Source organism: Caballeronia sp. LZ019 (assembly GCF_031450825.1).
In the GTDB taxonomy this organism is placed as follows: domain Bacteria; phylum Pseudomonadota; class Gammaproteobacteria; order Burkholderiales; family Burkholderiaceae; genus Caballeronia.
The window spans coordinates 2,629,077-2,686,747 of record NZ_JARTVZ010000005.1 but is presented as its reverse complement, the minus strand read 5'-3'; the positions used below and the strand labels follow the sequence as shown (position 1 = coordinate 2,686,747).

Here is a 57,671-nt window from a genome sequence, read left to right as displayed (position 1 = left end):
CGCGTATCGCCGACGATGCGCTGCTGCCGTCGACGGGCGTATCGGTCGAGCGCGAGCGTGTGCTGTCGGCGGCGTTCATCGAGACGCCCGAATACGGCACGCGCAGCACGACGGCGCTGCGCGTCACGCCGACGGCGCGCGGGATGTCGATTCGGATCAAGGAACGCAGCGATGACGATGGCTCGCATCGCATCGTGCGGCCGGGCAGCTTCGAGCGGGCGTTCGAGTTCGATATCGATGCGTAGCTCGCGGCCGCGCTTATCGCTTGCGCTGGAGCGTCCGGAAGGCGAAGAACAGGAGCAACGCGGTGGGTAAATCGACGGTGGCGAGAAGCGGCATTGGATCGACCCATTTGTCCATGTTGGCGGTGCGCGAGTAGTACGGCGCGCCGCTGCCGTACGCTTCCAGAAGGTTGACCGCGTTGAAGACTGCGACGAATGCGAGAAGCAGAAGGGCAAATGCCCTGCGGTATTTGGTGTCCCGCGAGAAACCGCTTCCCGACCAGTGTTTGCGACGATTCACCCCAACGCCGCCCTCAACGCCGTCACCGCATCCGCGTGCGCCCGCGCCACTTCGGGCACGAATCCGCCCATCTTGAAGAACTCGTGGATCATGCCTTCATAACGCGCGAGCGTCACGCGCACGCCGGCCGCTTCGAGCTTCGCGGCATATGCGATGTCCTCGTCGTAGAGCGGATCGTGGTCGGCCGCCGCGATCCGAGCCGGCGCGACGCCCGCGAAATCCGGCTGGCCGCCCGCTGCATCGAGCGGTGCGAAACGCCAGTCGTCGCGGTCGCGCTCGTCGCGCAGATATTGCGCGAAGAACCATTGAATCGTTTCCCCCGACAGCAGATACCCTTCGGCCAGCCGCGCGTGTGACGCACTATCCTGCCGCGCGCTCGTGCCCGGATAGATCAGCAGTTGCAGCCGCAGCGGGATGCCGGCATCGCGGGCCAGCACCGCACAGACAGTCGCAAGCGTGCCGCCCGCACTGTCGCCGCCAATCGCGAGCCGCGCCGCATCGATGCCCAGAAGCGGCGCTTCGCGCGCGAGCCATTGAAGTGCGTCGAAGGCATCGTCAACGGCGACAGGAAAACGATGCTCGGGCGCGAGCCGGTAACCGACCGATACGACCGCGCAGCCCGCATCGCGCGCGAGCGTGCGGCAAAGGGCGTCGTGAGTCGCGATGCTGCCGACGGTAAAGCCGCCGCCATGCAGATACAGGAGCGCCGCCGCCGGCTCCGCCCAACTCGGGGCGACCGGATGATAGACGCGCACGCCGATTTCATTGCCGTCGCGCGTGGCGATCCGCAGGTCTTCGACGCTGTGCATCGGCAGCGGCGCGATGTCGAGAATCGGCGCGCTCATCGCATAGGCGGCGCGCGCTTCGGCCGGCGTCAGCGTGTGATACGGCGGACGGTTCGCGCGCGCGACCATTTCGAGGATCTGCGCGATCTTGGGATTGAGCGGCATCGGAGAAAGAAGCGTTCAAAGGGCACGATGATGCCACGACCGTCCTAGTCCGAGCGATTCGCTTCCCTTCTCAACGACATCGGATCGGTCGGGCTGCGCAACTGCGCGATGTCGTCGAGGCGCAGCCGGATCGACGACATGATGTTCGGATGCGTGATGACGTAAAAGCGCCCTTCCCGCACGGCGTCGAAAGTGAGCGCGGCAACGTCGCGCGACGATAGCCGCCCGCCTTCCACCGCCCGCGTCAGTTGCCGCGCCGCCATTTTCTGCGATGCCGTCGGCGGTGCATCGTTGGCGAGCGTCGCGGGGCGCGCGCGTTCGGCATCCGCGATGCCCGTCGGCACGAAGGCCGGGCACAGCAAGGACACGCCGACCGGCGCACGCGCGAGCCGCAGATCGTGATACAGCGTCTCCGTCAGCCCGACCACCGCATGCTTCGACGCGTTGTAGACGCCCATCGCGGGCGCGGCGAGCAAGCCCGCCACCGACGCCGTATTGACGATATGCGCGGGCTCGCCCTGCTCCAGCATGATCGGCGTGAAGGCGCGCAGGCCGTTCGCGACGCCCATCACATTCACGCCGAACACCCATTGCCAGTCTTTCGGGCTGTTCTCCCAGACGAAGCCGCCTGCGCCGACGCCCGCATTGTTGAAAAGCAGATGCACGCCGCCGTACGCATCGAGCGTGGCGCGGGCGAGCGCATCGACCTCGCTCGCATCGGATACGTCCGTGCGTACGCCCAGCGCCTGCCCGCCTTGCGCGCGCACGGCATCGACGGTGGCGGCGAGCGCGGCATCGTCGATATCGGCGAGTGCGAGCTTCATGCCGAGCGACGCACCCATGAGCGCGAATTCACGGCCGAAACCGCTGCCCGCGCCGGTGATGACGGCTACCTTGTTCTCGAAGCGATCCAAGCGTTCTCCAGGGTGTTGTCGCACAGACAGGACAAGCCGCGATCATCGCGGCTGACGGCGAAGCTCGTCCTCGCCGGCGACACGCACGCCGGCGATCCCGAGCGTTCGGGCATCACGCCTGTATGCCGATGGCCTCGCGCAGCAGTTCCGCGAGCTTCTCGTTTTCTTCGATGCGGATCTGCTCGATCGCGACATCGTCGGCGCTGCCGGCGTGTTCCGCCCAGCGCCGCCGTTCCTGCGCGAGGATGATGCGCTCGTGAACCGCGCGAATGGCGCTCCAGATGCCGTCCTCGGTGCGCTTCGCGTTGCCCTCCTCGAGCGACAGGCTCGTGAACGCGTGACCGGTATGGCAACGATAGCGAAGCGGCTGCTCGTCGCGCATGCGCCAGAGCGTGCCGGAACAGTTGGGGCACGTGAGCGCCGAACGCTCGCCGATCTGGTCCAGTTCCTCCGGCGGGACCACGCCCTTGTTGCCGATCTGTACTTCCCGGTCCAGGTCGGGTCGGGTACTCACTTGGACCTCCTCGCGCCCCCTGGCGCCTCTCACTGCAGCGTCAACCACGCCCGCGAGTTCGTCGATTTTCACCACCGCATCGGCGGACGTCGCCGCCAGCGCGCTGCGCGGCATCGATGGCGCCTCGCAATCGGCGGGGTCCTGCACGACGCAGTAACCGCCGCGCGCACGCACGGCGGCGAGTCCGGCGGCGCCATCGTCGAGATCGCCGCTCAGCACGACGCCCACGACGCGCGGACCGAATTCCATCGCGGCCGAGCGGAACAGCGGATCGGCTGCGGGCCGCGCGAAGTTCTCCGCGGCCGTGTCGAGCAGACGCACTTTGCCGCCCAGCAATATCATGTGCCGGTCCGGCGGCGCCACATAAATCTGCCGGCGTTCGAGCCGCTCACCTGACTTGGGATGCCGGGCTGGCAAAACGCCCCATTCAGTCAGCATCTCGGGAAACACGCTCTTGTGCCGGCCGATATGCAGCACGATGCACACGGCCGCAGGAAAATCAGCTGGAAACGCCGCGATCAGTTTTTTCAGGACTGGAATGGCGCCACGGGATGCCGCGATGACCACAATGTCTCGATGATCCATGGACCCTCCTTTGGGTCTTTGAAGCAATCCGTGCGCCGGTTATCTGCGCATTCCGGAACGAGTCCATGTCGCCTTTGGGGCTCGCGGTACGGGGAGCAGGTGAATCGGCATGGCGTCGCACGCATCGCCGATCGCGTCGGCAACGAGGCGGCCATGTGACTGGTCCAGCCTGGCCGACGCTCCCGATGACGACTGCGCGCGAGGCCGCTGCCGGGAGCAGCGGCGGCCTCGCTGTTCATGCTGCGCTGTCGCTTCGCGGACGGCTGCCGTCTCGCGCGACAACCGTGCATAGCGTTTCGAGCAATTGATTGAAGTCGAGCGGCTTCGCCAGATGCGCGTCGAATCCCGCGTTTTTCGCGGCCTGCACGTCTTCCTCGCGGCTGTGTCCTGTGAAGGCTATGGCGGAAACGCTCGCCCATCGGGGGTCCGCGCGCATGCGGCGCATGAGTTCATAGCCGTTCATGCCGGGCAACGAGATATCGGACAGCACCACGTCGATGGTTCGCTCCGCCTGCAGTTCCAGTGCTTCGGGCGCGCTCGTCACGCCCGTCACCGACGCGCCCTCCAGTTCCAGCAGCGTCGTCAGCGAAGCGACCGACTCGCGGTCATCGTCAACAAGCAAAATCTGCAAGCCCGCAATCGTCTCGCCGCCCTTGCCGCGACGCTCGAGATACGCGCTCTCGTCTTCCATTCTCGGAAGCCAGACGGTCATGGTCGCGCCGAGACCGGGCCCGTCCGAGCGCGCCTGCACGCGTCCGCCCTGCATTTCCGCCAGTTGCTTGACGAGCGCGAGGCCGATGCCCAGACCGCTTCGCGAGCGATCGCGCACGCCCTGGCGGAACATGTCGAAGATATAGGGCAACGTTTCCGGTTCGATGCCCTGACCGCTGTCCGACACGTCGATGCGATGCATGCGGCCGTCGCGGCTCAGGCGCAAGTCGATGCGTCCGCCGTGGTCGGTGAACTTGATCGCGTTCGATACGAGGTTCCAGATGATCTGCTCGCAACGGGTCGGGTCGGCCATCGTCGTGGCCGGGCGCGCGGGAATGCTCGTCGTCAGCGTGATGCCCCGCACGTGCGCGTCCTGTTCCACCGTATCCGCGACGTTCGCGAAGATCGCGGCCAGGTCAACGGTGCTGAAGTTCAGCGCCAGCTTGCCGGTCTGTATGCGCGACCAGTCGAGCAGGTCGTCGATGATCTGCGCCTGACTGCGCACCGCCTGGCGAATCCACCACGCGGCGTCGCGCACCGCTTCGATGTCGCGCGTCTGCGGCAGCCGGGGCAGGATTTCCGCCTTCACGCCGATCAGATTGAGCGGGTGCTTGAGCTCGTGCGACAGCACCGCGATGAATTCGTCCTTCATCTGGCTGGAAGTCAACGCCTGTTCCCGCGCCGCCTGTTCCTTGAGCAGCGCCTCACGGTTCGCGTCTTCGCGCAGCTTGCGCTCGGTCAGGTCGCGGACGATCTTCGCGAAGCCGGTGAACGAGGCGTCAACGATGGGCGTCACCACGCCGCTGCAAAAGATGCGGCGACCGTCCTTGGTCACATGCCACCGATCGTCGTCCGCGCGGCCGTCCCTCGCCGCGGACTCGCGCTCTCTTTCCGGCACCATCGCCTGACGGTCGTTCGCTTCGTAGATGAACGCGATGTCCTGTCCGGCCACCTCGCTCTCGGTATAGCCGAAGATGCGTTCGGCGCCGGCGTTCCAGCTTACGATCGCACCCTGGCTGTCCTGCACGATGATCGCGTAGTCCTTCGTCAACTGCGCGACGAGCCGCAGCCGCTGCTCGTTGGTGCGCGCGGCTTCTTCGGCCTGATGACGCGCCGTCACATCGATCAGCGTGATCACCGCGCCGTCGATGTGATCGTCCGCCGTGCGATACGGCAACAGGCGCATCAGATACCAGCGCCCCGTCTCGCTCTCGATCTCGCGCTCGGTCAGCTGCAGCGACTGGAACGACTGCCGGACATCGTCGGCGAGCGTCGGGTAGCGCAGCGAATGCGTGATGTCGAAAAGCGAGCGGCCGAGGTCGGAATCGATCAGCTTGAAGATGGCCGTCGCGCTGGGCGTGAAGCGCTTCACGCGGATTTCCTTGTCGACGAAGACCGTCGCGATCTCGCTCGACGCGATGATGTTATGCAGGTCGTCGTTCGCCTTGGCGGTGTCCTCCATGCGCGCCTGCATCTCGGCGTTCGCGGTCGTGAGCTCCTCGTTGACCGACTGCAGTTCTTCCTTGCTGCTTTCGAGTTCCTCCGAGGTCAACCGCAGTTCCTCGTTGATCGCCTGCAATTCCTCGTTCGACGCCTTCAGCTCCTCGACCGATGTTTCGTATTGCTCGATGACCGTCGCAAGCTGCTCGCGGCTGTGCTGCAACTCGTGTTCGAGCTGCAGCAGCACCGGGTCCTGGCCGCCTTCTGCCTGCTCGTCGTCCGTCATGTGGCCGGCGACTTCATCGAAGACGACGAGCAGGAATTCCGCGCCCGCGACCTGATCGAAGAACGGCCGCACCGTCATGCTCACCCACGACACACGCGAGTCATGATGCCATTTGACGCGGCGCGCCTCCACGCTCGTGCCCGTTTGTAGCGCGCGGAAAATCGCGGTGCGCAACTCGAGGCGCAAGTCCGGCAGCACCAGCGCGATGATGTTGCTCGTCAGCTCGCCGCCGGTATGGCGCAGGAACGTGCCCGCGTTATCGGAGAGATGAACGAGGTTCGAGTCGCGATCGATGACCACGCTCGGCGGCGCGTATTGCTCCAGCGCCCGCTGATGCAGTTCCGCATACGAGAAGCTGCGCTGCGCCGGGCTTGGCGGCGGCTGATGCATCGCCGACGCGCCGGCGCGCTCCTCCACCTTGGCCGCGCCCGTGTGAAGCGGCGGAAAGTTGACAGCCGGCTTCGCGCGATTGGCGACTGCCTTCGCCCGATAGATGCGGTTTTTCTTGTCGACGACGGCGAAGAGATCGTCGGCGGCGTCGGCCGATTCCGCCGTGCCGAGGAAAAGCACGCCGTTCGGCCGCAGTGCGAAATGGAACAATTCGAGAATCTGCCGCTGCACCGTGCGATCGAGATAGATCAGCACGTTGCGGCAGGAAATCACGTCGAGATGCGAGAACGGCGGATCGCGCATCAGACTGTGCGCGGCAAAGAGGATGCGCTCGCGCACCGCCTTGACGATCTGGTAGTGACCGCCCTCTTTCACGAAATACCGCTGCAGCAAGTCCGGCGGCACGTCGCTCGCGATCGACACGGGATACCTGCCGGTTCGCGCACGCACGATCGCAACTTCGTCGATGTCGGTGGCGAAGACCTGAATTGTCCGGGTCGACGACGCGGCATCGCGCGCGCGCGCCAGTTGCAGCGACAGCGAGTAGGCTTCCTCGCCCGTCGAGCAGCCCGCGACCCACACGCGGACCTGCGTTTCGTTCGCGCCGCCGGTGTGCTCGCTGAAAAGCCCGCCGATGACTTCGCGCTCGAGCGAATCGAACGCGTCGCGATCGCGGAAGAACTGGGTGACGCCGATGAGCATGTCGGCCAGCAAGGCGGTAGCTTCCTCGCCGTTGGCGCGCAGGAAGTCGCGATACGCGAGCAGATCGCGCTGACCGTTCACCTGCATGCGTCGCTCGATACGCCGCAACACGGTGGCGCGCTTATAGGGCCGGAAGTCGTGGCCCGTACGCACGCGCAGATGCATCAGGATATCGGCGAGCGCGCGCTCCGGGCCGTCGTTCGCTAAGCGGCGCGCGTCCGGCGGCGCGCTCAGCGCTTCGATCTGCTGCGCACGGATGAGCCGGGCGTCGTTCCACAGGTCGAGCAGGCGCTGCGGCAGCTCGGGTGCGGGCAGCGCGATATCGACGTGGTTCGTCGCGATCGCCTGCCGCGGCATCTCGGGATATTCGGCATCGTCCGGTGTCTGGGCGAGCGTGATGCCGCCCGCTTCCCTGATGCGGCTCAGGCCCGACGCACCATCCGCGCCGGACCCGGACAGCACGACGCCGATGGCGTGCGCGCCATGCGCATCGGCAAGCGTCCGGAAGAAATGATCGATGGTGAACAGCGCGGATTTCGAAGTATCGCGCCCGCTGACGCGAAGGCAGCCGTCGGACATCTCGAGCTGCTTGCCGGGCGCGATCACGTAGACGTGATTGCTTTCGATGGCGATTGCGGAGCTGACCTGATGCACCGGCATGCCGGTGGTGCGCTGCAGGATGTCGTGCAGGTGGCTGATCCTGTCCGACGCCAGATGCAGGATCACCACGAACGCCATGTTCATGGTCGTCGGCGCATGTTCGAAGAAGGTCTGCAAAGCCTCGACACCGCCGGCGGACGCCCCGATGCCGACTACCGGGAACGGCAGATCGCTCGTAACGACCGCGCGCTCCGGTTCTGCCTTGCGACCCGGCGGGTTCTGACGTGCCATACGTGCTTCTCCTCGTTCCTGTCCTTGCCGCGTGCTGTAATCGGCGAATCGCAGCGCGAGACGCATCTGCTCGCGCGCCCCTTGCGGTTTCCATGACCCGGCGCGATCTTACCTTTTCGAACGCCTGCCAGCGGCGCATCTTTCGTTATACGACTATCTTAGATGCGGTCGAAACGGGTTGTCATTCCTTTGCGCGCCGTCGTGCGTCGCCCGCCGGTTCGGAGGGCGAACGAGCGCGAAGCGAGCGCCGTGCGCGCAAGTGAGTGAATTGTAGTTAAGCGCGGCCGGAACAAAACGCTTATTGCATGAACGGGCGCCGGGCGTTCGCGTCAGGCGTCGCTCGGTCCGGGCGTGGCTTGGCGGTCGGAACGCAGCTTCTGCCTGACGACGTCACGCCCGACCGCGAGCCGCTTCATGTACTTGAAGGTCCCGAGCGCCTTTGCGACGAAGTGCCCTTCGCTGTCACGGATTTCGCCTTCGCAATAGGCCATCGTCGTGGAGCGGTGCAGCACGCGGCCGTAACCGCGCAACTCGCCGCGCCCCGGCTGCATGAAGTTCACTTTCATTTCGACGGTCACGACGCCGACGCCGTCGCCTGCCACGCTGCGCGCCGCGATGGCCAGCGCGGCGTCGAGCAGGGTCATGGTCACGCCGCCATGCGCGATGCCCCACGTGTTCAGATGCGCCTCGCCGAGCGGCAGGCGCACTTCGCCCTCGCCGTCGACGGCTTTGACCAGTTCCACGCCGAGCATGTCGATGAACGGGCTTTCGAGCGCCGGGCCGTGGCTTTTCCGGGTATGTCGAGTATCGGTCATCGCAGTCACACTTCGTAGTCGACGCACTGGCGCGCTTCGCGAATCGCCGCCACGAAGTCCTTCAAGGCCAGATGCCGGGGATGCTTCTGATAGGCGTCGAGCGAGGCTTTGTCGTCGAAATCGGAGACGAGCACGACGTCGTACGTGCAATCGAAACCCGGCTGCGCGGTGCCGACTTCGAAGTGCCCTTGCCCCTTCACGATGCTGCGGCAGGTCTCGAGCTTCGCTTTCAGCTTCTGCGCATTCTCAGCGCGGTCCGCGCCCTCTGCGAAGTCTTTCAGTTTCCACATGACGATGTGACGCAGCACGGCGGCTCCTGTTGTCTGGCGAAGCCAGAAGCGTAGCAAATCCTCGTTGCCGGCGGCGCTTCACGCCACGTTCACATGCGCCGACTGGATGCGTGCGACGCCCGCCGCCCGCATGTCGCTCCATGCCTTGTCGAGCGAGCCGTTCAGGTCGATGGCGCGGCACGCGTCGTCGATCACGCTGGCCTCGAAACCGGCGGCGCGCGCATCGAGCGCGGACCACGCGACGCAATAGTCGGTGGCGAGACCCGCGAGCCAGATGCGCTTCGCCCCGACATCGCGCAGATAACCGGCGAGACCCGTGGGCGTCGTGCGGTCCGCTTCGAGGAACGCCGAATAACTGTCCACGCTCTCGTGATGGCCCTTGCGAACGATCAGCCGTGCGTGCGGCACATCGAGATCGCGATGCAGCGCCGCGCCCGGCGATCCCTGCACGCAATGCGCCGGCCACAGCACCTGTTCGCCATAGGGCATCGGGATCGTCTCGAACGGCGCGCGGCCCGCGTGATTCGCCGCGAACGATACATGCGCCGCCGGATGCCAGTCCTGTGTCAACACAACGTGCGAGAACGCCCCCGCGAGCCGGTTGATGACCGGGACGATTTCGTCGCCACGCGCGACGGCGAGCGCGCCGCCGGGCATGAAGTCGTATTGCACGTCAACGACGAGAAGCACATCTTCCACAGGTTTCATATCAGTCGCATCAGGCGTTGAAGCGGCCGTTCGAGGCCGCGAGTCGGATGAGGAGCGCGGCTGGCTGCCACGCGTCGCCGTTGGGCTGTCCGGCGTACCGGCGGATCGCGCGCTCGACGTTCGACAGACCGATTGCGTCGGCGTGAAACATCGGGCCGCCGCGCCATAACGGGAAACCGTAGCCGGTCAAATAAACGATGTCGACGTCCGATGCCTTGCTCGCGACGCCTTCCTCCAGAATCTTCGCGCCTTCGTTGACGAGCGCATACACGAGCCGTTCGACGATCTCTTCATCGCCGATACTGCGCCGCTCGACGCCCTGCTCCTTCGAATACGCGACGATCATCTCGTCGATCATGGGCGATGGTCTTGCGTCTCGCGAGCCGTCCGCATAGTCGTACCAGCCCGCGCCGGTCTTCTGCCCGAAGCGCCCGGCCTCGCAAAGCCGGTCCGCGATCCCTGGATAACGCATCTGCGGCTGATCGCGATAGCGCCGCTTGCGAATGGCCCAGCCGATGTCGTTGCCTGCGAGATCGCTCATGCGAAACGGACCCATCGCGAAGCCGAACTGCTCGATGGCGCGATCGATCTGCGCGGGCAGCGCGCCTTCTTCGAGCATGAAAAGCGCCTGACGAACGTATTGCTCGATCATCCGGTTGCCGATGAAGCCGTCGCACACGCCCGAGACGACCGCCGTCTTCCGGATCTTCTTCGCGAGCTGCATCACGGTCGCGAGCACGTCTTTCTGCGTCTTCGCGCCGCGCACGACTTCGAGCAGCTTCATCACGTTCGCGGGGCTGAAGAAGTGCATGCCGACGACGTCGCCCGGGCGCTTCGTGAAGGCGGCGATCCGGTCGAGATCGAGCGTCAACGTGTTCGATGCGAGGATCGCGCCGGGTCTTGCGATGTCATCGAGCTGACGGAACACGCGCTCTTTCACGCCGATGTCTTCGAATACCGCTTCGACGATGAGATCGGCCTCTGCGAGATCGCCCCAGGCGAGCGTCGGCGTGATGAGCCGCATGCGGGCTTCGACCTGTTCGTGCGTGAGCCGGCCTTTCTTCGCTTGCGCTTCGAAGTTGCGGCGAATCGTGGCGACGCCGCGGTCGAGCGCGACGCGATCGGTGTCGAGCAGCACGACCGGCAAGCCCGCCTCCACGAAGTTCATCGCGATGCCGCCGCCCATCGTCCCCGCGCCGATGACACCGACGCGCTCAATCTTCCGCACCGGCGTGTTCGATGGCACGTCGTCGATCTTGCCCGCCGCACGCTCGGCGAAAAATGCGTGCCGCAAGGCCCGGCTTTCGGGCGTCTGCACGAGCGCGAGAAAGCATTCGCGCTCGAACGCGAGCCCGCGCTCGAAACCTTCTTTCACGCCGCGTTCGATGGCGTCGATGCACTTGTGCGGCGCCGGAAAATGCTTTGCGGTGAGCGCGATCTTTTCACGCGCAAGACGGATGACGCCGTCGGCGTTCGCGTGCCCGATAGCGCGGTCTCGCACCTTCGGATGCGGGCCGTCTTTTTCGGCTACGCGCGTGGCGAAGCGCACGGCGGCATCGAGCAGATCGCCTTCTGCCAGTTGGTCGAACAGCGCGGTTTGCGCGAGTTGTTCCGACCGGACCGGCGTGCCCGACACGATCATGTCGAGCGCGGTTTCGAGACCGACCGCACGCGGCAGACGTTGCGTGCCGCCCGCGCCGGGCAAGAGGCCGAGCTTGACTTCGGGCAGCGCGATCTGCGCACCGGGCGATGCGACGCGGTAATGCGCGCCGAGCGCGAGTTCGAGGCCGCCGCCCATCGCGATGGCGTGTATGGCGGCGATCACGGGTTTTTCGCTGTTCTCGACGGCCTTGATGACGGTGGCGAGCGTCGGTTCCTGCGTGGCTTTCGGCGTGTTGAATTCGGTGATGTCGGCGCCGCCCGAGAACGCCTTTCCCGCGCCGATGATGACGACGGCGGCCACGTTCGCATCGTCGCGCGCCCGCTCGACGCCTTCGACGATGCCAAGGCGCGTCGAATGCCCGAGCCCGTTGACGGGCGGGTTGTCGAGCGTGATGACGGCGACGTTGTCGCGGATGGTGTACTGCACGGGCATGTATCGCTCCTTGGGGTGACGCCGATGGCGCATTGTGGGCGGATGGGGGGAATAATCAAGGGGGGCGCAGCTTCATTCCTCCAGTGTGCGCGGTTCGGCTGTGGCCCTCATCAACTGTTTGAGCCCCGGCTGTCCGCGAGCCATCAGATTGAAAACCGCGACGCCCGGTCGCCGGGCGAATTCGTCGTCGAGCTTGAATTCGAACTGGTCCGCCAGTATCGGCATCGCGAGCTTCCCTGCGACAGCGGCCCGCTCCTTTCGGGTTCGACTTCGCGAACCGATAACATCTGTTCGTCTTCGAGACAGGTGAGACCACGGAATACGTCTGACGCATTCCCGTCAGACGCCTTGGCGCCTAAGAATCGTTTTCGACGTTGCCAGGAAGTCGGCATCGCCATGCTTGCACACGTGCATTCGGTCATACGGACAAGCGATGCTCAACGCGGTTCTCGGCCGTCTACAAAGTGATCGCATTACCTTTCCCATCAGTGATCTGCAGAAACTCTCGCAGCTCCGGATATTGCGTTGCAAACCAGAGCAATGCGCTCCCGCCGAACCGACGCGCGTATTCATCGTCGATTGGCTGCTGTGGTCCCACATCATGTTCCGCCATCAGATTCATCCTTACATCCTTCAGCAATCGGGAATCGACGAATCCGGTCTTGAAGGTCTTACTGTCCGGATCATAGTAGGCAACGAAGTGTTCGATCATAGGTATCCTCGGCAGGCTTGATAGGCTTCAAACGCCCGTTGTTTGCAGGTTAGATAAGTGCGGGCGTCACCGCCATACATCTTGCTCAAAGCATTGCAGTAGGTCATGCGTGCCTCGTACATCGCATCGCATTCGGCTTCATCCGCATCGGACAGACCTCGTGCCGCTAGCTTGACTGCGTCGCCGAGCGATGTCGCTGGCCCATACCGCAATGCTTGCGCTCCATCCGACAACGAGCGCGCTGCTGTCACGGCTGGCGATATCCGCATATCTTGTCTGATCGTCTCGACACAGGCCCGCAATTCGTCCTGTCTCGGCACGAAGATCAATCTGCCCTGTTTGACCGCATCGAGCACGGCCTGAATTACCTCACCGCGCTCGCGCAGTTCGACACGCAGCCCGCGGCAACAATCGATACGCCCGAGCACTGCCCGTAAGTCGGAGGTGGACGCCGAAAGAAAGACTATCTGACTGTGCGCCAGAAACGCCGCACGCGCCGCCGCCATCGCCCGTCCGATGTCGGCGAGCTCATCGCGTGTGACTTCAGTGAAATGCCGGCTGGTCGCGAAAAGGCCGAAGCGTTCGAAATACGGTGGAAGATAGAGCATGGTCCTTGCTGACCCCTCGCGTGTCGCCAAGAGGTCAACATGGTCGCTCTGGAAGACTGTTCTTCGCTAGTGACTTAGTCCGAATCTGCACTGCCTTCGGTACGACACCGCTAAACCGCCCTCTCCTCCACTCCCGGCAGCACGTGCTCCCGATACAACTCCCGCAGCCGCACCTTCTGCAGCTTGCCCGTAGCCGTATGCGGCAACTCGTCGGCGAACACGACGTCATCAGGAATCCACCACTTCGCGACCTTGCCTTCGTAGTACGCGAGCAGTTCCTCCCGCGTGAGCGTCGCGCCGGGACGCAGCACCGCGACGATCATCGGACGCTCCGTCCATTTCGGATGCGAACACGCGATGCACGCTGCCTCCGCCACCTGCGGATGCGCCACCGCGATGTTCTCCAGATCGATCGAGCTGATCCATTCGCCGCCGGACTTGATCACGTCCTTGCTGCGATCGGTGATATGCATGAAGCCATCTGCATCGATGGTCGCGACATCGCCGGTCGGGAACCAGCCGTTGACGAGCGGCGATTCATCACGCCGAAAATAACGGTCGATGACCCATGGTCCGCGCACGTGCAGATCGCCGAACGATTCGCCATCCCAAGGAAGTTCGCGGCCATCGTCGCCGACCACTTTCATATCGACGCCAAAAAGCGCATGTCCCTGCTTCTCGCGCGATACCCGCTGCTCCTCAGGCGTTCGCTGCTTCTGCCTGAAACTCAGGCGCGCGAGCGTGCCGAGCGGCGACATCTCCGTCATGCCCCACGCGTGGATCACTTCGACGCCGTATTCGTCTTCGAACGTGCGCAGCATCGCCGGCGGACAGGCGGAGCCGCCGATCACCGTGCGCTTCAACGTCGAAAAACGCCTGTTGTCCTGCTTCATGTAGGCGAGCAGGCCGAGCCATACCGTCGGCACGCCCGCCGAAAACGTGACGCCTTCGGCTTCCATCAACTCGTAGAGCGACTTGCCATCGAGGTCCTTGCCGGGAAACACGAGCTTCGCGCCGACGAGCGGCCCCGCGTGCGGAATGCCCCACGCGTTGACATGGAACATCGGCACGACAGGCAGGATCGCATCGCTCGACGATGCACCCATCGCATCCGGCAACGCCGCGCCATACGCATGCAGCACCGTCGAGCGATGCGAGTACAGCGCGCCCTTCGGATTGCCGGTCGTGCCCGACGTGTAGCAGAGAAACGATGCCTGGCGCTCGTCGAGCATCGGCCATTCATAGACGCCGTCGTGCGGCGCGATGAGGCTCTCGTAGCTCATCACCGGCACGCTCATGTCGCCGAGATGCTCGGCGATGCACGCAGCGTCGCCGAGCGCGATCCAGCCTTTGACGTTCGGGCAATGCGGCGCGATGTTCTCCACGAGCTGCCGGAAGGTCATGTCGAAGAACACGTAGGAATCGTCGGCGTGGTCGATGATGAACGCGATCTGATCCGGAAAGAGACGCGGGTTGATCGTATGGCAGACGGCGCCCATGCCGCTCACGCCGTAGTAACACTCGAGATGCCGGTAGCCGTTCCACGCCAGCGTGCCGATGCGCTCGCCCGCCTCGACGCCCAGCGCAAGCAGCGCCTGCGCGAGCCGCTTCGCCCGCTTCTCGCAGTCGCGATAGGTATAGCGATGGATATCGCCTTCGATGCGGCGCGACACGATTTCCGTATCGCCGAAATGCCTCGATGCGTGAGACAGCAGGGACGATGCAAGCAGCGGTACATCCATCATCTGACCGTAAAGCGGTGCCGCCATAGGTGATGTCCTCGACGAGTGGAATGCGGTTGGCTACACGATGAATGCAGCCATGAGGGCCGTCCTGCAGGCCCGCGGGCGCGGAATTACAATATCGTTTAACTTTGAGGCGCTCAACATGTCGTTTTCCCCAAGCAATGCGGTGCGCGCAACGACCGGCGAAACCGATGAATTCTCGTCTCACGCGCAATCCTTGCAGCGCATCGCCAATGCGATCCAGAGCGGCCGTCCCGGTTCCTTCGCCGCGCTCGGTCCCGCGTTCCTGACCCGTCTTCCCGCCACGCCCGTTCCCGACCCGTATGTCGTCGCCGTTTCACGCGAAGCCGCCGAATCGCTCGGCTTCGACGCTCGCCTCGCCTCGGGGCCGGAGCAAGCCGCGTTCGCCGCATACTTCGCGGGCAATCCGACGCCCCAATGGCCGCGCGAAGCCATGCCCTACGCCGCCGTGTACTCGGGGCATCAGTTCGGCGTGTGGGCGGGCCAGTTGGGCGACGGGCGCGCGATCACCCTCGGTGAAGTCGAGCATGCGGGCGCGCGGCTCGAAGTGCAACTGAAGGGCGCGGGCCGCACGCCCTATTCCCGCATGGGCGATGGCCGCGCAGTGTTGCGTTCGTCGATCCGGGAATTTCTGTGCTCGGAGGCGATGCATCATCTCGGCATCCCGACGACGCGCGCGCTCGCCGTCATCGGGTCCGACTTGCCGGTGCGGCGCGAGACCATCGAGACCGCCGCGATCGCCACGCGCATCGCGCCGAGCTTCGTGCGCTTCGGTCACTTCGAGCATTTCTATTCGAACGATCGCGTCAACGAGCTGAAGGCGCTGGCCGATCACGTCATCGACCGCTTTTATCCGCAGTGCCGCGATGCCGACGACTCGTACCTCGCGCTGATCGACGAAGCCGTGCGCCGCACCGCTGACCTCATGGCGCACTGGCAGAGCGTCGGCTTCTGTCATGGCGTGATGAACACGGACAACATGTCGATTCTCGGCCTCACCATCGACTATGGCCCGTTCGGTTTCATGGACGGCTTCAACGCGCATCACATCTGCAATCACTCGGATACGCAGGGCCGCTATTCGTACAGCCGCCAGCCGCAAGTCGGGTACTGGAATCTGTTCTGTCTCGCGCAGGCGCTCGTGCCGCTGTTCGGCGCGAACCTGCCGGAAGAAAGCCGCGCGGAACGCGTGGTGGAAGAAGCGCAAAAGGTGCTGGAGCGTTACAAGACCGCGTTCGCGCCCGCGCTGGAAGCGAAGATGCGCGCGAAGCTCGGGCTGGAAGCCATCCGCGATGACGACGACAAGCTCGCCAACGGCCTCTTCGAAATCATGCATGCGAATCGCGCGGACTTCACGCTGACGTTCCGCAATCTGTCGAAGGTGTCTAAGGCGGATGCGTCGAACGATGCGCCCGTGCGCGATCTCTTTCTCGATCGCGCCGCATTCGACGCGTGGGCAGTGCAATATCGCGAGCGGCTGGCGCACGAATCGCGCGATGATGCGTCGCGCGCGGCAGCGATGAATCGCGTGAACCCGAAGTACGTGCTGCGCAATCATCTCGCCGAACAGGCGATTCGCCAGGCGAACGAGAAGGACTTCTCGGAGGTCGAACGTCTTCTGGACGTGTTGCGCCGCCCCTACGACGAACAACCGGAGAACGAAGCCTACGCCGGCCTGCCGCCGGACTGGGCGAGCGATCTCGAAGTGAGTTGTTCTTCGTAGAGCCGCCCCATCTTCGTGATCCAGGGAACGAAGGACACACAAAGGAACGATATGAACAGAGACGACACTCCCGGCGCGACCGAGTATCCGCTGCAGAAAGACGATGCCGCCTACCGCAGCGAACTCGACGAGATGCAGTATCGCGTGACGCGCCACGCCGCGACGGAACGGCCGTTCACCGGCGAGTACTGGGATCATTTCGAGCGCGGCATCTATGACTGCGTGTGCTGCGGCACGCCGCTTTTCGAGTCGGATACGAAGTTCGATGCCGGCTGCGGCTGGCCCAGCTATTTCAAGCCGATCAACGGCGAAGTCATCGAGGAGAAGACCGACCGCTCGCACGGGATGTTGCGCATCGAAGTGCTGTGCAAGAACTGCGGCGCGCACCTCGGGCACGTGTTCGAGGACGGCCCCGCGCCGACCGGCTTGCGGTATTGCATCAATTCGGCTGCGCTACAATTCGAACCCAAGTAAAGGGCTCGCCGCATCGACGCGTTCGCATCGCGTTTCATCCACGCCCGCTTTTTCGAGCGGGCGTTCGTTTATCGATGCTTTATCGATGCTTGTCGCTGCTTGTCGCTGCTTGTCGCTGTTCGCTGCATCGTTTCGCACCCGCACCCTCCGATGCGCACCACTACCGGACGCCAATGAAATTCCTGTTCGATCTGTTTCCGATCATCCTCTTCTTCGTCGCATTCAAGATCTGGGGCATCTACACGGCGACGGCCGTGGCAATCGCCGCAACGCTCGTGCAGATCGCGTGGGTCGCGTTCCGTCACCGCAAGGTCAACCCGATGCTGTGGGTCAGTCTCGGCGTGGTCGTCGTGTTCGGCGGCGCGACACTCGTGCTGCATAACGACACCTTCATCAAATGGAAGCCGACCGCGCTCTACTGGCTGTTTGCCTTTGCGCTGATCGTCGCGCAGGTCGGCTTCAGAAAGAACCTGATCGAAGCGATGATGGGCAAGCAAATCGTGCTGCCGCATCGCGTCTGGGGACAGCTGAATGTCGCCTGGGCGGTATTTTTCGCGCTGCTGGGCGTCGTGAACCTGTTCGTCGCGTACAACTTCACCACGGATCAGTGGGTCAACTTCAAGCTTTTCGGCGCGACGGGCTGTCTCGTGCTGTTCATCGTCGCGCAGAGCTTCTGGCTCGCGAAGTACATGAAGGAGGACAAGCAATGAGCGATTCGTTCGACTTCGTGAACGCCGGCGCGCAGGACAAGATCGCGCATCTCGAAGCACGCCTCACCGCCGCGCTGGATCCTCAGGCCGTGCATATCGAGGACGACAGCGCCGCCCATGCGGGCCATGCCGGTGCGGCCGCGGGCAGCCATTACACGGTGACGATCGTGTCGGAACGCTTTGCCGGCAAGGCGCGCGTGGCGCGGCATCGGCTGGTGTATGATGCGCTGGCCGATGAAATGCGGCGCGGCGTGCATGCGCTCGCCATCCGGGCATTCACGCCGCAAGAGTTCGCAGAACAATTCCAATGAATGCGCGGCCTGCCGGTTCGCTCGGACCGGCGCCTGGTTTATCTTCGCTAATCTCGCCTGTTTAGGCGTCAGTTTGCTCAGTTAGGAACCTCCGATGACTTTGAATAAAACCCGCGTCTGGGTGTTGCTCGCGGCATTCGCGGCGGCTCCCGCGTTTGCGCAAAATATCGCTGTCGTCAACGGCACGCCGATCCCCACGGCGCGCGCCGATGCGCTCGTGAAGCAACTCGTCCAGCAGGGTCAGCAGGATTCGCCGCAACTGCAGCAGGCCGTGCGCGAGGAACTCATCAACCGCGAAATCCTGATGCAGGAAGCCGCACGCGAAGGCATCGCGACGCGCCCGGACGTGAAGGCACAGATCGCCGTCGCGCAGCAGACCGTCGTGCTGCGCGCGCTGATCGAGAATTTCGCCAACAAGAACAAGCCGACCGATGCCGAAGTGAAGGCGCGTTATGACCAGCTCGTGAAGCAGACAGGCGGCGGCAAGGAACTGCATCTGCATCACATCCTCGTGGAAGACGAGGCGCAGGCGAAAGACCTGATCGCGAAGATCAAGGGCGGTGCGAGCTTCGAAGACCTCGCGAAGCAGTATTCGAAGGATCCGGGATCGGGCAAGAATGGCGGCGATCTCGACTGGTCGTCGCCGTCGGCCTACGTGCCGGAATTCGGCGCGGCGGCTGAGAAGCTCAAGAAGGGCGAAATGACGGCCACGCCGGTGAAGACGCAATTCGGCTGGCACATCATTCGTATGGACGACAGCCGCGAGATCGCCCCGCCGCCGTACGATCAGGTGAAGGCGCAGATCGCGCAGCAGATGCAGCAGCAGAAGCTGCAGGACTTCGAGGAAGAGTTGCGGAAGAAGGCGGTCATCAAGTAAGCGTCCTTCAGCAGTTCATCGATGTGACAAAGCCGCCCTCGGGCGGCTTTGTCGTTCGTGCGTTCGCGCGCGGCATCACACGCTCATCGAAATACACCCCGAAGCCAACGCTTCGGAGTGCCATGACTCACGCGCCTTAACCCAGGAACCGCCGCGCATTCTGGAACACGCGCAGCCACGGGCTCGCATCCGTGGTCCAGTCCTCGGGCGTCCAGCTCATCTGCACATTGCGATGCACACGCTCCATATGGGGCATCAGCACCGTGAAGCGGCCATCGGGCGTCGTCACCGACGTGATGCCCTGCGGCGAGCCGTTCGGGTTGAACGGATAGCGTTCCGTCGCGTTCCCGCGATGATCGACATAGCGCATCGACACGAGCGCGCTCGCCGCATCGCCTTGTTGCGAGAAGTCTGCAAAGCCTTCCCCGTGCGCGACCGCCACCGGAATGCGCGAGCCTTCCATGCCGGCGAAGAAAATCGATGGCGAGTTCTGCACCTCGACGAGCGAGAAGCGCGCCTCGAACTGCTCGGACTTGTTGCGCGTGAACTTCGGCCACGCCTGCGCGCCCGGAATGATCGACGCGAGGCTCGACATCATCTGACAGCCATTGCAGATGCCGAGCGCGAAGGTGTCGGGACGGCCGAAGAACGCCTCGAACATATCCGCGAGACGCGGATTGAAGCGGATCGTCTTCGCCCAGCCCTCACCCGCGCCGAGCACGTCGCCATACGAGAAGCCGCCGCAAGCCACCGCGCCCGCGAAATCGGCGAGCGTCGCGCGGCCTTCGAGCAGATCGCTCATGTGAACGTCGTGCGCGTCGAAGCCGGCGCGATCGAACGCGTAAGCCGTCTCCAGATGCGAATTCACGCCCTGCTCGCGCAGGATCGCCACGCGCGGGCGCTTGTTCGTCGAGACGAAGGGCGCGGCTACGTCGTCCGCCGGATCGAAGGTCAGCACGGGCGACAGGCCCGGATCGTTCGCATCGAGGAGCGCGTCGTATTCGGCGTCGGCGCACGCAGGGTTGTCACGCAGACGCGCGATGCGCCAGCTCACTTCGCTCCACGCACGATGCAGCTCGACACGCGGTGCATCGTAGATTTTCTTGGCGTCGCGATAGATTTCGATCGCATCGCGCTCGTTCGGCTTGCCGATCACATGCGAACACGCCGACAGCCCATGCTCGCGCAGCGCGCCGAGCACCGCGTCACGATCCGATGCGCGCACCTGCACCACCGCGCCCAGTTCCTCGGCGAACAGCGCGCGCAGCGTGCGATCGTCGCGACGGCCGCTCGTCTGCTTCGCCCAGTCCTTCGCGTCGCCGTAATCGGATTCGTGGTTCGCGTCGAGCGTCAACATGTCCACGTTCAGCGACACGCCCACGTGACCCGCGAACGCCATTTCACAGACCGTCGCCCACAGGCCGCCGTCGGAGCGGTCGTGATAAGCGAGCAGCTTGCCGTCGGCGTTGAGCGCCTGAATCGCGGCGAAGAAGCGCTTCAGGTCTTCGGGATCGTCGACGTCAGGCGTCGTATCGCCGACTTGCTGCGTGACTTGCGCCAGGATGCTGCCGCCGAGGCGATTGCGCCCGCGTCCGAGATCGATGGCGATCAGCACGGTGTCCGTATCGGCGGCGAGTTGCGGCGTCAGATGGCGTCGCACGTCCTCGACCGGCGCGAACGCCGAGATGATGAGCGATACCGGCGACACCACTTCCTTTTGCGCGCCGCGCGCGTCCTGCCACTTCGTGCGCATCGACAGCGAATCCTTGCCGACCGGAATGCTGATGCCGAGCGCCGGACACAGGTCCATGCCGATCGCCTTCACCGTGTCATACAGCGCGGCGTCTTCCCCCGCGCTGCCGCAGGCGGCCATCCAGTTGGCCGACAGCTTCAGCTTGTTCAGCGATTCGATCGGCGCCGACGCGATGTTCGTCACCGCCTCGCCCACCGCCATGCGGCCGGAGGCCGGGGCGTCGATGACGGCGAGCGGCGTGCGCTCCGCCATCGTCATCGCTTCGCCACGGAAACCGGCGTAGTCCATCGTCGTGATCGCGCAATCGGCGACCGGCACCTGCCACGGACCGACGAACTGGTCGCGCGCCGTCGTGCCGCCCACGGAACGGTCCCCGATCGTGATCAGGAACGACTTGCTTGCCACGCTCGGATGCTTCAGCACATCGACGGCGACTTCGGACAGCAGCAGTCCGGTGACGTCGACGGGCTCGAAACTCGCCGCTTCGCGGTTCACGTCGCGATGCATCTTCGGCGGCTTGCCTAGCAGCACGTCCATCGGCATGTCGACGGGCGGCTGGCCCTCGTTCTCATCGTCGATCAGTTCGAGCTGGCGCTCGTCCGTCGCCACGCCGACGACCGCAACCGGGCAGCGCTCGCGATCGCAAATCGCCTCGAAGGCGGGGAGATCGGCCGGCGCGATCGCCAGCACGTAGCGCTCTTGCGCTTCGTTCGACCAGATTTCGCGCGGCGACAGGCCCGTTTCCTCGAGCTGAACCTTGCGCAGCTCGAAGCGCGCGCCCTTGCCCGCGCCATCGACGAGTTCGGGGAATGCATTGGAGATGCCGCCCGCGCCGACGTCGTGAATCGACAGGATCGGATTGCGCTCGCCCTGCTGCCAGCACGCGTTGATGACTTCCTGCGCGCGGCGCTGAATCTCCGGGTTGCCGCGCTGGACCGAATCGAAGTCGAGTTCGGCGGTGTTCGCGCCGGTCGCCATCGACGATGCCGCCCCGCCGCCCATGCCGATGCGCATGCCCGGGCCGCCGATCTGAATCAGCAGCGTGCCCGCGGGCAGGTCGTGCTTGTGCGTGTGCTGGTCCGAGATATTGCCGATGCCGCCCGCGATCATGATCGGCTTGTGATAGCCGCGCACGCGGCCCGCGACGTTCTGCTCGTAAGTGCGGAAGTAGCCGCCGAGATTCGGACGGCCGAATTCGTTGTTGAAAGCCGCAGCGCCGATCGGGCCGTCGATCATGATCTGCAACGGCGATGCGATGCGCTCCGGCCGGCCGTACGGCTCGTGCTGGTCGGCGGGATTGCGCGACGGCAGCGGCGTGGCGCTGTCGCGGGCGTTTTCCCACTTCTGGCGCGCGTCGGGCAGATCGAGGTTCGAGACCGTGAAGCCCGCAAGCCCGGCCTTCGGACGCGCGCCGCGTCCCGTCGCGCCTTCGTCGCGGATTTCGCCGCCGGAGCCCGTCGCCGCGCCCGCGAACGGCGAAATGGCCGTCGGGTGATTGTGCGTCTCGACCTTCATCAGCGTGTGCGTCAGTTCGACGTGGCGCTCGTAATGCTCGCTGTCGCCGCGCGGGAACCAGCGCTCTGCAATGCCGCCCTGCATGATCGCCGAGTTGTCGGAATACGCGACGATCGTTCCTTCGTGATTCAGCTTCTCGGTGTTGCGGATCATCTGGAACAGCGACATGTCCTGCTTTTCGCCGTCGATGGTCCATTCGCCGTTGAAAATCTTGTGGCGGCAATGCTCGCTGTTGGCCTGCGCGAACATCATCAGTTCGACGTCGGTCGGATTGCGCTTCAGCCCTTGAAACGCGTTCACCAGATAGTCGATCTCGTCTTCCGCCAGCGCGAGCCCGAGTTCCATGTTCGCGGCCTCGAGCGCCTTGCGGCCCGTGCCGATGATGTCGACCGTCTGCAGCGGCTTCGCGGGCAGTTCGTCGAACAGATGCAATGCCTGATCGCGCGACGCCGCGACGTTCTCGGTCATGCGGTCGTGCAGCGCGGCGGCCACTTTCGCGCGCGCTTCGTCCGACAGCGTCTTCTTGCCGCCGAGCAGCCCGCTTTTCATGACGACGGAGTATTCGACGCCGCGCTCGATACGCCGCACCTGCGTGAGGCCGCAATGATGGGCGATGTCGGTGGCCTTGCTCGCCCACGGCGACACCGTGCCGAAACGCGGCACGACCATGAACGTCTCGACGTGACCGCGCTCCTTCGGTTCCTCGAACGGGGCGCCGTAATGCATCAGCGCGTGGATGCGGTTCGTGTCCTCATCGGAGAGCGGCTCCGACGAGTTGACGAAATGCAGGAATTGCCCGCGCACGCCGACGATATTCGCATCGATCGTGACGAGCGTTTCGAGAAGACGGGTCTGACGGAAATCGGAGAGAGCCGAAGCGCCGGGGAAACACGAGAAGTGGGCCATTGTGACGATGCGTCGATGACGTCTGTGAGCCGCTCGACGGCACTCGGAGCGCCGAGTGTGCAAAGCGGCGTGAGGCGAAAGGAAGACCGCGATTATAACCCGGATGCGTCTCGAAATCGGACGGCCCCGGCGCGGACGGCCTGTCGCCTTCATGCTGCCGGCGCGGCGCGCTCATCGGCCTGTGTCCCGAAATAACCGCGCGCCCGGACGGCGTGCGTGGCGCGGCCCGCTCGGCGGTCCCCCGGCAGCGGTTTTGGCGCTATCATGGCGCGCTTTCCACGGGCGCGGCATGCCGCCGCGCTCGCCGTCCTGCCGTTAGAACACGCGGCTTCTCCGGCGCGCGATGCGTCGCTCCGGCCGTGCAATATCCCGCCTTCGGGCACGAAAAGTCATGGATGTCATCGTTATCGGCGGAGGAATCGCCGGCATCGCCACCGCCTATCAGTTGCACGCGGCCGGGCATCGCGTCTGCGTGATCGAGCGTCACGCGACCGTCGCCCAGGGCGCGACCTATGGCCAGGGCGGCGCGTTGCTGCCCTCGCCGCTCGACGTCTGGTTCGGCCCGACGTTCATGGCGTCGTCTCGCGCGAAACAAAGCGGCATGCTCGTCAAGACCGGCTTCGACGGCGCCGCGCGTGACTTCTTTCGACGGCTCGGCGGGCTGCGGGACCCGGAAGCGTTCGCGGCGCAATATGCGCTGCTTCAGCCGCTCGTCGCGTTGTCGCGGCGTTGCATCGACGAAATCGAATCGAAGCACGAGCTCGATTTCGAACAGCGCGTCGGGATGCTGCACGTCTTCCGTCATGCGACGGAACTGGAGGACGCGCAGCCGGCAATCGACCTGCTGAAAGCCGTCGGCGTGACGCACCGGTTGCTGACGCCCGAGGAATGCGTCGCGGCGGAGCCGTCCGTGCCCGACGATCCGCCCTTCGCCGGCGGCGTGCTGCTGCCCGACGAGCGCACGGGCAATTGCCCGCATTTCACGAAGCAACTCAAGCAGCTGCTCGAAGACAGCGGAGTGCAGTTCCGCATGAATCGCGATGTCGCGGCGGTGCGTCTGGAGGAGCGGCGCGCGGTGGTTGAATTGTCGGGCGAGAAGGACAACGGGAACCGCGCAGGCGAAGCCGAACTGATTTCGGCCGATGCGATCGTCGTCGCAGCCGGCGCCGATACGCCCGCATTGCTGAGCGGCTTCAGGTCGACGCCATCGCTCTATCCGGTACGCCTGCACACGCTGACCGCGCCCATCGCCTACGAGGAGCGCGCGCCGCATATGACGGTCGTCGATTCGGTGAAGCGCATCACGATGACGCGCGTGCACCAGCGCCTGCGTGTCGGCGGCGCGGGCGTCTTTCAGAGCTTCTCGAAAGCCGACAAGCCGCTCGACGCCGCCCTCGCCCGCCGCGCGCTCGGCGTGCTCGGCCAGGGCACGCACGACTGGATTCCCGGCGCGGCGCGCGTTTCGGCGGCACGCGCATGGGACGGCTTGCGCCTGCTGTCCGTGGACGGCCTGCCGGTCGTCGGCGCGACGCAGCATCCGCGCCTGTTCGTGAATGCGGCGCATGGTCCGGCCGGCTGGGGTCTCGCATGCGGCTCTGCTAAAGTGGTCGCGGATCTCGTCTCCGGTGTCACCCCCGGCATTCCCGCCGAAACGCGCGCGGCGCTCAGCATCGAACGCTTCTGACCCGCGCGGGGTGGCACGAAGGCTGCGAGCCGGATCGCCTTTCGCCGAACGTTCGATCACCTGCCCCGCGCCATCATGTCCGCTTCCTACTTCACGCCCGACGACGACGCCCTCGCGCTGCTCACGCTGAGCGAATTGCGTACGGTCGAGGCGCGCGCTTTGGCCGCGCTTGCGCCCCATACGCTGATGGCGCGTGCCGGCGAGGCCGCCGCCAACTATCTGCTCGACGCGCTCGCCCGCGATCCCGATACGCCTGCGCTTCCCGTCTGGATCGCAGCCGGCCCCGGCAACAATGGCGGCGATGCGCTCGTCGTCGCAGAACGGCTGCATCGCGCGGGGGTTGCGGTGCGCGTCTGCATGCCGATCGAAGTCAAACCCGCCGACGCACGCTGGGCGCTCGACGCCGCACGCGCTGCCGGCGTGACGATCGAAAGCGTGCCGCCCGCCTCGTTTCACGGCGTCGGCTGGCTCGTCAACGGGATGTTCGGCATCGGCCTCACGCGCGCGCTCGATGGCGTCTTCGCGACCCTCGCCGCGCGCATGACACGTCGCGCGCGGGACTCGGGCCGCGTGCTCGCGCTCGATGTGCCGAGCGGTCTCGACAGCGACACCGGCGCGCCCGTCGGCGGCGGCGATGCGGTGCGCGCGAATGTCACGATGACGTTCATCGGCGCGAAGCCGGGGCTCATTACCGCGCAGGGCCGCGATCTGTGCGGCACGCTGCATGTCGCGACGCTCGATGTCGAGCCGCTCGCGGAGCCGTCCGTCGTGCTGAACGCGACGTCGCTGTTTCGCGCGCATCTGCCGCCGCGCGACTACGCGACCAACAAGGGCACGTTCGGCACGCTCGCGGTCGTCGGCGGCGATACCGGCATGTGCGGCGCGCCGATCCTCGCCGCGCGCATGGCGCTTTATGGCGGCGCGGGCAAGGTCCACGTCGCGTTCCTCGGCGAAGGCGGCCCGCCCTACGATCCGCCGCACCCCGAACTCATGCTGCATCATGTCAACGGCTTCGCGCTCGACAGGATGGACGCGCTCGCCATCGGCTGCGGCATGGGCAAGAGCGATCGCGCGAAGAAGGTGCTCGCCGACTTGCTGAAACTCGACATGCCGAAGCTGCTCGATGCCGATGCGCTCAACCTCGTCGCCGAGGACGATGCGCTGGCCGCGGAAGTCGCCGCGCGCGGCCGGGCGGGCGACCCGTGCATCGTGACGCCGCATCCGCTCGAAGCCGCGCGTCTGCTGCAAACGGATGCCAGAAGCGTGCAGGCCGACCGCATTGCGGCGGCGCGCCAGCTTTCGGCGCGCTATGCCGCTGTCGCCGTGCTGAAAGGCTCGGGGACGGTGATCGCATCGCCGGACGGGCGCATCGCCGTGAATCCGACGGGCAACGCGGGACTCGCGACCGGCGGCACGGGCGACGTGCTCGGCGGCCTCATCGGCGCATTGCTCGCGCAGAAGCTGCCCCCGCACGAAGCGGCGCTCGCGGGCGTCTATCTGCATGGACTGGCGGCACAGACGCTGACCGAGGAAGGCACGGGGCCTGCCGGGCTGACCGCGGGCGAGCTCGCGCCGCAAGTGCGCAAGCTCATCAATCGCCGCTTCTATGCCGACAGCGTGTGACGCGTTGCAAGCATCCGGTCACGCATCGTCGCTATACTCCGTTGTGTTTTCTTTTGCTCCCTCGATTCGACAAGCGCGGCGGTGTCGGCTGCGTTTGTCACTCACGACTATCGGACCGCTATGACGCTCAAATCGCTTCCCGCCTGGTCGGCGCTCCAATCCCATTACGATGCCATCGCAGGCGAGCGCCTGCGCGACTGGTTCGCGCCGCAGAACGACACCGCGCCGACGCGCGCCGAGCGCCTGACGTTCGAAGGCGGCGGACTCACGATCGATTTCTCGAAGAACCGCATCACCGACGCCACGCTCGAACTGTTGATCCAGCTGGCCGAGCAGGCCGGCGTCACGAAGCGCCGGGACGCGATGTTCAACGGCGACATCGTCAACATCACCGAAGAGCGCGCGGTGCTGCACACCGCATTGCGCGCGCAGTCGTCCGATGCGCCGTTCCATGAACAAGTGCAGGGCGAAAAGGCAAAGATGGCCGCGTTCGCCGGCAAGGTCCGCGACGGCTCCTGGACCGGCTATACCGGCAAGCGCATTCGCCATGTGGTGAACATCGGCATCGGCGGGTCCGATCTCGGGCCGAAGATGGTCGTGCATGCGCTGCATCATCTGGCGTCGAAGGAACTGGATACGCACTTCGTTTCCAACGTCGATGGCGCCGATCTCTATAACGTGCTTCAACAGATCGACGCGGAAGAGACGCTCGCGATCATCGTCTCGAAGACGTTCACCACGCTCGAAACAATGACCAACGCGCATTCGATGCGCGACTGGTTCATCCAGCAAGGCTGTCCGGAAGATCAACTGTCGAAGCACTTCGTCGGCGTATCGGCGAATCCGGCGGAAGTCGTCAAGTTCGGCATCGCGAAAGAAAACGTCTTCGAAATGTGGGACTGGGTCGGCGGGCGCTACTCGCTGTGGTCGGCGGTCGGATTGTCGATCATGCTGTCGGTCGGACCGGAGAACTTCGACGCGCTGCTCGAAGGCGCGGACCAGATGGACCGCCATTTCCGCGAAGCGCCGCTCGCTGAAAATCTGCCTGTGCTGATGGGCATGATCGGCATCTGGTATCGCAACTTCTTCGGCTCGCAAAGCGATCTGATCGCGCCTTATTCGCAGGCGCTGCACTATCTGCCGTCGTATCTGCAGCAACTTGAGATGGAAAGCAATGGCAAGTCCGCGACGCTCGACGGCGGCATGGTCGATTACCCGACCGCCGCGGTCATCTGGGGCGAGCCGGGCACGAACGGCCAGCACGCGTTCTTCCAGATGCTCCATCAGGGGCCGACGATCATCCCGATTGACTTCATCGCCGTGCTCACGCCCGAGCATCCGCTCGTCGATCATCACGCGAAGCTGCTCGCGAACTGCTTTGCGCAAAGCGAGGCGCTGATGCTCGGCCGCACGCTCGAAGAAGCCAAGAAGGTCGCGGGTCCGGGCAAGGAGGCCCTCGCGACGCATCTGAGCTTCCCCGGCAACCGGCCGACGACGACCATCATGCTCGATGCGCTCACGCCGCAATCGCTCGGCGCGCTCATCGCGCTTTACGAGCACAAGGTGCTGGTGCAGGGAACGGTGTGGAACGTCAACTCGTTCGACCAGTGGGGCGTGGAGCTTGGCAAGATTCTCGGCAAGGTCGTCGAAGCGGATATCACTGCTGCGAGCGTCGATGCATCGAAGCACGATTCGTCGACCTCCGCGCTGATCGAACGCGCGCGCAAGGCGCTCAAGCGCTGAACGCCGATGGCGGCTCGGCTGCGGCTAGACGCTCAGGCCGTTGACGAGCCGCCCCGCTTCGATCGTCACCGTCGCGTCGCAGCGCTCGGCGAGTTCGGGATCGTGTGTGACGAGCACGAGCGTCGCCCCGTTGCGGCTGTTCATCTCGAACATCAGGTCGATGATCGCGTAGCCCGTGCCGGCGTCGAGACTGCCAGTGGGTTCGTCGGCGAACAGAACTGCCGGATGCGTGACGAAAGCGCGTGCCAGCGCGACGCGCTGCTGTTCGCCTCCGGAAAGCAGCTTCGGATAATGCCCGGTGCGCTGTGACAAACCCACTTGCTCGAGCAGCGACCGTGCGCGCTGCGCGATCTGATCGTGCGGCATCTCGGCGCGCAATTCGAGCGGCAGCATCACGTTCTCGAGTGCCGTCAGATGCGGCATCAGCTGAAACGACTGAAACACGAAGCCCACTGCGCCGCTTCGGAGCGCGGCGCGCTGATCTTCGTCGAGCGTGGTGAGTTCCTTGCCCAACAGTCGAACCGAGCCCTCGGTCGCGCTGTCCAACCCCGCTAGCAGGCCGAGCAATGTCGACTTGCCCGAGCCCGATGCGCCGACGATCGCCACGCTGCTGCCCTTCGCGATGGACAGGTCGATCTGGTCGAGAATCGTCAGCTCACCCGTTGCGTCCTTCACCCGCTTGCTCAACCCCCGTACTTCGATGACCGGCTCGATATCGTTTTGCATGGACACCTTGAAAATTAACTGGAGCGCGCGTGCTTGCATCAGGGCGGCTATCGCGAGCGCGATGTTCGCGGCGGCATCGTCGAGCGTGCAAGCTGCGCAAGTGCAAGCCGCGCAAGCGCCGCAGACGAAGCCTGCGATCGTCGTCCTGGGCGACAGCTTGTCCGCGGAATACGGCCTGCCGCGCGATACCGGCTGGGTCAATCTGCTGCGCGAGCGGCTGGCGAAAGAGCGCTTCGATTATAGCGTCGCCAATTCGAGCATCAGTGGCGACACCACGAGCGGCGGACGCGCGAGACTGACCGCCGTGCTGACGCGCATCAAGCCCGCGGTGGTGATCGTCGAGCTCGGCGCGAACGACGCGCTGCGCGGCGTGCCCCTCGCGACCACGGAGGCGAACCTTCGCGGCATCGTCGATGCGTCGCTCGCCGCGCACGCCAGAGTGCTGCTCATCGGCATGTACGTCCCGCCCAATTACGGCCCGGACTATTCGCAGAAGTTCCATGCAGTGTACGAGCGTATCGCGAAGGACAAGAAGGTATCGCTGGTGCCGTTTCTGCTCGCGGGCATCGAAGACAAGCCGACGATGTTCCTGCCCGACCAGATACACCCGACCGTCCAGGCCCAGCCTTTGCTATTGAACAACGTCTGGCCAACGTTGAAACCTTTGCTGGGCGCGGGTGCGTCGCAATAGCCGGACGCGAGCCGCGACAGCACTTCGACTAAACGCGAATAAGACGGCCACGATTCAGTTATCTGAGATCTTCGCGTCACTCACTTCAATATCACCGCTCAGTACGGAGCGAATCAACAAGGAGGTCACGTGAAATACTTCTCCCTGCTCGCATTGACCGTTGCGATCTCGGCTTGCGCCGCACAGCCGCCTGCAGGCGTGCAGCAAGTCGGCACGAGCCAGAAGACGCCAAAGGTGGTCGCGCAATGCATCGCCGAGAAGTGGGCGCAGAAGTCGCAGCAGCAGGTCATCTCGCAAGACACGCTCGCCAACGATCAGGCGCTCGACGTGTTCGTGCCGGGCCAGCAGCCGCCGAACGGCGCAGCGGCGGTGGTGCGTCCGTCGTGGTCGGGTCCGGGCTCGTGGGTCGGCTTCCGCGCAGCGGGTGCGCCCGGCAGCGATACCACCGGCGATATTCAGGCTTGCCTGTAAGCGTCCGGGCGATCATCGGCGTTTGAGTTCTGCGTTGCCGATAAAAAAGCCCCGCTTCTTTTCAGAAGCGGGGCTTTCTCTTTGTGCTTGCTGAGCGCCTTTGCGTCTCAGTTCGACGACGGCGCGGGCGCCTGGCTCAGCTTGACCTCCGAGCGCGCCTTGAGCGAGTCCATGTACGCCGTCATCTCGGCTTCGGCATAGCGCTCGGCAATCTGCTGCTGCGCGCCCGCAAGACGATCCGCCGCAACCGGCCCTGCCTTCTCGATGCCGTTCACGCGATAGATTGCATAGCCTTCCGCGCCGAGGTCGACGCCCACGTACGCGGGCAGCTTCGACGCATCGGCCTTGAAGACCGCGCTCAGGGCCGCGGGCGGCAGACCCTGTGCATCGTTGCGCGACACGGTGATCGCCGACGTGAAGCCTTCGGTTGAGTTGGACTTCTGCAACGCCGCCAGCTTCGCCTCGCCTTCCTTGCGTGCCTGGGCGCTCGCCATATCAGCCACGACCTTGCCGCGCACCGCGTCCTTCACCGCGTCGAACGCGGGAACCGTGGACGCCTTGTAGTCGGTCACGCGCGCGGCGATCAGCGTACTGTTGCCGACATCGATGGCTTGCGTATTGTTGCGCTCCTTCACCGAATCCGGCGAGAACACGGCGGCGAGGAACTTCGCGTTATTGAGCGGGTTGTCCTGCGGCAGCTGCGGGTTCGGCTTTGGCGTGACCGTCGCGGTCTGGATGCTCAGCTTGTACTTGTCGGCGGCCGGCTGCAGCGACTTGGCCTTTTCATAGACGATATCGTTCAGCCCGGTCGCTGCGGCGGAGAACGCGCTGCCCCCTTCTTGCGCGGCATAGTCCTTGGCGATCGAATCCTTCACTTCGTCGAACGGCTTGGTCGCGGCAGGCTTCACGTCCGTGGCCTGGATGATGTGATAGCCGAAGTCCGACTCGACGATCTCGCTCACCTCGCCCTTCTTCAGGCTGAACGCAGCGTCGTCGAACGCTTTGCCGCCCGCAATCTGACCGCGCGCGAAGTAGCCCAGATCGCCGCCCTTGCTCGCGGAGCCCGGATCGTCGGAATTCTTCTGCGCGACTTCCGCGAACTGGTCGGGATGCGCCTTCACTTGCGCGAGCAGCGACTCCGCCTTCTGCTTCGCCTTCGCCTTGTCGGCGGCGCTCGCATCTTTCGGCGCGTTCACGAGAATATGGCTCGCGCGCACCTGGCCCTCGGTGCGATACCGCTGGATGTTGTCGTCGTAGTACTTCTTGAGATCGGCGTCGCTCGGTTTCGATGCAGCCGCGAGCGTCGAGGGCGACAGCACGAGATATTGAATCGTGGCCGTCTCGGGCGTCGCGAAATCGTTGCGATGCGCGTCGTAATACGCGTGCAGCTGCGCGTCGGTCGGCTGCACTTTCGTGGCGAAATCGGCGGTGCGCAGCAGCAGGCCCTGAACGGCGCGGCGTTGCTCGGCGAGTTCCGTCAGGTTCTTCGCAAGCGCCTTCGACGTGAACGAAGTCTGCTGGATGCTCGCCGGAATCTGCTGATTGGCGATGGTGTAGCGCATGCGCTCGTCGTACTGCGCGGGCGTCATGCCCTGCATGGCGAGCAGTTGCTTGTAGCGGTCAACGTCGATGGTGCCGTCCGGCTTGCGCAGCGACGCGATACCGGGATCGGCCAGCAGCGCGCGCCGCACCGCGTCATCAGATGCGGTCAGATGCAGACGCTGCGTCTCGTCCGACAGCGTGCGTTGTTGCACGAGGCTGTCAACCATCGCGCTGCGCGTCTCGGGCGTATCGAACATCTTGGGGTCGAACTGCGCGCCGAGCATCGAGCGGGCGCGCTCGACCTGCTGCCTGAAGGCGCTGTCGTATTCGGCGCGCGTGATCTTGTGACCGTTCACACTGGCGACGTATGCGCTTTCGTCGAAGAAGGTGTTGAAGCCCTGAATCCCGACGATGCCCAGCCCGGGCACGATGAGGAGGGTCAGCAAGGCCATCGCCAGGCGCTGGTGACTACGGAAGAATTCGAGCATGCTTACCGCTGCGTGATTAGACAAAACGCCCGATATTACAACAGTGGGACGGGAAAAGGCGAAAGGCGGGGATGATTTGCGTGCGTGTGGCATCGCACGGCGTCGTTATGATGCACTTCCGGTCCTTTTGTGAAGAAGGAAGGCCGCCTTGCCGAAGCGCAATAACCGTTAGGACATTTAACGACACGGACGCAAAACAAAAATCCCGCAGGCCGCGCAGCCTGCGGGATTTTCGATTGATTCTGGCGGAGCGGACGGGACTCGAACCCGCGACCCCCGGCGTGACAGGCCGGTATTCTAACCAACTGAACTACCGCTCCAGTTCGACACGCGCCGAAACGATGAATGGGAAACTGGTGGGTGCTGAGAGGCTCGAACTCCCGACCTACGCCTTGTAAGGGCGCCGCTCTACCAACTGAGCTAAGCACCCGTTTCGCCGTTCTTTCGGCTTGCGTTCGCTGGCACGGCCCGGTTAGATGTTCCGTACCCAGCGAGTCCGCTAGTTTAGCGCATCATTTCCGCGTTTGCCAGTGTGAAGTTGGGAATTCTTGCCGTTGCGGAACGGACGAAGCGCAAAAGAAAAACCCGCGGACGATGTCCGCGGGTTCGACCATCAATGCTTCGACGTGATGTCAGTGCTTCACGACATCGCCCGCTGCGGGCTGGTCCTTCTTCGATTCAGCCGCGACCGGCGTTGCCTTGGCTTCCTCTTCGGGCAGCGCCTCGGGCAGACGCTCCAGCGCGAGCTCCAGCACACGGTCGATCCACCGTACCGGCACGATCTCGATGGCGTTCTTCACGTTGTCGGGGATGTCGGCCAGATCCTTCGTGTTCTCCTCGGGGATCAGCACGAGCTTGATGCCGCCGCGATGCGCCGCCAGCAGCTTCTCCTTCAACCCGCCGATCGGCAGCACTTCGCCGCGCAGCGTGATTTCGCCCGTCATCGCGACATCCGCGCGCACCGGAATGCCCGTCAGCACGGAGACCAGCGCCGTGGTCATCGCGATACCGGCGGACGGACCGTCCTTCGGCGTCGCGCCTTCCGGCACGTGGATGTGAATGTCCTTCTTCTCGAAGGACTCATCCGTGATGCCGAGACGACGCGAACGCGACCGCACCACCGAGCGCGCTGCTTCGACCGATTCCTTCATCACGTCGCCGAGCGAACCCGTGCGGATCACGCCGCCCTTGCCCGGCATCACCGCGGCTTCGATCGTCAGCAGATCGCCGCCGACTTCCGTCCACGCGAGACCCGTCACCTGGCCGATCTGGTTTTCCTTCGCGGCCAGACCGAAGTCGTACTTGCGCACGCCGAGGAAGGTGTCGAGATTGGAACCGTCGACCTTCACGGCGCCGTCCGCCTTCTTCAGCAGCAGCATCTTCACGACCTTGCGGCAAATCTTCGACACTTCACGCTCGAGCGAACGCACGCCCGCTTCACGCGTGTAGTAACGGATGATGTCGCGGATGGCTTGTTCCGTAACGTCGATCTCGCCTTCCTTCAGGCCGTTGTTGCGCTTCTGCTTCGGCAGCAGATAACGCTGCGCGATGCTGACCTTCTCGTCTTCCGTGTAACCCGACAGGCGGATGACTTCCATCCGGTCGAGCAGCGGCGGCGGAATGTTCAGCGAGTTCGACGTCGCGACGAACATCACGTCCGACAGGTCGAAGTCCACTTCGATGTAGTGGTCCGCGAACGTGTGATTCTGTTCCGGATCGAGCACTTCGAGCAGCGCGGAGGCCGGATCGCCGCGGAAATCCATGCCCATCTTGTCGACTTCGTCGAGCAGGAAGAGCGGATTGCGCACGCCGACCTTGGCCAGGCTTTGTAAAATCTTGCCCGGCATGGAGCCGATATACGTGCGGCGGTGGCCGCGGATTTCCGACTCGTCATGCACGCCGCCGAGCGCCATGCGCACGAACTTGCGATTCGTCGCGCGAGCGATCGACTGCCCGAGGGAGGTCTTGCCGACGCCCGGAGGCCCGACGAGGCACAGGATCGGCGCCTTCACCTTCTCCACGCGTTGCTGAACCGCGAGGTACTCGAGAATGCGTTCCTTGACCTTCTCCAGACCGAAGTGGTCTTCATCGAGCACGCGCTCGGCGTTGGAGAGATCGTTGTTGACCTTGCTCTTCTTGCGCCACGGCAAGCCAATCAGCGTGTCGATGTAATTGCGCACGACGGTCGCTTCGGCCGACATCGGCGACATGAGCTTCAGCTTCTTGAGCTCGGCGTCGGCCTTCTTCTTGGCTTCCTTCGGCATGCGCGCGGCAGTGATGCGCTTCTCGAGTTCCTCGAGATCCGCGCCCTCTTCGCCTTCGCCCAGTTCCTTCTGGATGGCCTTGACCTGTTCGTTCAGGTAGTACTCGCGCTGGCTCTTTTCCATCTGGCGCTTCACGCGCCCGCGGATGCGCTTCTCGACCTGGAGGATGTCGATTTCGGCTTCGAGTTGCGCGAGCAGGTGCTCGAGACGCTCGACGACCGGGAACATCTCGAGGATGTGCTGCTTCTGGTCGAGCTTGAGCGGCAGGTGCGCGGCGATGGTATCCGCGAGACGACCCGCTTCGTCGATCCCCGACAGCGACGTCAGGATCTCCGGCGGAATCTTCTTGTTGAGCTTCACGTACTGGTCGAACTGCGACACGATCGCGCGGCGCAGCGCTTCCGTTTCGGCGCTGTCGGCGTGGTCCGGTTCGAGCGGCATCACATCGCAGGAAAACTGTGTTTCCTGTTCTTCGATGGACAGCGTCTTCGCGCGCTGCAAGCCTTCGACGAGCACCTTCACGGTGCCGTCCGGCAGCTTCAGCATTTGCAGGATGTTGGCGACACATCCCACTTCGTACATGTCTTTTTCGGTCGGCTCGTCTTTCGCGGCGGTCTTCTGGGCGACGAGCATGATGTGCTTGCCGCCTTCCATCGCGGCTTCGAGCGCCTTGATCGACTTGGGCCGCCCAACGAAGAGCGGAATCACCATGTGCGGGAAGACGACTACGTCGCGCAGCGGGAGCAGCGGCAGCGTAATGCGTTCCTGCGGGAGGAGTTGGGTTCCTGACATTTCATTTCCCCATGAATGGAATCGGTTCGTTCGTAAGTAAGGCCGTTAAGAGCTATTGCAAGCCTTTATCGGAAGTGAAAAGTCGGTAGTCCAAGATCGTCAGCAAACGTCCACAAGATAAACCGAAAAAATAAACAAAGGCCGTTCACGTCGCCATGAACGGCCTCTCGCCGACACACAGCCCTGGTTAATTCGATCCTGCTACTTTCGGCGCGTCTTCATAGATGAGCAGCGGCTTGCCGTCGCCATCGATGGTGTGGTCATCGACGATCACCTTCGATACGCCCTTCATCGTCGGCAGTTCGTACATGACATCGAGCAACGCCTGTTCCAGAATCGAACGCAGTCCGCGCGCGCCGGTCTTGCGGCGAATCGCCTTTTGCGCAATCGCCTGCAGCGCAGCCGGGCGAATCTCCAGTTCCACGCGCTCCATCGCAAAGAGCTTGTGATACTGCTTCACCAGCGCGTTCTTCGGCTCGATGAGGATCTTGACGAGCGCGGCTTCATCCAGCTTGCCGAGCGTCGCCACGACGGGCAGACGGCCGATCAACTCCGGAATGAGGCCGAACTTGATCAGGTCTTCCGGCTCGACTTCGCGCAGCACTTCGCCCGCGTCGCGATCCTGCTTGCTCTTCACGCTCGCGCCGAAACCGATGCCGGTCTTCTCCGTGCGGTCCGTGATCACCTTCTCCAGCCCGTCGAATGCGCCGCCGCAAATGAACAGGATGTTGGTGGTATCGACCTGGATGAAGTCCTGGTTCGGATGCTTGCGCCCGCCTTGCGGCGGCACCGAAGCCATCGTGCCTTCGACCAGCTTCAGAAGCGCCTGCTGCACGCCTTCGCCCGACACGTCCCGTGTAATCGACGGGTTGTCCGACTTGCGGCTGATCTTGTCGATTTCATCGATGTAGACGATGCCGCGCTGCGCCTTGTCGACTTCGTAGTTGCAGTTCTGCAGCAGCTTCTGAATGATGTTCTCGACGTCCTCGCCGACATAACCCGCTTCGGTCAGCGTGGTGGCGTCCGCGATGACGAACGGCACGTTCAGCATGCGCGCGAGCGTCTGCGCGAGCAGCGTCTTGCCCGAGCCGGTCGGCCCGATCAGCAGGATGTTGCTCTTCGACAGCTCGATGTCGTCCTTCTTGTCGAGATGCTTGAGCCGCTTGTAGTGGTTGTATACGGCCACCGCGAGAATCTTCTTCGCGCGTTCCTGGCCGATCACGTACTGATTCAGGATATCGCTAATTTCCTGCGGGCTCGGCAGGTCGGACTTCGAAAGCCCGGCCTCTTCCGCCGCGCCAGCCGCCTCATCGCGAATGATCTCGTTGCACAGGTCGATACATTCATCGCAGATGAATACCGACGGCCCAGCGATGAGTTTTTTCACCTCATGCTGGCTCTTTCCGCAAAACGAGCAATACAGCAGCTTTTCGCTGCTGGAACCTTTCTTGTCCGCCATAGATGTGTACGCCTCCGGACACTCTTGTTACATGATACGCCCTTCGATCCGGCCACGCAGATCAGCCCGCGCGGCCCGGTCGAAGCGCGTTTTGGCGTTGCGCCGCATCCGCCGTCCGAATTCGGCCGGTCCTGGCTGGCAGGCCCGGTGCGGCGCCGCTCCGGACGCCTTCAGGGACGCTTGTGCAGCACCTGGTCGACGATGCCGTAGGCTTGCGCGTCGTCGCCGGACATGAAGTTGTCGCGATCCGTGTCGCGCGCGATGCGCTCGACCGGCTGACCCGTGTGATGCGACAGCAACTGGTTCAGACGCTCCTTCAGATACAGAATTTCCCGCGCCTGAATCTCGATGTCCGACGCCTGGCCGCGCGCGCCGCCCAGCGGCTGGTGGATCATCACGCGGGCGTTGGGCAGCGCCACGCGCTTGCCCTTCGCACCCGACGCCAGCAGGAACGCGCCCATGCTCGCAGCAAGCCCCATGCAGAGCGTGGAGACGTCCGGCTTCACGAACTGCATCGTGTCGTAGATGGCCATGCCGGCCGAGACGGAGCCGCCAGGGCTGTTGATGTACAGGCTGATGTCCTTGTCCGGATTCTCGCTCTCGAGAAACAGCAGCTGCGCCACGACCAGGTTCGCCGACTGGTCATTGACTTCGCCGACGAGGAACACCACGCGCTCTTTCAGGAGGCGCGAGTAGATGTCATAGGCACGCTCGCCGCGGCCGCTCGTTTCCACGACCATCGGAACGAGGCCGAGCGCCTGGGCTTCGAAGTCCCGCGGAGCATGGGACGCCAGCGTGTCGAGCAATTCAGCGCGAAAGGTCATGCAATTTCCTTGTTCGGAATAGGGATACTGAACGACGAAGAGACAGCCATTCGAACGGCATTGGCACGTTCGAACTTTAATGCAAAAAAGGCGTGCGGGCCGCCATCGACGACACCGCACGCCCCTTGGCCGTTCGCGTCAGGCTTGCGCCGTTGCGCTGGCCAGTTCCTCGAAGCTGACTTCCTTGTCGGTCACCTTGGCCTTGCCGAGCACGAATTCGACGACGTTGCTTTCCACGACGTACGCTTCCATTTCGGCGAGGCGCTGCTGGTTCGAATAATACCAGCGGACGACTTCCTTCGGGTCTTCGTAGCTTTTCGCGAACTCGTCGACTTCAGCGCGGATCTGCTCGGGCTTTGCCTGCAAATCGTTGGCCTTCACGAGTTCGGCGAGAACGAGGCCCAGCTTCACGCGGCGCTCTGCCTGCTCGGCGAACATTTCAGCCGGGATCGGGGCGTCCGCGGCGTTCGGCACGCCACGTTGCTGAAGATCCTGACGCGCCATTTCGACGAGACGCTGCTGGTCCTGCTCGACGAGCGCCTTCGGCACGTCCAGTTCGGAAATCTTGAGCAGCGCGTCCATCACCTGGTTCTTCACGATCTGCTGCGTGCGGCGCTTGGCTTCACGCTCCAGGTTGTCCTTGATTTCGGCGCGCATCTTCGTCAGATCGCCGTCCTCGATGCCGAGCGACTTCGCGAAGTCCGCGTCCACTTCCGGCAGATGGGGCCATTCGATCTTTTTCACAGTGATGGTGAACTGCGCCGTCTTGCCGGCGACGTCCTTGCCGTGATAGTCGTCCGGGAACTTGAGGTCGAATTCGCGCGACTCGCCGACCTTCAGGCCCGTCGCCGCTTGTTCGAACTCCGGCAGCATGCGGCCTTCGCCCAGCACGAACGCGAAGTCCTGCGCACTGCCGCCTTCGAATTCGACGCCGTCCAGCTTGCCGACGAAGTCCAGCGTGATGCGGTCGCCGTCCTTGGCCGCCGTGTCCGCGCCGCCGTCGCCGTGCTCGCCGCCTTCGCCGCGTGCATGGAAATGAACGCGCTGCTTGCGCAGGATGTCGAGCGTGCGGTCGACTTCCGCTTCGGAGATGGTCGTCACGGTGCGCTCGATTTCAGCGGTCGCGACGTCGCCCAGCTTGACTTCGGGATAGACCTCGAAGGTCGCGTCGAAGGCGTAGGCGTCGGCATCGGTATCGGCAGCGGCTTCGCCCTTCGGCGCAAAGCTCGGCTGGCCCGCGACGCGCAGGTTCTCGGCGCGCGTGACATCGAAGAACTCCTTGCCGACCTTGTCGCTCAGCACTTCGGCCTCGACCTGGCCGCCATACTGCTGCGTGACCATCTTGAGCGGCACCTTGCCCGGGCGGAAACCCGGCATGCGCACGTTCTTGGCCAACTGGCGGATGCGCGAATCCACTTCCTTCTGCACCGATTCTTTCGGCAGGGAAATGGTCAGGCGGCGTTCGAGCTTGCCGAGGTTTTCAACTACGTTAGCCATGGCTTCAATCGTCCTAGAGTAAATCGATGTTCGGTGTTCGGTTCTTCCGCGGTTCTAAAGGCGCGGGTCCGTTGAAACCGCCGGCGCTCATCTCTTCGAGGACCGGCGTTCATGGAGCGCATGAAACACGAAACGCGCCTTCAGCAAACGCCCGGACCGTCGCCGAGCGAGTCAGCCAACAGAGCCAGCCATTCTAGCAAACAAATCGGGCGGCCCTCGGCTGCCCGAACGGACATGCTCCGTTTCAGGCTGTTTGGGCGTTTTTGAGGCCGTGATCCCGCATAAATCCGCGATTTCACTGCACACACGCCGCCGCACGATGCCCGCTATGAGGCGCCGGCTATTTTGCTGCGCGCGGCGCGCTGATAAGCTTGGCCGCGCAGTTCGCTCGCGACAGCCGCGTGCATTGCCGCCGTGAATCGCCGGCATGCCGGAAGCGCATAAGTGAGGCATTGCCGCGACATTTCAATCGTCCTTTCCTATCAGAATATCGAGACACCATGCCTAACGTCACGCCAGCCGCGCCCGCTCCGGTCGTCGTCATCGCTCCGGATTCGTTCAAGGGATCGCTTTCCGCCGAAGGCGTCGCCAATGCCATCGCGGACGGCATCAAACGCGCACGGCCGGACGCGGAAATCCGCATTCGTCCAATGGCCGACGGCGGCGAAGGCACGCTCGACGCGATGCTCGCGGCAGGCGGCGAACGGCGCATGCTGAACGTGCGCGGCGCGGCGGCCGCGCGGCGCGATGCGGCGACCGGGCTGCTCGCCGATGGCAGCGCGATCATCGAGACAGCGGAAGTGGTCGGCATCACCGATCCCGACGGCATGGCCGTCCCGGTCACCGAGCGCAGCACGCTCGGCATGGGCGAGGCGATCCGCGCCCTGCTCGACTCGGGCGCGCGCCGCTTCTTCGTCGCGCTCGGCGGCAGCAGCACGAACGACGGCGGCGCGGGCCTGCTCGTCGGCCTCGGGCTCAAACTCTTCGATGCGGACGGTCGGGAATTGCAGCCGGCGCCGTCGTCGCTGGCGAAAGTCGCGCGTGTCGATGCGTCCGAGCTCGACCCACGCCTGAAAGAGGCCGAGTTCGTCGGCATGTCGGATGTCGATAACCCGCTCACCGGCGAGCACGGCGCAACCGCCGTTTTCGGGCCGCAGAAAGGCGTGACGCCCGATCAGATCGCGACAATCGATGCTGCCCTCGCCCATTTCGCCGACAGGCTCGAGCCGGCAATGGGCCTTGTCAGGCGCAACGAGCCGGGCGCGGGCGCGGCGGGCGGGCTCGGCTTCGCGCTCCACATGCTCGGCGCGCGCTTCGAGACCGGCGCGGAAGTCGTGGCGCGCGAGATCGGTCTCGACGACGCGCTCGCCGGCGCAAACTGGCTCATCACCGGCGAGGGCCGCTCCGACGTGCAGACGCTGCACGGAAAAGCGCCGTTCATCGCCTGCAAGCATGCGCGGGCGGCGGGCGTGACGGCCTCGCTGCTGTCGGGCGCGGTCGATTCGGCGGCGCTGCCGCGCCTGTCGGAGTTCTTCAGCGGATGCTTCTCCCCCGCGCCCGGCCCGATCACGCTCGATGTCGCGATCCGCGACGCCGCCCGCTTGCTCGCGAACGAAGCGGAGCAGCTCACGCGCTTGCGATTCGGCGCCGTCTGAGCACTGCGCTGCCGACGCCGGGGGCGCAGCGCGTCACGCCTGTGCTCGCGCCCCCGATCGCCGCCCGAACGCCACGCGATCCAGACACCACACCGCGAGCATCGTCGCGCCCATCAGCGGAAAGACGACGCCGACGAGCGCCATCGCGCCGCGCCACGCGCGCATCGGCGGACGCTTCGCCGGACGCGACGGCGCGCCGAGCGTCCGCGACGGACGGCGCTTGAGCCACATCACGAAGCCCGTCACCGACAGCGCGGCCAGTCCGAGCGAAATCGCCGAGCAGATGATCTGGTTCGCCAACCCGAAGTAGCGCCCCATGTGCAGCGACGTGCCGTACGAGATGACTTGCGCGATCGGTCCGTAGGTCTGGTACGAGATATCGGAAAGCACGCGGCCGCTGTACTGGTCGATATGCAGCGTGCGTTCCGCGCGCGGATCGGCGGGAAAATACGACACCGTGTACACGCCCGTGGCCGATGACGGCAGCGCGACGCCGTAGTCATCCGCGACACCGAGCTTCGCCGCGAGCGCCACGACATCGTCGAGCGATACGCGCGAGGCAGCCGCATGGCTGTCACTGTCCGGCACCGTGGTCGCGCCCACGGCCCACGGCGTCTGATGCAGCGGCAAGTCGTCCATTTTCATGGACATCCCGTGCATCGCGTGCTCGCCGCTTGTCCCCGATGCCTTGCCCGGCGCGGTCGAATGCACGTGCGCTTCGCCCCACGCGCCCTTCGGATAGCCGAGCGATGCGGCCGTCGCCAGCGCCTTGAACTGCTTGCCCCACGAACCCGACCACGGCAAGCCGCTCAGCACGAAGAACAGCGCGCCGATCGAGAGCCATACGCCGCCGACCGCATGCAGGTCGCGCCACCACGCGCGCCCTTTGAGCGTCAGACGCGGCAGCCACACGCCGCCCGTGCGGCGGTTCGCCCTGCCCCACGGCCACCACAGCGCGACGCCCGTGCCGATCATCACGAGCGCCCAGCATCCGGCGAGTTCCATGAGCAATTCGCCGGTCTTGCCGAGCATCAGCCCGCGATGCAGATTGCGGATCTGCTTCATCAGTCGATGCTCGACGGAGAGCGTGCCGAGCACCGCGCCGTCGTACGGATTGACGTAGACGCTCTCGCTTTCCCCCGATCGCAGCCGGAACACGAACTCGGCGCTGCGCGTGCGATCCGTTTCGATCTGCGCGAGCGTGGGCACGGCGTCGCGCGGCTGGGCGGCGGTCGCTTTCGCGAGCAGCGCATCCTGCGAAAGACGCGGCGCGCCGGTATCGGCGACGACCATCCGCTCGCGATACAGCATCGGCTCGATCTGCGGCTGGAAGCAGTACAGCGTGCCGGTGATCGCCAGCACGATGAGCAGCGGCATCACGAAGAGGCCTGCATAGAAATGCCAGCGCCACAGCGTGCGGCGCTCGGCGACGACTTCGCCATCCGGTGCGGCGAGCGTGGATTGAGGTGCGTGCATGACGTGTCCTGTCGAATGTTTGAGTTGGGAACAGACCGGCATCAGATGCCGATGCGCCCTTCCACGTAGAACGTGCGGCCCGGATAGGGATGAAAGACGTAGTAGCGCCGGTCGAACAGGTTGTCGACGCCCACGCCCAGTTGCGTCGTCCTGGTTGGCTTGTACGTGAGCTTGGCGTCGACGACGGCATACGTGCTCGTGCCGCCATACGTGTTCGGATTCACGTCCGTGTTGGTGAGCGTGTTGTACTGGCGGCCGGAGTAGCGCAGTGCGAGCGTGCCGGCCATCTTTTCGGTCGCGCGATACGTCGCGACCGCGTTCACGCGCCACAGCGGGATGCGATAGAAGTACTTGCCGACCGACGCCGAGTTGTTGCTGTTCTCGATGATCTTCGACTGCGTGTACGCGACGTTCGCGGCGAGATCGAGCCCGCGCAGCAGCACGTCCTGGCCTTCGTAACTCGCTTCGGCCCCGCGTGAGCGCACCTTGCCGATGTTCTGGAAGTTCGTCACGTTGGGAATGACGGTCGTGTTCGTCTGGCTCAGGATCGTGTTCTTTACGTCATCCTGAAAGAGTGTGAAGCGATAGATGCCGTTGCCATGCGTCCATTCGGCGGTGAGCTCTTTCGACAGATCGTTCTCCGGTTGCAGATTCGGATTGCTGTTGATGATCGACACACCGTTGACCTGCCCCTGGAACAACTCGCCGACGGTCGGAAAGCGGTACGCCCGCCCGATCGATGCGCGCAGCGTCAGGTCGCGGGTGGCGTCGAACGAAAGCGATGCTTTGGGCGACCAGTGGCTCTGGCTCACATCGCCATAGGCGAGCGACGTTGCGCCGAGCGCGCGGGAGCCGTCGTAGGCATTCCAGTTCTCGTAGCGCACGCCGTAAGTGAACGCCCAGCGCGGCAGAAAGCGCCATGCGTCCTGCGCGTAGACGGCCTGCGTGCGCGTGCGGCCGGCGAACGCATTGGCGAACGAAACGCCCGCGCCATCGCGCCATGCGCTCGTGTTCGTCGTGACGTTGTCCAGAAAATAGTTGTCGTAGTGATAGCCGAACGAGAGCGCGTGCGCGGTGAGCCCCGCGCTTGCCGTCGGCGTCCAGCTCGTGCGCACATCGAGCGACTTCCATCCCGAGCCGGAACCGTCCGTGAGCGTGCCGGGGCCGTCGCCGGGAACGCCGGAGTTCGCCGTGCGCGCGATGCTCTGCGTGATGTCGAAGTACGAAGCCACCGCCTCCGCATTCCAGCCCGTGTCGTGATGCGTGCGCAGCGAGAGGCCGTAGAGGAAGTTCTCGCTCGATCCCATGCTCGGCGCGAACGTGGCGGCGGGAAGGCTGTATTCGAAGCCGTCGATGTTCACGCGGCCGCTGTACACCGGGTTGCCCGCGGCGTCGCGAAGGAAGCTCGTCGTGTCGCTGTTGTACTTCTGATGCCAGTAGCCGAGCGTGAAGCCGGCCTGCAGCGTGCTCGTCAGGTCGTAGGCGAGCTTCACGCGCAGCTGATCCTGAAACGTTCGCTCGATGCCTTCGGCCGCGGTGCCGACGACCGCCGTGCGCGCGTTGAACTGGTCGTTGTAGTAGCGTGCGCCGGTGACGGGCGTAGCGGCGGCGGTGGCGGGCGTGCGCGATTGCGCGAAGGTCGCGAACTGCAGCGGCTGGCCGGTGTTCTCCAGATGATCGAAGCCGATCAGAAACGAGAACTTGCCGATGCGGTCGCCGACCTTGCCCGTCGTATTCGTGCCGTTGAAGCTGCGGTTGATGCCGAACAGGTCGAAGTGCTGCGTGAACGCCTGCACTTTCGCATCGGCTTCGAACTGCGTCGGCATGCGGGTCGTGATCGCGACGGTCGCGCCGATCGAGTTGCCGGGATAGAGCGCCGAGTACGGGCCGTAGATGACATCCGTGCGGGCGATGTCGTCGGCGAAAACCATCGACCAGCGCGGCGCGAAGGTCCATGTGTTGCCGAGGAAATTGCTGAGCAGCAGGCCGTCCGCATAGACGAGGCCGCGCGCCGTCTGCGCGTTGCTCGTGCCGCGCACGGAGATGGTCGCGTTCGGATCGCCGATGAAGCGCTTGCGCACGGCCATGTTCGGCGCGTACTTCAGCACGTCTTCGGGCGTCGTGACGTTCCAGTACTGGAACTGATCGGCGGTGACGGTGTTGACGCTGGCGGGCAGGTTCGGATCGAGCGGCGAGCGCACCGTCGAGGATGACTGCGCCGTCACGACGACGGGCGCAAGCGCGGTTTCCGCTTCGGACGCGGGCGAGCCGGTATCGGCGTTGGGCGTGGCGGTGGCGGCGACCGGTGTTGCCGACCATGCGGCATGGGCCATCAGCGACAACGGCAAAGCCGCGCGCCATGGCGTGACGGCGCGACGGCGCGAATGCCGGCGCGCTCGCTTGAGGAGCGTGAACATCGTGGATTCCTGAAAGAGCTGACGAGCGACCGCATCGCCCGCGCGCTCATGCGCCGGACGAACGACTACGCGATCGGACGGGAGACGGCTTCAGGAAAGGACAGGAGGCGCGCGCGGTGCGGCGGCGTTGAAGGACTTCGTGCTGACGGGATCGTGAGCGGCGACCGGCGTCGCGCGCGCGACACGCTCCGTTGATGCGACCGCATGCGAAGCCGCGAATACGACCGGCAGATGATGCGCCAGGAGCCCGCAATACGAACAGGCGTCGAAGTGGCCGGCGTGTTCACCGGCGTCGGCATGAGACGCGTGGGCGGCGTGTTCGCCGGCTTCGGCTTCGGCTTCGACGTTGTCAGCGAGCGTGTTGTCCGCGTCGAGATGATGGTGAGCGTGCTCATCCGCGGTCGCGAAGACGCGCGGCAGCGTATCGACGGTGCAGAATGCGGCTTCGGTATCGAGCGCTCCGTTGCGAGCGGCCATGCTCTGGCTGATGACCGGCGCGACAATGGCGAGCCACATGGCGGCGATGCCGAGCCATGCGACGAAGCGATTGCGCGCGTTGCGGGTCATGAGAGCGAGGTGTCTGCGAGAGGCGAGGATGACGTGATTCTAGGCAGACGTGTGCGGGGCCGCAATCGCCACGCACGCATGGCGGATATGGACTGTCATTCGTCCTTCATGGACAGGCCGCGTCCAACGCCTCGCACGGATTCATGCGACGCAAATTGGCAGACATCGCCTGACGAATGCGTTAGAATTCGCGGCTTGGCACAGTGGACCGGTGCCGGACACGGCGGCGGCAAAGCCGCCGTGCTGCGAGGATGGCGAAATTGGTAGACGCACCAGGTTTAGGTCCTGACGCCAGCAATGGTGTGGGGGTTCGAGTCCCCCTCCTCGCACCACACGAACCCCTTTGATCCGCAAAGGGGTTTTTGTTTTTCAGGCGCGTGCGCTACAGCACGATATCGCCCACTTCCACCATCATCACTTCGCCTTTAGCCTGCGATCGCCCGGCGAAGTCGAAGCCCGGCTGGCCCATCCGCTTCCTGATTTCCTCCGCGACTCGCTCGCTGGCCTGCGCGGCCGCGAACGGCCTGTCGATATGCGACAGGAAGCGCCGCACGCTCGACGGCTCCCAGTGCACGAACACGTTGAGCGGATACGACAGCTTCGCGTCCGCCCGGCGCGCGGCCGTGATATGCAGCCCGAGCGTCGGCGAGACGCTCATCTGACGCGGACACACGCGAAAGTCGAAGCCGAAATCCTTCGCCACGCTTCTCACGAGGAACGGCACGCACTTGTCGCCGAACTGCTTGTTCTCCGTCTTGCTGAGGGCCATTGTCGTCTCCGGTCGGTTTGCGTTTTCACGTGTCTTGCGCAGTGTTGCGCGGGCCGCGCGCATCGTCGGTGGGTGGGCGCACATCGGCTCGCGGCCGTCGCTGGACCCGCGCGGTCGGCATCGCTCGGGCTGCGCTGCATCGCCCGGCCGGATAAAATGGCCGCCGCCTCGCTTCCATTGCACATCCCACACGCCCTCTCCGTGAACTTCGACGATTACTGCCAGAAAAAGGCCGCCCCCGAAGGCTCCAGTACGTACTATGCGCTGCGCCGCGCGCCCGCCGCGCGTCAGCCGCTCCTGACCGCGCTATATGCGCTGTATCGGGAACTGGAAGAGACGGTGAAGGAAACCAGCGATCCGACCATCGGCCGCACCAAGCACGCGTGGTGGCAAGCCGAACTCGGCAAGCTCGATGCCGGCGAGCCGACGCATCCGGTCACGAAGGCGCTGCGGGCGCACTGCCCGCCCGGCAGTCCGCTGGATGCCGCGTTGCGCGCGGCGCTTGCGGCGCTCGTCGATGGCTTCCGCATGGACCTCGACCAGGCGCGCTATCTCGACTGGCCCGGCCTGCGGCGTTACCTGGATCAGACGGGCGGCGCGTTCGGCACGGCCGTCGCGAGCGCCACGGCGCGCGATCCCGCGGACGCCGCGTCATGGGCCGCGCCGCTCGGCGCGGCGCTGCTGCTCGCCGAACGCGTGCAGGAAATCGGCGACGACGCGCGCAACGGACGCATCTACGTGCCCATCGACGAGTTGCAGCGTTTCAACGTGACGGCGGCGGACATCATCAATCGCAAGTACAGCGACGCCTTTTCCGATCTCATGCGCTTTCAGACAGAACGCGCCCGCCGTTCGCTCGACGATGCGCTTGCCGCCATCCCGCACGCCGAGCGCGCATCGCAGCGCGTGCTGCGTGCGCAGGCGGCGCTGTCTCAGGCGCGTTTGGTTGAAATCGAACGGGAAGGCTTTCAGGTGCTGCATCAGCGCATCTCGCTCACGCCGATCCGCAAACTGTGGATCACCTGGCGAACGCGATAGGCGCTACACGCGCACGAACGGCAGCGGCTCGAACGACCGCCCGATGACCGGCGCCGACGCCACGCTCCAGCACGCGTCGAGCACCGTCGCGCAAAGCCGCCTGAAGTCAACGGAAGCCGGCACGCCGCCGTCCGCGTCGAGCTGATCGAGCTTCGGTGCGTCGCCGAACAAGCCGCCGCGCACCGCGCCGCCCAGCAGGAAATGCGGCGCGCCCGCGCCGTGATCGGTGCCGCGAGCGTCGTTCTCGTGCGCGGATCGTCCGAACTCCGAACGAGTCATCACGAGCGTGCGACGCCACTCACCGCTCGCCGTCAACGTCTCGCGCAAGGAAGCGATGCCATCAGCGAACTGCGCGAGCAACGATGCGTGCCGTGCTGCCTGATGCTCGTGCGTATCGAAGCCGTTCAGCGCGAGGCGGATCACGGTGACGCCCTTCTGCGCACGGCTCGCGTGGACCGCACGCGCAGCCGCTTCGCACGATGCCGCGAACGAACGCATGTCGAAAGGCAAGTGCAGTTGCGATGCGTCGACGCCAGCCGGAAACGGTCCCGCTTCCGCCGTGCCGAACGTGTGCATTCGCAATGCAATCGATCGCGCGAGCCAGCCCTCGCGACGATAGTCGTCCGCGTCCGACGCCGTGTTCCAGATCTGCTGCGAGCGGTAATGCGAGCGGCTCGGCTGCGCATAACCGACGCCTTGCACGATCGCCCATTCGCCCGCATTCCACGCGGGCATCAACGGACGCAGCGACGGGTGAAGCCCCGTGCGGTCATCGAGACGCAAAGCTCTGTCGCGGGGAATATGAAGCGTCGGCCGAAGCGCGCGATAGCGCTCGTCCGCGATCGGAATGACCGTGTTGAGGCCGTCGTTGCCGCCGTTGAAGTCGACGAGAATCAGCGCCTTGATCGCGCCGTCCGCACGCGCCGCCGTCAGCGCGGCTGCGGCCGGCATCGGCGCTGCCGCCAGCGCGCCCGCGATCGACAGGAAATCACGTCGGTTCATCGCGTTCGCCCCTGTCAGGTTCAGCGTTTATAGAGATCGCGCACGGCCTCTTCGATGTGCTGGCGCAAGAGTCGGCGCTCGTCGGCGGTCATCACCGTGTGCCGCGGCGGACGCGCGGGCGGGGTATCGTCAACCTGCTGTACGGGTTGAAGCACGGGCTGCTTGCTGTCGCTATTGCGCTTGCCGGAACCCTTGCCGCTGCGCTGCTGCGCGCGGACGATCTTGCCGTCCGAGCGGCTATCCGGCGTAAGGACGGCGCGGCTGATCGTGCTGACGGAACCGGCCGAGCCCGAAGGTTGCGCATAGGCATGCTGCGCGCTCAGTACGGCATAGAGCGCACTTGCGAGTAGCGTCTTTCTGGAGATGCGCCTGCTGCGCACAGGTCCGCGCTGCCGCGCTCCCTTCATGTTGTTCCCTTCGTTGCTCGACAACCGGACAGCCTCATTCCTTTCACGCTTTCACGCAGGCGGGACATGCCGCGCGACGCATTGGTCTAATGGAGTATCTACCGAATGGCGGGCCAAGGTAAAGCAGTGTACGCACGGATGATAAGAGGCGTGCCACAGGCCCCGTAAATTTTGTAACGGACTGTTACACTCGCTTTTGCTACAAACTCGGCGTTTGAACAAACGCGCTAAGATGCATCCATGGAAACCAAGAACCCTTCAAAAATCCTCGTAGTCGACGACGATCCTCGCCTGCGTGATCTTCTGCGGCGCTATCTCGGCGAACAGGGCTTCAACGTATATGTCGCCGAAAATGCGCCGTCGATGAACAAGCTCTGGGTGCGCGAGCGCTTCGACCTGCTCGTGCTCGACCTGATGCTGCCCGGCGAAGACGGCCTTTCCATCTGCCGGCGTCTGCGCGGCAGCAACGATCGCACGCCGATCATCATGCTCACCGCGAAGGGTGAGGATGTCGATCGCATCGTCGGCCTGGAAATGGGCGCTGACGACTATCTGCCGAAGCCGTTCAACCCGCGCGAACTCGTCGCGCGCATTCATGCGGTGCTGCGCCGGCAAACGCCGTCCGAACTGCCGGGCGCGCCGTCGGAAACCACCGAGGTGTTCGAGTTCGGCGAATTCGCGCTGAATCTCGCCACGCGCACGCTCACGAAGAACGGTCAGGAGATCCCGCTGACCACCGGCGAATTCTCGGTGCTGAAAGTGTTCGCGCGCCATCCGCGCCAGCCGCTTTCGCGTGAAAAGCTGATGGAGCTTGCACGCGGCCGTGAATACGAAGTGTTCGACCGCAGCCTCGATGTGCAGATTTCGCGTCTGCGCAAGCTGATCGAGCCGGACCCGAGCAGCCCGCGCTTCATCCAGACGGTGTGGGGTCTCGGTTATGTCTTCATCCCCGACGGCGCGGCCTGAGCCTTCGCACGCTTCTTCAGCGAGTCCGATACGCTTTATCTCCTTCACCGGGCGGAACCCGATAGACCCATGCGCATCGACAGGCGGCTACTGGCGCTTGCGTTCGGCGGCCTGTTCTGGCGAACCTTCGCGCTGATCGCGCTGCTGATCGCGGTCAGTCTCACCGCGTGGTTCCAGAGCTTTCGCGTGATCGAGCGGGAGCCGCGCGCGCAGCGCGTGGCGCTTCAACTCGTCGCCGTCGTCAAGCTCACGCGCACGGCCCTTCTCTATTCCGATCCCGACCTGCGCCGCGCGCTGCTTCAGGACCTCGAAAGCAACGAGGGCGTGCGGGTGTACCCGCGCGAGACGACGGACAAATATCGTCTGCAGCCCGACGAATCGCTCAACCGGCTGATCGAGCGCGACGTGCGCGGCCGGCTCGGCAACGACACGATCATCGCGCAGTCGGTGAACGACATTCCCGGCGTGTGGATCAGCTTCAAGATCGACGACGACGACTATTGGGTCGCGCTCGACCGCGACCAGCTCGACACCGTCACGGGCCTTCAATGGGCCGGCTGGGGCGTGTTCGCGCTCGCGCTGTCGCTGTTCGGCGCGGCGTTCATCACGAGCCTCGTGAACCGGCCGTTCGCGCGCCTGGCGCTCGCGGCGCGCAAGGTCGGCTCGGGACAGTCTCCCGAACCGCTGCCCGATCGCGGCATGGGCGTCGCGGCGGAGACGAATCGCAGCTTCAACCAGATGGTGCAGAACCTCGAGCAGCTGGAGGCCGATCGCGCGCTGATGCTCGCGGGCATTTCGCACGACCTGCGCACGCCGCTTGCGCGCCTGCGTCTGGAAACCGAGATGAGCCCGTCGGACGAAGCGACGAAACTCGCGATGATCGACGACATCGAGCAGATGGACATGATCATCGGGCGCTTTCTCGACTATGCGCGGCCGATGCAGCGCATGCCCGAGGCCGTCGATCTGTCGATGATCGCGGGCGAGCTCGCCGCGCGCTTTCAGGCCGATGACGGCGTCGTGATGCGCACGGACCTCGCGCCGGGAGCGATCATCGAGGGCGATCCGACCGATGCGCGGCGCGTCGTCGGCAATCTGCTCGAAAACGCGCGCAAATACGGCCGCAGCGAACGCGACGACATCGCGCGGATCACGCTGCAAACGCGCGTCGTGCACGGCAGAGTCGAGCTTTCGGTAATGGACGAAGGCGGCGGCATCCCCGACGATCAGGTCGGGCTGATCACGCGGCCCTTCTATCGCGTCAACACGGCGCGCACGCAGGCGAACGGCACCGGCCTCGGCATGGCGATCGTTCAGCGGCTCGTCACGCGCCAGCGGGGCACGTTGCGACTGCGCAATCGCACGCCGCTGCCGGGCTTCGAAGTGACGATCGACTTTCCGCACATGAAGAACGCGAGGTTCGACGGTCCGCGCGACTGAGCGACCGAGCGACACCCATTCGAAAAACCTATCCGCTTCATTAGGCATAAACTTTTGAAGCCTCGAATTCGCGGAGTTATGATGTTCCGGTTCGACGCGCGGCGACCGTCCAGGCGGTGTCATTCTCGCGTTGCGGCTTTCCGGTAGTTTGGCTTGAGTTGTCCATTCAACGAACACAGGAGCGTTTGCATGAAGACCGTTGGCGATAAAGTCGAAGCATTCACCGTCACCGCTGCAAAGCCGGGTTTCAACAACCACGAAGAGAACGGCCAGTCCGCGTTCGAGGAAATTACCGAGCAGTCCTTTCCGGGCAAGTGGAAGATCATCTACTTCTATCCGAAAGACTTCACCTTCGTCTGCCCGACCGAAATCGTCGAATTCGGCAAGCTCGCTAACGATTTCGAAGACCGCGACGCCGTCCTGCTGGGCGGCAGCGTCGACAACGAATTCGTCAAGCTCGCATGGCGCCGCGAGCACAAGGACCTCAATAAGCTGAACCACTATTCGTTCGGCGACGTGAAGGGCGAACTCATCGATCAGCTCGGCGTGCGCGACAAGGAAGCGGGCGTGGCGCTTCGCGCGACGTTCATCGTCGATCCGGACAACGTCATTCAGCACGTGTCCGTGAACAATCTGAACGTGGGCCGCAATCCCGAAGAAGTGCTGCGCATTCTCGACGGCCTGCAGACCGACGAACTCTGCCCGTGCAACCGCGCGGTCGGCGGCGCGACGCTCTGAGCGCCATACATCGAGCCTCGTGCATGAAGCCCGCCCTCTTTCGAGCGTTCGCTCGGAAGCCGGCGGGTTTTTTGTCGCCATCGAACGCCACGGAAGTTCATCGAATAGGAGAAGTCAGTGGAATTCCTTTCCTCGATCAAGGAGCTGGTCCCCGATTACGCGAAGGATATTCGCCTGAACGTTGACGGCACCATCGCCCGTTCCTCGCTTCAGGGCAATGACGCGGTCGGCGTCGCGCTCGCCGCGGCTTATGCGGCCAAGGCGACGAGACTCGTGGACATCATCCGCAATGCGGGCGTGCTGTCGCCCGAAGAGACCAATGCCGCGCTGACCGCCGCCGCGCTGATGGGCATGAACAACGTGTGGTATCCGTATCTGGAGATGGCCGACAACGCCGATCTCAAGACCCAGCCGGCCGGCTTGCGGATGAACGCGTATGCGTCGCATGGCGGCGTGGACAAGCGGCGCTTCGAGATGTATGCGCTCGCGGCGTCGATCATCGGCAAGTGCCACTTCTGCGTGAAGTCGCACTACGAAAATCTCGTGACCGAAGGCATGACGACGACGCAACTGCGCGATGTCGGCCGCATCGCCGCGGTGATCGGCGCGGTCGCGCTGACGATCGCGGCGGAGGCGAAGTAAGGCGCCGAAGAACGCCGCGCTGCTCCGAAGCGCGGCGTGTGCCGCTCAGTGATCGATCGACGTACGGCGCAGGAGCACCGCGGCTTGCGCCTCGATGCCTTCCTTGCGGCCCAGATAGCCGAGCTTCTCGTTGGTTTTCGCCTTCACGTTCACGCGGTCGGCCGGCAGATCGAGGTCCGCTGCGATGTTTCCGCGCATCGCCTCGATATGCGGCGCGAGCTTGGGCGCCTGAGCGATCACCGTGCTGTCGACGTTAGCAATCGCGAAGCCCGCTTCGGACACGCGCTTCGCCGCTTCGCGCAGCAGGACGCGGCTGTCAGCGCCCGCGAACTCCGTCGCCGTGTCCGGAAAATGCCGGCCGATATCGCCGAGCGCGGCCGCGCCGAAGAGCGCATCGGTGATGGCGTGCAGCAGCACGTCGGCGTCGGAGTGCCCGAGCAAGCCGAGTTCGTACGGAATCTTCACCCCGCCGATGATGAGCTCTCGTCCTTCGACGAGCTGATGCACGTCGTATCCCTGTCCGATTCTGAAATCCATCGATGCAACCCTTGCAGTAGAAAGTGAGCGATCCGGTCGTGGCGGCGATCAAGCCGGTGCGGAGAGGATCGCGCTGGCGAGACCGAAGTCTTCCGGATAAGTGACCTTGAAGTTGCGCAGGCTGCCCTGCACGAGCTTCGGCGAGTGACCGAGCCATTCGATCGCGCTGGCTTCGTCGGTGAGATCGTGGCCGTCGTGCCGCGCACGCTCGATCGCTTCGCGCAGCATGCCGACGCGGAACATCTGCGGCGTCTGCGCCTGCCACAAGCCGTCGCGGGATTCCGTGCGGGCGATGCGCGGCCCGTTCGACGGCGCATCGGGCATGTTCGCTGCGACGCGCTTGAGCGTATCCGCGACCGGCAGCGCGAGAATGCCGCCGATGGGATCGTCGCGCAGTTCCGCGACGAGCTTTCGGATCAGCGCCGGCGTGATGCCGGGACGCGCGGCGTCGTGCACGAGCACCCAGTCGTCGTCGCGCGCGCCGAATTCGCGCAACGCGACGAGCCCGTTGTACACCGACGCCTGCCGCGACGCCCCGCCGCGACGCTCCACGACGAAGCGCAGCCCGGCGAAGCGGCGCGCGTCGAAATGATGATCGTCCGGTGCGAGCACGACGAGGGTCTGCGAGAATTCGGGGCACGCGTCGAATGCGGCGAGCGTGTAGCCGAGCATCGGCCGGCCCGCGACCGTCTGGTATTGCTTCGGCATCGGCGCGCCGGACCGGCTGCCGGTGCCGGCGCAGGGAATCAGCGCGTAGAGACGCGCAGTGGTAGACGGGGCGGCGGGCGAAGTCACGAGAGAATCATGTGGCCAAGTCAAAGTGAAGCCCGGATTTTATAATAGGTCTTTCGCGACCACGTCCGGCGCGCAGCTTTTCATGCGCTGCGTGCGGGCGGTTCAATGCACACCTTATGTCCTCGAAAGCCGTCAACGCGCAGTCCAATTCCCCCATCGCGCTCGTCAAGGCAGGTCAGCGTTTCGTGTTCGACGGCGCATCCGGCTCGTCGGATGCGCTCGCCATCGCGCGATATCGCGCCGCTCATCGCGAAGCCGTGCCTCTTCTGACGGTGGTTTGCGCGAGCGCGGTCGATGCCCAGCGCCTCGCCGCCGAACTGCCCTACTTCGCGCCCGATGCCCGCGTGCGCCTGCTGCCCGACTGGGAAACGCTGCCTTACGACACGTTCTCGCCGCACCAGGATCTCGTCTCCGAACGCCTCGCCACGCTTCACGATCTCGGCGAAGGACGCTGCGACATTCTCATCGTTCCCGCGACGACCGCGCTGTACCGGATGCCGCCGGCATCGTTCCTCGCGGCGTACACGTTCTCGTTCACGCAGGGCGAGCGCCTCGACGAAGCGAAGCTGAAGGCGCAACTGACGCTCGCGGGCTACGAGCACGTAAGCCAGGTCGTGCGGCCGGGCGAATATTGCGTGCGCGGATCGCTCATCGACCTTTATCCGATGGGTTCGCCGCTGCCGTATCGCATCGACTTGTTCGACGATCAGGTGGATTCCATCCGCGCCTTCGATCCCGACACGCAGCGCAGCCTCTACCCGGTGAAGGATGTGCGCCTGCTGCCGGGCCGCGAATTTCCGTTCGACGAAGCAGCGCGCACCGCGTTCCGCAGCCGCTGGCGCGAAGTCTTCGAGGGCGATCCGAGCCGCTCGCAGATCTACAAGGACATCGGCAACGGCGTGCCGTCGGCGGGCATCGAATACTACCTGCCGCTCTTTTTCGACGAGACCGCGACGCTCTTCCACTATCTGCCGCAAGGCTCGCAGCTTGCGTTCATCGGCGACCTCGATGCCGCGATCAAGCGCTTCACGCACGACACGAAGCAACGTTACGACTTCCTCTCGCACGACCGCGAGCGGCCGCTTCTCGAACCGCGCCGTCTGTTCCTGACCGACGACGACTTCTTCACGTTCGCGAAGCCCTTCGCGCAACTGAAGTTTCCGGCGGCGCCCGAAGGCGGCTGGGCCGTGCCCTTGCCGGGTCTCGCGATCGACCGTCACGCGGAGGAGCCGCTGCTCGCGCTGCGTCATTATCTGCATCAGACTGAAAATCGTGTGATGCTGGTCGCGGAATCGGCGGGCCGGCGCGAGACGATCCAGCAATTGCTCGCGGATAACGGCTTGCGTGGCGAGCTGCACGATACGTTTCAGGAGTGGCTCACCGCCGATGCGAAGTTCACGCTCGGCATTGCGCCGCTGGCGAACGGCTTTGCCTTGCCGGCAGAAAAGCTCGCCATTATTACGGAAACCGAACTATATGGACCGCTTGCGCGCCGCGCGGGGCGCCGTCGCCAGGAACAGGCCAGCAATGTCGATTCGATGGTGCGCGACCTCGCGGAACTCAAGGTCGGCGATCCGGTCGTGCATGCGCAGCATGGCATCGGCCGATACATGGGTCTCGTGTCGATGGACCTCGGCGAAGGCGAGACTGAGTTTCTGCACCTGGAGTATCAGAACGAATCGAAGCTGTATGTGCCGGTCGCGCAGCTGCATGTGATTTCGCGCTATAGCGGCGCGGACCCGGAGAGCGCGCCGCTGCACCAGCTCGGTTCGGGTCAATGGGACAAGGCGAAGCGCAAGGCTGCGCAGCAGATTCGCGACACGGCAGCCGAATTGCTCAACCTCTATGCGCGCCGGGCGTCGCGTGAAGGCTTTGCGTTCAAGCTCGAACCGCGCGATTACACGAAGTTCGCGGAGAGCTTCGGTTTCGAGGAGACGCCGGACCAGGCGGCGGCGATTGCATCGGTGATTGCGGACATGACGAGCGGCAAGCCAATGGATCGTCTCGTCTGCGGCGATGTCGGCTTCGGCAAGACGGAAGTCGCGTTGCGCGCGGCGTTCATCGCGGTGATGGGCGGCAAGCAGGTCGCGATTCTTTCGCCTACCACGCTGCTCGCCGAACAGCACACGCAGACGTTTACAGACCGCTTCTCCGACTGGCCGGTGCGCATCGCGGAACTATCGCGCTTCCGGACCGGCAAGGAAGTGTCGACGGCGGTGCAGCAGATCAACGAAGGCACGGTCGATATCGTGATCGGCACGCACAAGCTGTTGTCGGGCGATGTGAAGTTCAAGCGGCTGGGGCTCGTGATCATCGACGAGGAGCATCGCTTCGGCGTGCGTCAGAAGGAGGCGCTGAAGGCGTTGCGTGCCGAGGTCGATGTGCTGACGCTCACCGCGACGCCGATTCCCCGCACGCTCGGCATGGCGCTGGAGGGCTTGCGCGATTTCTCGGTGATCGCCACTGCGCCGCAGAAGCGTCTTGCGATCAAGACGTTCGTGCGGCGCGAGGACGACGGCGTGATCCGCGAGGCGATGCTGCGCGAACTGAAGCGCGGCGGACAGGTGTACTTCCTGCATAACGAGGTGGAGACGATCGAGAACCGGCGCGCGATGCTCGAGGCGCTCGTGCCCGAGGCGCGTATAGCGGTGGCGCATGGACAGATGCATGAGCGCGAACTGGAGCGCGTGATGCGAGATTTCGTCGGACAGCGTGCCAATGTGCTGTTGTGTACGACGATCATCGAGACGGGCATCGACGTGCCGAGCGCGAATACGATCCTCATGCACCGCGCGGACAAGTTCGGCCTTGCGCAGTTGCATCAGTTGCGCGGGCGGGTTGGACGGTCGCATCACCAGGCGTATGCATATTTGCTGGTTCATGATCCGCAGTCGCTTACGAAGCAGGCGCAGCGTCGTCTGGAGGCGATTCAGCAGATGGAGGAATTGGGCTCGGGCTTTTATCTTGCGATGCACGACCTCGAGATTCGCGGCACGGGCGAAGTGCTGGGCGACAAGCAGTCGGGCGAGATTCACGAGATCGGCTTCCAGCTTTATACGGACATGCTCAACGATGCGGTACGCGCGCTGAAGGACGGGCGTGAGCCTGATCTCAATGCGCCGCTTGCGGCGACGACGGAGATCAACCTGCACGCGCCGGCGATTCTTCCTGCGGAATATTGTGGCGATGTACAGGAGCGGCTGTCGTTGTACAAGCGGCTTGCGAATTGCGAATCGAGCGATGCGATCGATGGCATTCTCGAAGAGTTGGTGGACCGTTTTGGCAAGTTGCCGGCGCAGGCGCATGCGCTGGTGGAGACGCACAGGTTGCGGCTCGCGGCCAAGCCGCTCGGCATTTCGAAGATCGATGCTGCGGAGCTTTCCATCTCGATGCAGTTCGTGCCGAATCCGCCGATCGATGCGATGCGGATCATCGAGATGGTGCAGAAGCATAAGCACATCAAGCTTGCTGGGCAGGATAAGTTGAGGATCGAATCCCGGAGTCCAGATTTGGCTGTGCGGATTGCGACGGTCAAGGAGACGCTGCGCGCGTTGGGGGCGCCGGTTCGGCAGCCGGCGGTCATTGGGCGTTGAATGTTGTTGCTTCGTTGAGCTTGTGTTCGTGTCGGGCTAATTAGTGCGCCCCTCCCTGCGGTGTTAACGAGCCAAGGGGCTCGGAGGACGTAAATGGTCAGTGGGCGTGGAAGGTGATTCAGGGCTCTGTCAAGCTGAGTGCCACCGATGTTCTATGGAGTGACCAAACAGTGACTGCTTTGGGCCAGAAAAGCTGCTTTCTTTGGTTACTTTCTTTGCATGGGACCAGAGTAAGGCGCTAAAGCGCCAACTCTGGTCGACAGCCAAGAAAGTGACCCCCGCCCCGGGGAGGGGCGCACTAATAGACCGACGCGACATCAAGCTCACCGACAAGCAAGGCTCACCGACAAGCAAGCCCAATAACCAGAGACCAATCCGTAGCCGAGCAACGGCAAGAAACCCTTCCTGCGGGCCAGCAAAAAAACTTTGCGCTATGATCGACCCGAACCCCAGGAGTAAAAAAATGTCCCATGTCGCTGACCCGGCGCACGCCGAATCCCGAACGCAAGAAAATCCGAAATCCCTGCCGTGGATCGAACGGCTAGTCTCCTTCGACACGGTGAGCCGCAACCCGAACCTCGGCCTGATCGAAACGGTGCGCGACGACCTGCGCGCCGCAGGCATCGAATCGACGATCACGACCGATCCGCGCGGCCA

Annotated in this window: 47 protein-coding genes and 3 tRNA genes (2 of these 50 cut by a window edge); 20 read left to right on the top strand and 30 right to left on the bottom strand. The window is 64.4% G+C overall.

Annotated features, from left to right (window positions below; genetic code table 11):
* Positions 1 to 245: the 3' end of an NRDE family protein gene (locus tag P9255_RS26065; RefSeq protein ID WP_309764864.1), read on the top strand. Its footprint begins 589 nt before the window's first position; the window shows 245 of its 834 coding nt (coding positions 590-834); its start codon lies beyond the left edge, outside the window; its stop codon occupies positions 243 to 245.
* A gap of 13 nt (positions 246 to 258) precedes the next feature.
* Here P9255_RS26065 and P9255_RS26060 read toward each other — a convergent pair whose 3' ends face one another.
* The 13 genes from P9255_RS26060 to P9255_RS26000 form a co-directional block, all read right to left on the bottom strand.
* Positions 259 to 522: a hypothetical protein gene (locus tag P9255_RS26060; protein WP_309764865.1), complete on the bottom strand. Its 264-nt coding sequence runs from the start codon at positions 520 to 522 to the stop codon at positions 259 to 261.
* Positions 519 to 1,472, bottom strand: a complete 954-nt coding sequence (locus P9255_RS26055) for an alpha/beta hydrolase (protein WP_309764866.1) — start codon at positions 1,470 to 1,472, stop codon at positions 519 to 521. The genes P9255_RS26060 and P9255_RS26055 overlap by 4 nt, the downstream gene beginning before the upstream one ends.
* A 44-nt stretch (positions 1,473 to 1,516) precedes the next feature.
* Entirely contained in the window at positions 1,517 to 2,386 is an 870-nt protein-coding gene (locus tag P9255_RS26050; protein ID WP_309790666.1) for an SDR family oxidoreductase, read from the bottom strand.
* A gap of 112 nt (positions 2,387 to 2,498) precedes the next feature.
* The gene (locus P9255_RS26045; RefSeq protein ID WP_309764868.1) at positions 2,499 to 3,485 is read right to left on the bottom strand and encodes a chemotaxis protein CheB; all 987 of its coding nucleotides are present in this window, start codon (positions 3,483 to 3,485) and stop codon (positions 2,499 to 2,501) included.
* A gap of 235 nt (positions 3,486 to 3,720) precedes the next feature.
* Entirely contained in the window at positions 3,721 to 7,905 is a 4,185-nt protein-coding gene (locus tag P9255_RS26040; RefSeq protein ID WP_309790665.1) for a CheR family methyltransferase, read from the bottom strand.
* 329 nt (positions 7,906 to 8,234) lie between these two features.
* On the bottom strand, positions 8,235 to 8,720 hold the full coding sequence (locus tag P9255_RS26035; protein ID WP_309764870.1) for a PaaI family thioesterase: 486 nt from the start codon (positions 8,718 to 8,720) through the stop codon (positions 8,235 to 8,237).
* Between the two features lie 5 nt (positions 8,721 to 8,725).
* On the bottom strand, positions 8,726 to 9,028 hold the full coding sequence (locus P9255_RS26030) for a Dabb family protein (RefSeq protein WP_309764871.1): 303 nt from the start codon (positions 9,026 to 9,028) through the stop codon (positions 8,726 to 8,728).
* Between the two features lie 60 nt (positions 9,029 to 9,088).
* Positions 9,089 to 9,718, bottom strand: coding sequence for a bifunctional nicotinamidase/pyrazinamidase (pncA, locus tag P9255_RS26025; protein ID WP_309764872.1), 630 nt, complete (start codon positions 9,716 to 9,718; stop codon positions 9,089 to 9,091).
* 10 nt (positions 9,719 to 9,728) lie between these two features.
* Positions 9,729 to 11,813 (bottom strand): 3-hydroxyacyl-CoA dehydrogenase NAD-binding domain-containing protein, encoded by a 2,085-nt coding sequence (locus P9255_RS26020; protein ID WP_309790664.1) that lies wholly within the window; start codon positions 11,811 to 11,813, stop codon positions 9,729 to 9,731.
* 72 nt (positions 11,814 to 11,885) lie between these two features.
* Positions 11,886 to 12,038: a hypothetical protein gene (locus tag P9255_RS26015; protein WP_309764874.1), complete on the bottom strand. Its 153-nt coding sequence runs from the start codon at positions 12,036 to 12,038 to the stop codon at positions 11,886 to 11,888.
* A 232-nt stretch (positions 12,039 to 12,270) separates the two neighbouring features.
* Complete coding sequence (locus P9255_RS26010) at positions 12,271 to 12,525, bottom strand: hypothetical protein (RefSeq protein WP_309764875.1); 255 nt, start codon at positions 12,523 to 12,525, stop codon at positions 12,271 to 12,273.
* Positions 12,522 to 13,133, bottom strand: a complete 612-nt coding sequence (locus tag P9255_RS26005) for a hypothetical protein (RefSeq protein WP_309764876.1) — start codon at positions 13,131 to 13,133, stop codon at positions 12,522 to 12,524. The genes P9255_RS26010 and P9255_RS26005 overlap by 4 nt, the downstream gene beginning before the upstream one ends.
* Positions 13,134 to 13,243: 110 nt before the next feature.
* Positions 13,244 to 14,902: a 3-(methylthio)propionyl-CoA ligase gene (locus P9255_RS26000; RefSeq protein WP_309790663.1), complete on the bottom strand. Its 1,659-nt coding sequence runs from the start codon at positions 14,900 to 14,902 to the stop codon at positions 13,244 to 13,246.
* 118 nt (positions 14,903 to 15,020) lie between these two features.
* Between P9255_RS26000 and P9255_RS25995 the strand changes: the two genes are divergently transcribed.
* The 5 genes from P9255_RS25995 to P9255_RS25975 all read left to right on the top strand — a co-directional run bounded on the left by P9255_RS25995 (position 15,021) and on the right by P9255_RS25975 (position 18,994).
* Entirely contained in the window at positions 15,021 to 16,622 is a 1,602-nt protein-coding gene (locus P9255_RS25995; protein WP_309790662.1) for a protein adenylyltransferase SelO family protein, read from the top strand.
* 51 nt (positions 16,623 to 16,673) lie between these two features.
* On the top strand, positions 16,674 to 17,096 hold the full coding sequence (gene msrB / locus P9255_RS25990) for a peptide-methionine (R)-S-oxide reductase MsrB (RefSeq protein ID WP_309764879.1): 423 nt from the start codon (positions 16,674 to 16,676) through the stop codon (positions 17,094 to 17,096).
* A 173-nt stretch (positions 17,097 to 17,269) separates the two neighbouring features.
* A complete protein-coding gene (locus P9255_RS25985) occupies positions 17,270 to 17,806 on the top strand; it encodes a septation protein A (protein ID WP_309790661.1) in 537 nt (178 codons plus the stop codon).
* The gene (locus P9255_RS25980; protein ID WP_309790660.1) at positions 17,803 to 18,117 is read left to right on the top strand and encodes a BolA family protein; all 315 of its coding nucleotides are present in this window, start codon (positions 17,803 to 17,805) and stop codon (positions 18,115 to 18,117) included. The genes P9255_RS25985 and P9255_RS25980 overlap by 4 nt, the downstream gene beginning before the upstream one ends.
* Positions 18,118 to 18,211: 94 nt before the next feature.
* On the top strand, positions 18,212 to 18,994 hold the full coding sequence (locus P9255_RS25975) for a peptidylprolyl isomerase (protein WP_309764882.1): 783 nt from the start codon (positions 18,212 to 18,214) through the stop codon (positions 18,992 to 18,994).
* A 136-nt stretch (positions 18,995 to 19,130) separates the two neighbouring features.
* On the opposite strand, the gene purL is transcribed toward P9255_RS25975, so the two are convergent.
* Complete coding sequence (gene purL, locus P9255_RS25970) at positions 19,131 to 23,168, bottom strand: phosphoribosylformylglycinamidine synthase (protein ID WP_309764884.1); 4,038 nt, start codon at positions 23,166 to 23,168, stop codon at positions 19,131 to 19,133.
* A gap of 343 nt (positions 23,169 to 23,511) precedes the next feature.
* Here purL and P9255_RS25965 point away from each other — a divergent pair, with 343 nt between their 5' ends.
* From P9255_RS25965 to pgi, 3 genes are all read left to right on the top strand, one after another.
* Complete coding sequence (locus P9255_RS25965) at positions 23,512 to 24,852, top strand: FAD-dependent oxidoreductase (protein WP_309764885.1); 1,341 nt, start codon at positions 23,512 to 23,514, stop codon at positions 24,850 to 24,852.
* A gap of 75 nt (positions 24,853 to 24,927) precedes the next feature.
* A complete protein-coding gene (locus P9255_RS25960; protein ID WP_309790659.1) occupies positions 24,928 to 26,475 on the top strand; it encodes an NAD(P)H-hydrate dehydratase in 1,548 nt (515 codons plus the stop codon).
* A gap of 120 nt (positions 26,476 to 26,595) precedes the next feature.
* Complete coding sequence (gene pgi / locus P9255_RS25955) at positions 26,596 to 28,218, top strand: glucose-6-phosphate isomerase (RefSeq protein ID WP_309790658.1); 1,623 nt, start codon at positions 26,596 to 26,598, stop codon at positions 28,216 to 28,218.
* Between the two features lie 24 nt (positions 28,219 to 28,242).
* On the opposite strand, the gene P9255_RS25950 is transcribed toward pgi, so the two are convergent.
* Positions 28,243 to 28,944 (bottom strand): ABC transporter ATP-binding protein, encoded by a 702-nt coding sequence (locus tag P9255_RS25950; protein WP_309764888.1) that lies wholly within the window; start codon positions 28,942 to 28,944, stop codon positions 28,243 to 28,245.
* Here P9255_RS25950 and P9255_RS25945 point away from each other — a divergent pair.
* Together P9255_RS25945 and P9255_RS25940 are read left to right on the top strand one after the other, a co-directional pair.
* Positions 28,943 to 29,635: an arylesterase gene (locus P9255_RS25945; protein ID WP_309790657.1), complete on the top strand. Its 693-nt coding sequence runs from the start codon at positions 28,943 to 28,945 to the stop codon at positions 29,633 to 29,635. The genes P9255_RS25950 and P9255_RS25945 overlap by 2 nt on opposite strands.
* A gap of 129 nt (positions 29,636 to 29,764) precedes the next feature.
* Complete coding sequence (locus P9255_RS25940) at positions 29,765 to 30,106, top strand: hypothetical protein (protein ID WP_309790656.1); 342 nt, start codon at positions 29,765 to 29,767, stop codon at positions 30,104 to 30,106.
* Positions 30,107 to 30,213: 107 nt separating this feature from the next.
* Here P9255_RS25940 and P9255_RS25935 read toward each other — a convergent pair whose 3' ends face one another.
* The 7 genes from P9255_RS25935 to tig all read right to left on the bottom strand — a co-directional run bounded on the left by P9255_RS25935 (position 30,214) and on the right by tig (position 38,972).
* Positions 30,214 to 32,136 carry a SurA N-terminal domain-containing protein gene (locus P9255_RS25935; protein WP_309790655.1) on the bottom strand — a complete coding sequence of 641 codons (1,923 nt, stop codon included), beginning with the start codon at positions 32,134 to 32,136 and terminating at the stop codon, positions 30,214 to 30,216.
* A 243-nt stretch (positions 32,137 to 32,379) separates the two neighbouring features.
* Positions 32,380 to 32,456, bottom strand: a tRNA-Asp gene (locus tag P9255_RS25930).
* A gap of 34 nt (positions 32,457 to 32,490) precedes the next feature.
* Positions 32,491 to 32,566, bottom strand: a tRNA-Val gene (locus P9255_RS25925).
* A gap of 202 nt (positions 32,567 to 32,768) precedes the next feature.
* The gene (gene lon, locus P9255_RS25920; protein WP_309764892.1) at positions 32,769 to 35,192 is read right to left on the bottom strand and encodes an endopeptidase La; all 2,424 of its coding nucleotides are present in this window, start codon (positions 35,190 to 35,192) and stop codon (positions 32,769 to 32,771) included.
* A 187-nt stretch (positions 35,193 to 35,379) separates the two neighbouring features.
* Complete coding sequence (gene clpX, locus P9255_RS25915) at positions 35,380 to 36,651, bottom strand: ATP-dependent Clp protease ATP-binding subunit ClpX (protein WP_309790654.1); 1,272 nt, start codon at positions 36,649 to 36,651, stop codon at positions 35,380 to 35,382.
* Between the two features lie 170 nt (positions 36,652 to 36,821).
* A complete protein-coding gene (gene clpP / locus P9255_RS25910; RefSeq protein WP_014191278.1) occupies positions 36,822 to 37,475 on the bottom strand; it encodes an ATP-dependent Clp endopeptidase proteolytic subunit ClpP in 654 nt (217 codons plus the stop codon).
* A gap of 138 nt (positions 37,476 to 37,613) precedes the next feature.
* Entirely contained in the window at positions 37,614 to 38,972 is a 1,359-nt protein-coding gene (gene tig, locus P9255_RS25905) for a trigger factor (protein WP_309790653.1), read from the bottom strand.
* A 500-nt stretch (positions 38,973 to 39,472) separates the two neighbouring features.
* Between tig and P9255_RS25900 the strand changes: the two genes are divergently transcribed.
* The gene (locus tag P9255_RS25900) at positions 39,473 to 40,627 is read left to right on the top strand and encodes a glycerate kinase (protein ID WP_309790652.1); all 1,155 of its coding nucleotides are present in this window, start codon (positions 39,473 to 39,475) and stop codon (positions 40,625 to 40,627) included.
* A gap of 33 nt (positions 40,628 to 40,660) precedes the next feature.
* Here the strand turns inward: P9255_RS25900 and P9255_RS25895 are convergent, their stop codons facing one another.
* From P9255_RS25895 to P9255_RS25885, 3 genes are all read right to left on the bottom strand, one after another.
* Positions 40,661 to 42,103, bottom strand: a complete 1,443-nt coding sequence (locus P9255_RS25895; RefSeq protein WP_309790651.1) for a PepSY domain-containing protein — start codon at positions 42,101 to 42,103, stop codon at positions 40,661 to 40,663.
* 41 nt (positions 42,104 to 42,144) lie between these two features.
* The gene (locus P9255_RS25890; protein WP_309790650.1) at positions 42,145 to 44,520 is read right to left on the bottom strand and encodes a TonB-dependent receptor; all 2,376 of its coding nucleotides are present in this window, start codon (positions 44,518 to 44,520) and stop codon (positions 42,145 to 42,147) included.
* Positions 44,521 to 44,610: 90 nt separating this feature from the next.
* Entirely contained in the window at positions 44,611 to 45,087 is a 477-nt protein-coding gene (locus tag P9255_RS25885) for a DUF2946 domain-containing protein (RefSeq protein ID WP_309790649.1), read from the bottom strand.
* A 245-nt stretch (positions 45,088 to 45,332) separates the two neighbouring features.
* On the opposite strand from P9255_RS25885, the gene P9255_RS25880 reads away from it, so the two are divergent.
* Positions 45,333 to 45,419, top strand: a tRNA-Leu gene (locus P9255_RS25880).
* Between the two features lie 50 nt (positions 45,420 to 45,469).
* Here the strand turns inward: P9255_RS25880 and P9255_RS25875 are convergent.
* Positions 45,470 to 45,856 (bottom strand): hypothetical protein, encoded by a 387-nt coding sequence (locus P9255_RS25875; protein WP_309790648.1) that lies wholly within the window; start codon positions 45,854 to 45,856, stop codon positions 45,470 to 45,472.
* 201 nt (positions 45,857 to 46,057) lie between these two features.
* On the opposite strand from P9255_RS25875, the gene P9255_RS25870 reads away from it, so the two are divergent.
* Positions 46,058 to 46,894 (top strand): squalene/phytoene synthase family protein, encoded by an 837-nt coding sequence (locus tag P9255_RS25870; protein ID WP_309790647.1) that lies wholly within the window; start codon positions 46,058 to 46,060, stop codon positions 46,892 to 46,894.
* A gap of 3 nt (positions 46,895 to 46,897) precedes the next feature.
* Here the strand turns inward: P9255_RS25870 and P9255_RS25865 are convergent, their stop codons facing one another.
* Together P9255_RS25865 and P9255_RS25860 are read right to left on the bottom strand one after the other, a co-directional pair.
* Positions 46,898 to 47,896: a DUF1501 domain-containing protein gene (locus tag P9255_RS25865; RefSeq protein WP_309790646.1), complete on the bottom strand. Its 999-nt coding sequence runs from the start codon at positions 47,894 to 47,896 to the stop codon at positions 46,898 to 46,900.
* 20 nt (positions 47,897 to 47,916) lie between these two features.
* Positions 47,917 to 48,303, bottom strand: a complete 387-nt coding sequence (locus tag P9255_RS25860) for a hypothetical protein (RefSeq protein WP_309790645.1) — start codon at positions 48,301 to 48,303, stop codon at positions 47,917 to 47,919.
* Between the two features lie 240 nt (positions 48,304 to 48,543).
* Between P9255_RS25860 and ompR the strand changes: the two genes are divergently transcribed.
* From ompR to P9255_RS25840, 4 genes are all read left to right on the top strand, one after another.
* Positions 48,544 to 49,269, top strand: a complete 726-nt coding sequence (gene ompR / locus P9255_RS25855) for a two-component system response regulator OmpR (protein WP_008349770.1) — start codon at positions 48,544 to 48,546, stop codon at positions 49,267 to 49,269.
* Between the two features lie 69 nt (positions 49,270 to 49,338).
* Entirely contained in the window at positions 49,339 to 50,709 is a 1,371-nt protein-coding gene (locus P9255_RS25850; RefSeq protein ID WP_309790644.1) for an ATP-binding protein, read from the top strand.
* Between the two features lie 189 nt (positions 50,710 to 50,898).
* Complete coding sequence (locus P9255_RS25845; RefSeq protein WP_309790643.1) at positions 50,899 to 51,447, top strand: peroxiredoxin; 549 nt, start codon at positions 50,899 to 50,901, stop codon at positions 51,445 to 51,447.
* 117 nt (positions 51,448 to 51,564) lie between these two features.
* Positions 51,565 to 52,089: a carboxymuconolactone decarboxylase family protein gene (locus tag P9255_RS25840; RefSeq protein WP_309790642.1), complete on the top strand. Its 525-nt coding sequence runs from the start codon at positions 51,565 to 51,567 to the stop codon at positions 52,087 to 52,089.
* Between the two features lie 45 nt (positions 52,090 to 52,134).
* Here P9255_RS25840 and ispF read toward each other — a convergent pair whose 3' ends face one another.
* On the bottom strand, positions 52,135 to 52,626 hold the full coding sequence (ispF, locus tag P9255_RS25835) for a 2-C-methyl-D-erythritol 2,4-cyclodiphosphate synthase (protein ID WP_309764906.1): 492 nt from the start codon (positions 52,624 to 52,626) through the stop codon (positions 52,135 to 52,137).
* A gap of 48 nt (positions 52,627 to 52,674) precedes the next feature.
* Positions 52,675 to 53,334, bottom strand: a complete 660-nt coding sequence (gene ispD / locus P9255_RS25830; protein WP_309765468.1) for a 2-C-methyl-D-erythritol 4-phosphate cytidylyltransferase — start codon at positions 53,332 to 53,334, stop codon at positions 52,675 to 52,677.
* Positions 53,335 to 53,537: 203 nt separating this feature from the next.
* Here ispD and mfd point away from each other — a divergent pair, with 203 nt between their 5' ends.
* Positions 53,538 to 57,014 (top strand): transcription-repair coupling factor, encoded by a 3,477-nt coding sequence (mfd, locus tag P9255_RS25825; protein WP_309790641.1) that lies wholly within the window; start codon positions 53,538 to 53,540, stop codon positions 57,012 to 57,014.
* 463 nt (positions 57,015 to 57,477) lie between these two features.
* Positions 57,478 to 57,671, top strand: partial view of an acetylornithine deacetylase gene (gene argE / locus P9255_RS25820; RefSeq protein WP_309790640.1) — the 5' end (the start) only. It continues 1,030 nt past the right edge of the window; only the first 194 of its 1,224 coding nucleotides appear in the window; the start codon lies at positions 57,478 to 57,480; its stop codon lies beyond the right edge, outside the window.

Excerpts from the sequence above, each read along its gene's own strand:
- P9255_RS26010 (WP_309764875.1), bottom strand. The coding sequence starts at position 12,525 with ATGATCGAACACTTCGTTGCCTACTATGATCCGGACAGTAAGACCTTC.
- P9255_RS25890 (WP_309790650.1), bottom strand. The coding sequence starts at position 44,520 with ATGTTCACGCTCCTCAAGCGAGCGCGCCGGCATTCGCGCCGTCGCGCC.
- P9255_RS25885 (WP_309790649.1), bottom strand. The coding sequence starts at position 45,087 with ATGACCCGCAACGCGCGCAATCGCTTCGTCGCATGGCTCGGCATCGCC.
- clpX (WP_309790654.1), bottom strand. The coding sequence starts at position 36,651 with ATGGCGGACAAGAAAGGTTCCAGCAGCGAAAAGCTGCTGTATTGCTCG.
- P9255_RS25985 (WP_309790661.1), top strand. The coding sequence starts at position 17,270 with ATGAAATTCCTGTTCGATCTGTTTCCGATCATCCTCTTCTTCGTCGCA.
- P9255_RS25860 (WP_309790645.1), bottom strand. The coding sequence starts at position 48,303 with ATGAAGGGAGCGCGGCAGCGCGGACCTGTGCGCAGCAGGCGCATCTCC.
- P9255_RS26015 (WP_309764874.1), bottom strand. The coding sequence starts at position 12,038 with ATGCCGATACTGGCGGACCAGTTCGAATTCAAGCTCGACGACGAATTC.
- P9255_RS25845 (WP_309790643.1), top strand. The coding sequence starts at position 50,899 with ATGAAGACCGTTGGCGATAAAGTCGAAGCATTCACCGTCACCGCTGCA.
- P9255_RS26035 (WP_309764870.1), bottom strand. The coding sequence starts at position 8,720 with ATGACCGATACTCGACATACCCGGAAAAGCCACGGCCCGGCGCTCGAA.
- P9255_RS25975 (WP_309764882.1), top strand. The coding sequence starts at position 18,212 with ATGACTTTGAATAAAACCCGCGTCTGGGTGTTGCTCGCGGCATTCGCG.
- mfd (WP_309790641.1), top strand. The coding sequence starts at position 53,538 with ATGTCCTCGAAAGCCGTCAACGCGCAGTCCAATTCCCCCATCGCGCTC.
- ispD (WP_309765468.1), bottom strand. The coding sequence starts at position 53,334 with ATGCCGAAGCAATACCAGACGGTCGCGGGCCGGCCGATGCTCGGCTAC.
- P9255_RS26000 (WP_309790663.1), bottom strand. The coding sequence starts at position 14,902 with ATGGCGGCACCGCTTTACGGTCAGATGATGGATGTACCGCTGCTTGCA.
- P9255_RS25850 (WP_309790644.1), top strand. The coding sequence starts at position 49,339 with ATGCGCATCGACAGGCGGCTACTGGCGCTTGCGTTCGGCGGCCTGTTC.
- P9255_RS25865 (WP_309790646.1), bottom strand. The coding sequence starts at position 47,896 with ATGAACCGACGTGATTTCCTGTCGATCGCGGGCGCGCTGGCGGCAGCG.
- P9255_RS25960 (WP_309790659.1), top strand. The coding sequence starts at position 24,928 with ATGTCCGCTTCCTACTTCACGCCCGACGACGACGCCCTCGCGCTGCTC.
- P9255_RS26040 (WP_309790665.1), bottom strand. The coding sequence starts at position 7,905 with ATGGCACGTCAGAACCCGCCGGGTCGCAAGGCAGAACCGGAGCGCGCG.
- lon (WP_309764892.1), bottom strand. The coding sequence starts at position 35,192 with ATGTCAGGAACCCAACTCCTCCCGCAGGAACGCATTACGCTGCCGCTG.
- ompR (WP_008349770.1), top strand. The coding sequence starts at position 48,544 with ATGGAAACCAAGAACCCTTCAAAAATCCTCGTAGTCGACGACGATCCT.
- P9255_RS25965 (WP_309764885.1), top strand. The coding sequence starts at position 23,512 with ATGCGTCGCTCCGGCCGTGCAATATCCCGCCTTCGGGCACGAAAAGTC.
- P9255_RS25980 (WP_309790660.1), top strand. The coding sequence starts at position 17,803 with ATGAGCGATTCGTTCGACTTCGTGAACGCCGGCGCGCAGGACAAGATC.
- P9255_RS25895 (WP_309790651.1), bottom strand. The coding sequence starts at position 42,103 with ATGCACGCACCTCAATCCACGCTCGCCGCACCGGATGGCGAAGTCGTC.
- pncA (WP_309764872.1), bottom strand. The coding sequence starts at position 9,718 with ATGAAACCTGTGGAAGATGTGCTTCTCGTCGTTGACGTGCAATACGAC.
- purL (WP_309764884.1), bottom strand. The coding sequence starts at position 23,168 with ATGGCCCACTTCTCGTGTTTCCCCGGCGCTTCGGCTCTCTCCGATTTC.
- ispF (WP_309764906.1), bottom strand. The coding sequence starts at position 52,626 with ATGGATTTCAGAATCGGACAGGGATACGACGTGCATCAGCTCGTCGAA.
- P9255_RS25945 (WP_309790657.1), top strand. The coding sequence starts at position 28,943 with ATGGACACCTTGAAAATTAACTGGAGCGCGCGTGCTTGCATCAGGGCG.
- P9255_RS25935 (WP_309790655.1), bottom strand. The coding sequence starts at position 32,136 with ATGCTCGAATTCTTCCGTAGTCACCAGCGCCTGGCGATGGCCTTGCTG.
- msrB (WP_309764879.1), top strand. The coding sequence starts at position 16,674 with ATGAACAGAGACGACACTCCCGGCGCGACCGAGTATCCGCTGCAGAAA.
- pgi (WP_309790658.1), top strand. The coding sequence starts at position 26,596 with ATGACGCTCAAATCGCTTCCCGCCTGGTCGGCGCTCCAATCCCATTAC.
- P9255_RS26055 (WP_309764866.1), bottom strand. The coding sequence starts at position 1,472 with ATGCCGCTCAATCCCAAGATCGCGCAGATCCTCGAAATGGTCGCGCGC.
- P9255_RS26020 (WP_309790664.1), bottom strand. The coding sequence starts at position 11,813 with ATGCCCGTGCAGTACACCATCCGCGACAACGTCGCCGTCATCACGCTC.
- P9255_RS26045 (WP_309764868.1), bottom strand. The coding sequence starts at position 3,485 with ATGGATCATCGAGACATTGTGGTCATCGCGGCATCCCGTGGCGCCATT.
- clpP (WP_014191278.1), bottom strand. The coding sequence starts at position 37,475 with ATGACCTTTCGCGCTGAATTGCTCGACACGCTGGCGTCCCATGCTCCG.
- P9255_RS25995 (WP_309790662.1), top strand. The coding sequence starts at position 15,021 with ATGTCGTTTTCCCCAAGCAATGCGGTGCGCGCAACGACCGGCGAAACC.
- P9255_RS25900 (WP_309790652.1), top strand. The coding sequence starts at position 39,473 with ATGCCTAACGTCACGCCAGCCGCGCCCGCTCCGGTCGTCGTCATCGCT.
- P9255_RS26005 (WP_309764876.1), bottom strand. The coding sequence starts at position 13,133 with ATGCTCTATCTTCCACCGTATTTCGAACGCTTCGGCCTTTTCGCGACC.
- tig (WP_309790653.1), bottom strand. The coding sequence starts at position 38,972 with ATGGCTAACGTAGTTGAAAACCTCGGCAAGCTCGAACGCCGCCTGACC.
- P9255_RS25950 (WP_309764888.1), bottom strand. The coding sequence starts at position 28,944 with ATGCAAAACGATATCGAGCCGGTCATCGAAGTACGGGGGTTGAGCAAG.
- P9255_RS25875 (WP_309790648.1), bottom strand. The coding sequence starts at position 45,856 with ATGGCCCTCAGCAAGACGGAGAACAAGCAGTTCGGCGACAAGTGCGTG.